The following is a 57,671-nucleotide window of genomic DNA, read 5'->3' on the forward strand; positions in this document are numbered from 1 at the left end:
CACAGATTGAGCAGAACTTGCTCGATTTGACTCTGATCGGCCATCACCGGCCAAACATCGTGCTCAAGCGCCTGGAGGACCTGGATCTCCTTGCGGGTGCGGCCGAACATGCCGGCGGTGCGCTGCACCAGTTGGTTGAGATCCAGTGGCTTGACCATGTATTTGCCCCCGCGGGCAAAGCCGAGCAGCTGGCGGGTGAGGTCCGCTCCGGCGGTGACGCAGGATTCGATGTTCTTCAACTTGTCGTGGTGGGCGTGGCCGGCAGGACTTTCCAACAGCATCAGGGAAACGTTGCCCTGGATGCCCATCAAGAGGTTGTTGAAATCGTGGGCCACGCCGCCGGCCAGGGTGCCGATGCCTTCCAAACGCTGAATTTGCTGGTACTGGGCCTCAATGCGTATTCTTTCCTGTTCCGCATTGAGCCGATCGGTGATGTCCAGCACCACCCCGCGGAAACCGATCGCCTCGCCGTTGCGGTCGGTGATCAAGGCGGCGGAAGCTTCCACCGTTTTCTGCGAGCCGTCCTTGCGGATGATGGCGTAGCGGTAGAGCTTCTCCGGCTTGCCCGTGCGGCGAATGATGGCATACTTCTCCTTCATGGCCTCGGCCTGGTCGGGCGGGATGAAGCGCCGGTAATTGAGGCCGTAAACCTCCTCCGGGGGATAGCCGACCATTTCCACCAGCGGATCGTTGAAGAAGGTCAGGTTGCCGCGCAGATCCATTTCGTAATAGCCGTTGTCCATATTGGTAATAATGGAGCGGTATTTTTCTTCGCTGTTGCGCAACTCCTCTTCTTTGGATGTGCGGATTTCGATCTCGCGGCGCAACTGGGCGTTGGAGGCTTCCAGGTCGCGGGTGCGCTCCTGCACCAGGGATTCCAGGCGGGTTTGATATTGGCGCAGTTCGAGTTCCGCCTTCTTGCGATCATCGATGATGCGCAAGGAGCCGACGATTTTGACCGGATTGCCGGCTGCGTCCATTTGCAAGGCGGCGTTGATGGAGCAGTACAGGATGTTGCCCCCTTTGCCCCGCAGGCGCAATTCGTAATCATCCACCTTGCCTTGGTCGGTGATGGTCCGCACGAACCGCTCCCGCTCCCGGGGATCTTCATAGAGGGTGTTCATGGTGATCCCGATCAATTCTTCCCGGGTGTATTGAGTGAATTTGGCCACCGAAGGGCTGACCTCCAGAAGGCTGCCGTCCATGGCGGTTTCGTAATAGATGTCCTGAATGTTCTCGTAGATGGCGCGATATTTCTCCTCGCTGCTGCGCAAGGCGTCCTTCATGCGGGCGAAGGATTCGGCGGTCTCCTGGATTTCCTTGTAGGCTGAATGGGTGTCGAATTGCTGGGACAGATCCTGTTGCTTGATGGCCAGCGCCTCTTTCTCCAATCCGGCCAAGGGGCGAATGATACCACGGGCCAAACGAAATCCGACCAGGGTGGCCAGAATGGAGAGCACGATGGTGATCAGCAGATTGTGGCGCCGATTGTCCTGCAGGCTGCCCAAATAGTCGCTTTCGGGCAGATAGACGCAGATGATCCAGGGCCACTGGGTGTCCTGAAACGGAGCGAACATGGCATGATAGGACGCGCCTGCGTGGTTGAAACGGACGAAATGGGGGCCGGCAAGCAGCAGGCGGCCGTCCGGTTTGTGCTGCCAGGGTACGGCATCATAGGCCGCGCGGCTGACGGGATCCGCCAGTTCGTCGATGCGCACCAGCCGAAGATGGTCGCTGCGGTCGCCTTCCGCCTGGGTGAGTTGGGCCAGGTCGGGAAAGGCCACCACGTCCCCGTTGTCGTTGAGCATGAAGGCCCGGCCGTTCTTGCCGATGCGCAGCTTTTCGATGAACAGCGACAACTCGTCGATCTCGATGTCGACACCCACCACCGATTGGAGTTCTCCGGGTGCCCGGTAGATGGGGCCGGCGATGGTGATCCCCGGCTTCTGGGAGGTGAAGAAGATGTAAGGATCGGTCCAGACGATACTGTCGGTCGCCAACGCACGCTTGTACCAAGGCCGTTGCCGCGGGTCGAAGGCGTCAGCGGGGTCTTGCTCTTCCATGACGAAGCGGTTGCGGTCGTCACGCCAGATCAAGCGTGTTTCGCGATGTCCGTTGCTGTGGGATATGATCTTGGTTCTGAAACCATCGGGGCTGTGGGTGTCGTTGCGGCTGACATAGAAGAAGTCGCCGTTGGGCGACCCGACGTAAATACCGGCGAAATGGGGATAGATGGCCAGTTGGTCCAGGAAATAGTTTTCCAGGGCCCTCCAGTGGGACGGGGCGCTGCTGACCACCTCGGAGGCCACCAAACGCTCGGTCAGGTGGGCCGCCCCGTGGGCCAGGGAGAGGTGGTTGCGGGACTGGACGATGGTCAGATCGGCGATGTTCTGCATGATGTCCCGGGCGTGATGTAGCAGCACCTTTTCCGACGAGAGATAAGTGGATGAGGTGATGATGATCTGCGTGCCCCAGATGAGACCCAAAATTCCGATGATAAGGGTCCAGCGGATGGAGAATTTCATTGTTGCCTCGTTGCCGGCGCATCGACCGCAGCATTTGGATGGCACTTGTTTTAATAAAAGGGATGCGTGGATGGTGTTCTGATTACACAGGATTCGCCCGGCTGTCAATCAGCGGTGGGTGATGCCCGGCGGATGGGTGCCGGAGCGATTGTTCGATTGCTTGCCGGTGGCGGTGTCCCATGATATGCAACAGGCATTTGCCGACGGTCCATGGTCGGTCGGGAGACGCCAAGATGCGTTTGGATCCGCAACCGCTTTTCCGCAGGGTGATCACGCCCTGGTATGATGGCCCGGTGGCCTGCTGGGTGGTGATCGTGATGATGGCGGGGGTGCTGCTCTTCAGCATCGCCGGTATCGTTGTGGCCCGCCGCAATCCCGACTTTCACGGCCACACGTGGGTACCGGCGCTGCTGCTGCTGGCCGGTCTGTTCGTGCTCCTGTCCACGGTCGTGCGATTGCTGCGCCGTCGTTTGGGGCGCCGTGTCCGTTCCAACGGTGAATAGCGCGCACTTCGACCGCTTGTCCTTCACTTTCGGGTGGGCGGGCAGGTGAGCATTCGGGCCGAATCATCCTATCAAGAGGTTATTGCCCCTTTAGAAAATCGTTGTAACTCATGCTCAAGTAGCTGTCGGTGTGGATGTATTGCAGCAGGGGCAAGAGGCGATCAACCCCAATGAAGCCGGGCCAGTTGGCGATGGCATCGCCCCCGGCCGTGAGAAAGTGGATGTCCGGCACACCCCGGATGCCATGACGGGCGGCGATGCGCGGGGTTTTATCGGTATCGACGCGCACCGGAATATAGTTGGTGTTGATATAGGCCGCCAAAGCCTTGTCGGTGAAGGTTTCCGACTCCAGTTTGCGGCAGTACCCGCAACGGTCACTGCGAAAATAGAGCAGATATTTACGCTCCTGCCCCTGGTTTTGCCGTTCGGCCTGATCGTAGCTCAGCCATTGGATGGTTTCGGCGCCGGCCGGCGCGGCGGAAAAGGCCAGCCAACCGATCAGGGCCAGACAGATGGTCATCATTCTTATGTTCATGGTAGACAGCCTCTTAGTATCCTATCATGCTCAATTGGTTTGTCAGCAGCAGCAGGCCGGTCACGATCAGCAGCCCGCCCGCAACGATGTTGATGTAGCGCAGAACTTTGTTGGCCCGGCCGATGAATCGGATGAGAAAGTGGATTCCGACGGACAACAGCATGAACGGGATGGCAACGCCGGCAGAGTATAGGGTCAACAACCCGATGCCGCGACCTACGGTATCCTGGTTGGCGGCCAAAATCAACACGGAACCGAGCAGGGGGCCGATGCAGGGGCTCCATCCCGCCGCGAAGGCCATGCCGATGATCAGAGCCCCCAGCAGATGGACCGGTTTGCGTTGCAGATGGATCCGCTTGTCCGCTTGCAACAGGCCGATGCGCCGGATGCCCGTCAAATGCAATCCCAGTACGATGATCAGAAGGCCGCCGACGATGCGAATGGGAGTTCGCGCCTCCTGAATAAGGGTGCTGAAAAAGGCCGCTGAGGCTCCCAGGGCAATGAAAACAATGGAGAAGCCGATGACGAAAGCCAAGGTGCTGAAAAAAATGCGCCGGCGTATGGCGGCGGTTGGATCTTGGGTCAATTGCTCGATGGAGATGCCGGTGATGAAGGAAAAGTAGGAGGGCACCAACGGCAAAATGCAGGGTGAAAAGAAGGAGAGAAGGCCCGCGGTGAAGGCGGCGCTCCAGGCAATATCCTCGAGCAGGAACATGATCAGTCCTTGGTCGGGCTCGGGGTCACCCCCAGCGCTTGAGCCCGTTGGGTGGCCATTTCCACGGCATCCATCAGGATGGCCCGCAGACCCCCTTTTTCCAGGGCGTGCAGCCCGGCGATAGTGGTGCCGCCAGGTGAGGTGACACGATCTTTGAGCACGGCGGGGTGAACATTGGTCTCCAGTTGCATGCGTGCCGCGCCGGCAACGGTTTGGGCCGCCAGGCGCAACGCTTCGGCCCGCGCCAGCCCCATCTTAACGCCCGCATCGGCCAGGGCTTCGAGAATCAAGAACACGTAAGCCGGCCCGCTGCCGCTGAGGCCGGTGACCGCATCCAACAAGTGTTCGGCCGGCACTGTGACGCATTCGCCCACCGATGCGAAGATGGTCGACGCTGTTTGGCGGTCCGCCGTCGTTGCATGGGGCCCGGCCACGATGGCGGTGGCCGCCGCTTTGACGGCGGCGCAAACGTTTGGCATGGCGCGCACCAGGTGCAGTGGCTGCGCTGTGTGGACCGCGATGGCGGCCATCGGGATTCCCGCGGCGATGGAGATCACCAATTGGGTCGGACGCAGACCGGCGGCGGTTTGCCGCAACACACTATCCATGATTTGGGGTTTGACGGCGTAGATCACCACATCGGCGCGGGCAATAAGCGCTGTGTTGTCTCCCTCCGGCACCACGCCGTAGCGCTGGGCCATCTCATTGCGCCGCTCCGCGTTGATGTCCGCGCAGAGAATATTTTCCGGGTGGGTCCGACCGGTTGCCAGCAAACCGCTGATCAGGGCCTCGGCCATGTTGCCGGATCCGACGAAACCGATGATTTTTCCCTCGAGCATGATCGCCTCTGTATTGTTGTGGGGATTCAAGGACGCCCAGAGGGCTTGCCGCCCTCGTCCGCTGCAAGGCCGCTGCAGGGCACCGATGTATTTCACCCGCCGCGGCCGGTGGCGCGATGCCGGGTTGCCGCCCGGGCGAAGGGTCAATTTTAAGGGTTGGGGCGTGGTTGTCAATAAAAAATGCCTTTCGCCCCTTGACCCTGGTCGAAAGTTGCCGATAATACCTCCACAGAGGGTGCTGCCCGCTGGGACGTGTATGCCTCGTAATGTGCGTGCAATGTCTCTAATTTTCTGTAATAGTGTAAAAATTTATCGAGAATAAGGATAAGAAGATGGGCTGCATCCCACCCGCCAAGGAGATCTAGTGAATAGCAAATATAATGGCCGCAAGGTCGCAAATGGAAGCCGCATACCCTCCTCCAATAGGAGGCGCGGGCTGTTTGTTTTGATCGCATTGGTACTGTTGCTGGCCTGGCAACCCTTTGCCTTCGCCGGTAAGGCCACTTCGACCGATGATCTGGAAAAGGGCCTGGATCACCTGCTCGGTTTCGTCGCATCGGAACAAAGCGCGGAAGGCCTGGACCGTTCGGTGGTCGACGATGTGCTGCAATATGTCGAGCAATCGCCGGAAATGGCGCAGTACACGCCCCGGGAGCGGGATGGTGTGCGGGGCGCCTTTTTGTCTTATGCCGTCGAACGGCCTCTGGACGAGGTGGTGCGCTACGCTTACAACCGCCGCATTCCGGAGGGGGCCTCCAATCCATCCTCCATTCATTTCGCCCGTTGGACGTCGATCAATGGCGCATCCGACGACGCACTGCCGGACATCTGGCCGTTGCTTACGTCATTGGAACAACCGACGGTGATTCGCGGGGTGTCGCGGGAGACCATCGCCCCTGATTTACACACCGGCGCCTACTATGCTTACGATTTGCAGCGGGCCATCGTGCTGCTGCAGGACGGTTCCCGGCGGGCGGTCATCTCCCTTTCCAACCAGATCGGTCATTCGGATGTGGGGCGCAAGGGTGTCATCGTCGGCGACGATAAAGATTGGAACTACCTGTACACCGAGGCGCAGGGAGTTAATAAGGCCGGCCTCGGTTGGGTCAAATCCAGAATCTACCAATTTTTATCGGTTTGCATCTACATCGAGGACCAGGCCAGCCCGGGCATCGTCAAAATGGGGGTTTTCCAATGGCTGGGTGCGGGCTGGGCCGGCTTCAACATGGTCGACACCCACCACATCCAAAAGGGATTGGAGCGCTATGCCGTTCAGTTCAAAGCGATGATGACGGCCGATGAGATGCCCGAGCCCCAAGCCCTCGAAGCGCTCTACGATGTCCTGCACCAGTCGGACGAAGGGCTGTTGCGGAAGACGGCCTATGATGTGACCCGTCACATCCACGGTTTGGCGAAAAAGGGTGATTCGGCGCGGGAACGGCGCACCGCCGATGATGTGGACCCCCGCACCTATGTGGACGGTCTCGACCGGGAGGAGCTGGTGACGGTGATCATGCGGGAGTATGTGAAGCACCGGCTTGGTAAGGGCTCCCCCCTGGCCTCCGCTTTCTGGGTGGCGATCAAGGCCAACGGTGAGCGGCCCAAACCACTCTGATTGCGGACGGATCTCACAACCCACGAAAAACCTTGACATAATTGGTGTTTTGACACTATCTTTCCGCAGTGTTGCGCGGCGGGCCCGATTCCCGGTGTGCAAAGAGCCGCGGTGACGGGCGCAATCGCCCATCTGCCGCATACGGACCACTCACCCTCAGGAAGCCGTTGAACCCATGTTTCTTGGTCACTTTATCATCGCTCTGGCCAACATATTGAATTTGGTTCTGACCATCTATCTTTGGATCATCATCGCGAGGGCCGTCCTTTCATGGGTCAATCCCGACCCCTTCAATCCCATCGTGCGTTTCATTCACAATGTGACCGAACCGGTGCTCTACCGTGTGCGTTCAAAAGTGCCGTTGCTTTTCGGTGGTATCGATTTCTCTCCCATGATCGTTTTGTTGGCCATCATGTTCTTGAGGGGTTTTCTGGTTCAGAGTCTATACGCCTTCGGCAGTTCCATGCTGGTGGTCCATTAACCCAGATCCCATGGCAGGAGGACAATCATGCCGCTGACGCCGTTGGATATACAGCAACAACAATTCCGGGTACGATTTCGCGGGTTCGACATTCGCGAGGTGGACCGTTTTCTCGAGCAGCTGGCCGAGCACCAGTCCCGGCTGCAGGCGGAAAACAAGTCCCTGAAGGAAGAGTTGCGCCGTCTGAAGATGGAAAACCAGGGATACAAGGAGCGCGAGGAGACCTTCAAGCGAGCCATGCTCAACTCCCAGAAGGTGTTGGAGCAGATGAAGGACAATGCGCGCAAATCGGCCGAAATCATCATTGCCGACGCCGAGGTCAAAGCCGAGAAGATTCTCAATCGCGCCCACAGCCGACTTTCCCAACTGCACGAGGATATCGCGGAGCTCAAACGCCAACGCATGCAGATCGAAGTACAAATCCGCTCGGTCATCGAGTCCCACGCCAAATTGCTCGAAATCGGCAAAGAGAGCATGGACGCCCTGGACGCCTCGGACGAGAAGGTGACCGTCTTCAAACAGCCGCCGAGCACGTTGAGTTGACCAAAATCCTAAACTCCGACCCCCCCCCGGCCGATATGAGTATACGGAAAACGGAAAGCGGGTAGCTATGGGGACCAAGTGGCGGCCTTCCCGGGCGTACCATACCCGCGTTTGTCATCAATGACCGGCCGACCGAACCCACCAGGGAGTGGCGCATGGCGAAGATTGATGCCTTTTTCAAACTGATGCACGAACAGAATGCCTCGGACCTGCATTTGATGGCCGGGCAACCGCCGGCACTGCGGGTGCATGGCGACATCGAGCGGGTCAAGTACAAGGTGTTGGACAACGATGACCTGCGGGCCATGTTGTATGAAATCGCTGCCGAAGACAAAATCAAGACCTTCGAAGAGACCGGGGATGTGGATTTCGGCTATGAGATTCCCGGGCTGGCCCGCTACCGCGCCAATTTTTTCATGCAGAAAAACGGCGTCGGCGCGGTTTTCAGGGAGATCCCCAGCGCCATCATGAATTGCCAGCAGTTGGGGCTGCCGACGGTGGTCTCCAAACTGGCAACCCTGCCCCGTGGCCTGGTGATTGTCACCGGCCCCACCGGCAGCGGCAAATCCACCACCCTGGCGGCCATCATCGACGAGGCCAACCGGCAGCGGGCCGATCACATCATCACCATCGAGGACCCGATCGAGTTTGTGCACAAGAGCCAGGGCTGCTTGGTCAACCAGCGGGAGGTCGGGTTGCACACCAAGACCTTCGCGGCGGCGTTGCGCGGGGCGTTGCGCGAAGACCCGGACGTCATTCTGGTGGGCGAAATGCGCGATCTGACCACCATGAGCCTGGCCATCGAAGCGGCCTCCACCGGTCACCTTGTCTTTTCCACCCTGCACACCACCAGCGCCGCCAAAACGGTGGACCGCATCGTGGAGGTGTTCCCGGCGGAGGAACAGGGACAGATTCGTTCCACCCTGTCCGACGGCATTCGGGCCATCATATCCCAGACCCTGTTCAAGCGGATCGATAAAAAGGGCCGCATCCCGGCCTTGGAAATTCTGATTGCCACCCCGGCGGTGCGCAACCTGATCCGGGAAGCCAAATCCCATCAGATCCCTTCCATGATCCAGACCGGCAAGAAGTACGGGATGCAACTGCTCGACGACGCCATCATGGACCTGTTCAACAAGGGGCGCATCAGCGCCGATGATGCCTACACCAAGTCCAACGACAAGGGCCGTTTCCGGCCGCTGCTCAAGTCGCCGCCGACGGATTTCACCGAGGCCTAGCCCGATCCCGCCGGCACAGGGAGATGACATGAAGAAGCAGGAAATCGACCACATTCTGACCCGCATGCTGGATTCCCACAGCAGTGTATCGGACCTGAATTTTACCGTGGGCCGGCCGCTGCAGGTGGAAAGCGCCGGCGAGTTACTGCCGGTGGAGATGAAACCGCCGATTCAGAGCTTGACGCCGTTTCAGACCGAGACCGTGGCGATGAACTTGATCGACGGTAACCGCCGCCTGACCGAAACGTTGTTGCGCACCGGCTCGTGCGATCTCTCCTACAGCCTGCCCGGCAAGGCCCGGTTCCGCGTCAACATCTTCATGCAATCGGGGCACCTGTCCATCGTCCTGCGGCAATTGGAATCCAAGGTGCCCACCATCCGGGACATGCAACTGCCCGGCAGCTTCAGGGAGATGGCCCGGGAACTCAACGGCATCGTGATTTTTACCGGCGCCACGGGCACCGGTAAAACCACCTCCCTGGCCGCTATTCTGGAAGAGATCAACGAGCGGCGCCCCGTTCACGTGGTGACCCTGGAAGATCCCATCGAATACCAGCATCCCCACAAGAAGGCCACCTTCAACCAGCGGGAGCTTGGACGGGATTTCGACAGCTTCGCCAACGGCTTGCGGGCGGCGCTGCGCCAAGCACCCAAGGTGATTCTGGTGGGCGAAATGCGCGACCGGGAAACGGTGGAGATCGGCCTGACGGCCGCTGAAACCGGTCACCTGGTGCTGACTACGCTGCACACCGTGGATGCCGGCCAGACCATCAACCGTATTCTGGGTATGTTCACCAACGAGGAGGAGAAACAGGTGCGCATCCGTTTGGCCGATACGGTGCGCTGGGTGGTTAGTCAGCGGCTGCTGCCAAAGGTCGGCGGCGGCCGGGTGGCGGCCTTCGAGGTGCTGCGCGCCAACCTGCGGGTCAAGGAGGCCATTTTGCACGGTGAGTCGGAGGGCAAGACCTACTATGAGATGATGCAGGCCGGTCGTCCCTTCGGCATGGTCACCTTCGACGACTACATTGTGGATCTCTACGAGCAGGGATTGATCAACGAGGAGATCGCGCAGGCCTATGCCTCCCACAAGGCGGTCACCAGTCGGGGGATCGACCGGGTGAAAAGCGCCCGTGGCGAGGCCACCACCGACATCAAGGATCTGGAGATCGATCGCGCCTATCATCAAAAGGCTTAACCGCCGGGAAGTGGATATTTGCCATGGAAGTGGTTTGTGACAATTGCCAGGGAAAATTGAGAATCGCCGACGACAAGGTGCCGGCCGGCAAAACCGCCTTCGTCAAATGCCCTCGATGCCAGTCCCGCGTGAGCGTGAGCGGTGCGGTACCGGCACCGGAACCGGAACCGGAGGAGGCGCCCGCCTCCCTGGACGATTTGTTCGATTTTACCGAAGAGGACGGGGAGGCCTATGACGCCGCGGAGAAGCCCTTCGATTTCATCGAGGAGGAGGGCAAGACGGCCATGGTCTGCGAGGCCGATGCGCTGATCCGGGAAAAGTTGCGGCCCACCCTCGATTTGCTGGAGTACCATATCACCGAGGTGCCCAACAGTCGCGAAGCCCTCAAGAAGATGCGCTACCACACCTACGACCTGATTCTGCTCAATGAGTATTTCGATACCCGCGATCCGGATGCCAACGCGATTCTGATCTATTTGGAGCGCCAGCCCATGGAGACCCGGCGCAATATTTTCGTCACCTTGTTGACCACCCGCTATCGCACCATGGATCACATGACCGCCTTTCAGAAAAGCGTCAACATGATTCTCAATTTGCGCAATATCGATGATATCGACAAGATCCTGCAACGGGGGATGGCCGATTACGGCCTGTTCTACAAGGTGTTCAAGGAGTCCGTCGAATTGTGATCCCGGATGCAATAGAAGTTGCGCCGGGGCTTCACCGCATTCCGCTGCCGGTGGCGCTGCCGGGCTTTGCCGGGTTCATCTCCGCCTGGGCCTATACTGCGGGGCCAGTGCTGCTGGTGGACCCGGGGCCGTCGGCCACGGCCGACCACCTGCTGACGGTGTTGTCCCGCCTGGGCATCCGAAAACCCGATCTGATCTTGTTGACCCATATCCACATCGACCATGCCGGCGGCATCGGTGAACTGGCGCGGGCTTTTCCCCGCACCCCGGTGGTGTGTCATCCCAAGGCGGTCCGCCACTTGATCGAACCGGACCGCTTGTGGGAGGGATCCCTGGCCACCCTTGGAGATGTGGCGCGCCGTTATGGTCCCATTGCACCCGTCCCCGCCGCCCAAATTTTGGCGGCCGACACCCTGGCCGAGGCCCCTGTGCGGGCGGTGCCCACCCCGGGGCATGCGGCGCACCAATACAGCTACCTTGTCGATGACCTGCTGTTTGCCGGCGAAGCCGGAGGGGTGTCCATCGCACTGGCCGAGGGCGGCCACTATCTGCGGCCGGCGACGCCGCCGCCGTTTCGCTTGGAGATTTGTCTGGAAAGTATCGATCGCCTCGTCGCTCTTCAACCGCAACGCATCTGCTACGGGCATGTGGGCATGCGGGCGCAGGCCGTGCATTGGCTCAACGCCCACCGCGAGCAGCTACAGCGGTGGCACCGGTTGATCGCTGAAGGGTGCGGTCCCGGGCGCCCGGACGACGCCCGGGCGCTGGAAGCGTGCGTGGACCACCTGCTGGCCCACGATCCGTTGCTCGCTTCATGGCCCCGATTGAATGCCGATGATCGCGAACGGGAGCGATTTTTCCTGCGCAACAGTGTGAAAGGCTATTGGGACTACCAGGCGCCCAAGGCACATTGACACACCCGATCCCCATTGATCCAATGCCATTTCAGGCCATGGCGCCGCACCGCCCGTGGTTGTTTTTTACGCGAGCCCGAATTACGCCATGCTGTCGGCGATGATCTTCAAACCTTCCAATGTTAAATCGGGTGCCACCGCCTCGATGGTGGTGGCCACATCCTGCATCAGGGGGGCCAGCCCGCCTGTGGCGATCACTTTGGCCGGTTCCTGCAGTTCGGCGCGGATGCGGGTCACCATGCCGTCCACCATGCCGGCATAACCGAAGATGATGCCCGACTGCAGGCTGCCGATGGTGTCCTTGCCGATGACCCTGGCGGGTCGCTTGAAGATCTCCACCCGTGGCAGCTTGGACGCCTTGGCGAAGAGGGCTTCGGCGGCGATGCCGATGCCGGGGCTGATGGCGCCGCCGAGGTATTCCCCCTTGGCGGAGATCACATCGAAGGTGGTGGCGGTGCCGAAGTCGATGACGATCAGGCTGCTGCGATGGCGCTGATAGGCCGCCACGCCGTTGACGATGCGGTCGGCCCCCACCTCGTTGGGGTTGCTGTAGAGAATGGGCATGCCGGGATAGGATTTGGCGTCGATCCAGTGGGGCGCGTGTCCCAAATACTTGCGGCTGAAACCATCCAGGATGGTGACCATGGGCGGCACCACCGAAGAGATGATGGTTTTGTGGATCTGGTTGAACCGAATGCCGCTATGGGCAAACAGGCCGGCCGCCAGCACGTTGAATTCGTCCTCGGTGGTGTTGTACTCGGTGCGCACCCGCCAGCTGGCCACCAGCCGATCGCTTTGAAACACGCCCATCACAATGTTGGTGTTGCCCACGTCGATAACCAGCAACATAATTCAGGTTCCTCGTTGTTTCGGGTTCGGGGAAGGGGCGCTCAAGCCGCCGCCCGGCGCAATGCGTCCAGCATTCGCACATTGGCCCGCGTGTTGGCCACGTTGTGCACCCTGACGATGTGGGCCCCTTGCATCACGGCCATCGCAATGGCCGCTTGGGTGCCCGTCTCCACCTCCGGCCGGTCCGCCGCCGGCTCTTGACCCAGTGCGGCGGCCAGGGTTTTGCGGATGAACGCCTTGCGGGAAGGCCCCACCAGAAGGGGCGCCTTCAGATCGGCGAGCGATGCCAACCGTCCGATCAGTTCCAGGTTGTGCGCCGCGGTCTTGCCGAATCCAATGCCCGGATCGATGATGATGTGTTGCGGATCGATACCGGCGGCGACGGCCCGGTCGATGGCGTCTTGCAAAAACCGGCGCACCTCGCCGATCAGATCGGTGTAGGTGGGATTGTTTTGCATGGTGCGGGGGGTCCCCTGCATGTGCATCACGATAACAGGCACCTTGTGGCGCACGGCCACCGCGGCCATCTCCGGATCCATGGCCAAGGCGCCGATGTCGTTGATCATGGACGCGCCGGCGGCCAGAGCGGCATCGGCCACTTCCGCTTTGGTGGTGTCGATGGAGATGGGCACGGGGACGCGCTCGGTCAAACGGCGGATGACCGGCACGACGCGCGCCGCTTCTTGGATCGCCGGCACATCTTCGGCATAGGGGCGGGTCGATTCGCCCCCGATGTCGAGGATGTCCGCGCCGTCTTTGACGAGCCGCAGGGCTTGGTTGACGGCTGCATCCTCGTTGTAGAAGGCGCCGCCGTCGGAAAAGGAGTCGGGCGTCACATTGACAATGCCCATGATCGCCGTGCGATCACCGAGGGCCAGTTCGCGATGGTGCCAGCGCAGGGTGTGGTGGTGCATCGAACCTGTCTCTGTCAAGAAGTTTCGGGGGGGCGCTCCTGCGGACGCTCCTTGGCGTCTTCCGAATCCCGCTCCCGGTCCTCCACCGGTTCTGTTTCCTCTGAGGGCGGTGGCGGCGGTGCGGCGGATGCACTTGCCGTTTTCGCACCATCGGCCGGGGTCTCATCACCCCTATCGCTTTCATCCTCCGGTGGATCCGGTAGATCCACATCCGGGTTGATGGAGCGGATCAGGTCGTCCAACTCCTTGCCCTGAACGGTTTCCTTTTCGAGGAGCAGGTCCGCCAGGGCGTGCAGGGTCTCCATGTGCGATTCAAGGATGGATTTGGCCTTGCGGTAGGCCTCCTTGATCAGCCGGGACACCTCGTTGTCGATGCGCTGGGCCGTGGCTTCGGAGTAGTCCCGATGCTGGGCGATTTCGCGGCCCAGGAAAACATGCTCTTCGCCCTTGGCGTAGGAGAGGGGGCCCAACTCATCGCTCATACCCCAACTGCGAACCATTTTCTGAGCCAGTTCGGTCGCCATCTTGATGTCGTTGGAAGCGCCGGTGCTCAACCGGCCGAACACCAGTTGCTCGGCCACGCGACCGCCGAAGGCCACGGCCAACTCACTCTCCAGTTGATCCTTGTATTTGAAATCACGCTCCTCGGGCAGAAACCAGGTCACCCCGGCCGCCCGGCCGCGGGGAATGATGGTGATCTTGTTCACCGCGTCGGTTTCCGGCAGCAACCGCGCAACCAGTGCGTGGCCCGCTTCGTGGTAGGCGGTGGTTTTGCGGTCCTCCTCCTTGATCACCTTGGACTTGCGCTCGAGGCCCATGTAGACCTTGTCCTTGGCGTCCTCGAAGTCCACCATCTCCACCTTCTCCTTGGAACGCTTGGCCGCCAGCAAGGCCGCCTCGTTGACCAGGTTCTCCAGGTCGGCACCCGAGAAGCCGGGGGTGCCCTTGGCCAGGGTCAGGGGCCGCACATCCGCGGCCACGGGTGTTTTTTTCATGTGGACGCTGAGGATTTTTTCCCGGCCGCGGATATCGGGCAGGCTGACCACCACCTGGCGGTCGAAGCGTCCCGGGCGCAACAGCGCGGGGTCGAGCACATCGGGGCGGTTGGTGGCCGAGATGAGGATGACCCCTTCGTTGGATTCGAAGCCGTCCATTTCCACCAGCAGTTGATTCAGGGTTTGTTCCCGTTCGTCGTGCCCGCCGCCGAGGCCGGCGCCCCGATGGCGGCCCACCGCGTCGATTTCATCGATAAAGATGATGCAAGGCGCATTCTTTTTGCCTTGCAGGAAAAGATCGCGTACCCGTGAAGCGCCGACGCCGACGAACATTTCGACGAAATCCGAGCCGCTGATGCTGAAAAAGGGCACGCCCGCCTCACCGGCAATGGCGCGGGCCAGAAGGGTCTTGCCCGTTCCCGGCGGTCCCATGAGCAACACCCCCTTGGGGATGCGGCCGCCCAGGCGGGTGAATTTTTTGGGGTCGCGCAGAAAATCCACCACTTCGCTCAACTCTTCCTTAGCCTCGTCTATGCCGGCCACGTCGGCGAAGGTCACTTTTTCCTGGTTCTCGGACATCAGGCGCGCGCGGCTTTTGCCGAAGGAGAGGGCCTTGCCGCCCCCGGCCTGCATCTGGCGCATGAAAAAGATCCAGACCCCGATGAGCACCAGCATGGGAAACCAGGAGATCAGAATGTTGTACCAAGGAGAGTCGGAAGGCGGTTTGGCTTTGATGCGCACCTGCTTTTCCCGCAGGGTCTTCACCAGTTCGGGATCTTCGGGTGCGTAGACGCGATAGCGCCGGCCGCCCAGATCGGTGGCGCTCAGGTCTTGGCCTTGGATAATGACCTCTTCGATGCGATTATCATCCACCATGGAGAGAAATTCGGAGTATCCCAATTGGGACTCGACCATCTCCTGGGCGTTGAACATTTTGTAGAGCATGACCATCATCATGATGATCACGACCCACAACGCCAGATTTTTGTAGAACGGGTTCAAAAAGGGTACCTCCTGAGAATTGTAAACCGTGCGGATACGGCGATCCCTACCATAATCCCCTTTGGTCTATTTCGCAACATTTATACAAGTGTTTCAGGATGCTCGTGGCGGCGATGGGGTGTGTCCGGGTCGGTTTTTCATCGTCGCCGGTACAAACAGCGGCGGGATCCGGGGTCCGGACGGAACAGGCGGGTGGCCGACAAGGATCGAAATTTGGTTGTGCACCCTCCTTTGAAACGGCCTCCGCATGTTCTGCCGCCTATGCACCGGAATCGATCCGCGACACAGACCGCATCGCTTATCGCTGCTTCCTTCCGGACCTGACGAGGTTCGCAACCGTCTGTTGCGCGGCGTCCGGCCCAACGGTCGAACATGTTTTCGGCGTGATCCGAGGGAGGGGGTTCAGCCCCGCATAAAGCGGATTTCGGGTACAGGGCACCGCTGGCTCCCCGCCTAGCACAACCAAGCTCGGGATTATAGAGACCACGGTTGGCTTTTTCAAGGGTTAAAATGGAATTGACTTTGAATACCGCCTCCTCTAGTAACCCACCATGGAAGAGACGCCTTGGCCAAATGATCACAGCAGGCCCACCCCGCGCGACCGGCCGGAGGAGTTTCTGGTGGCACGGGTGGCCCGCACCATCGCCCGCTACGCCATGGTGACGCCCGGCGAGCGGGTGCTGGTGGGCGTGTCCGGCGGCGCCGATTCCGTGGCCTTGCTGGACATCTTGAGCCGGCTGGCGGCCGCATTGGATATCACCCTGGTCGTGGCCCACCTGGATCATGGCCGGCGCCCCGCGGACGCGGCCGACGAGGCGGATCTGGTGCGGCGTCTGGCCACCTCTCGGGGATGGCCATGCCATGTGGAGACCCTGCCCCCTTTGCGGCGCCGCGGCTCTCTGGAGGCGCAACTGCGCCGGCGGCGCTACGCCTTTTTCCAGCGCACCGCCGCGGCGTGGGGATGCACCCGGATCGCCGTGGGGCATCATGCGGACGATAACGCCGAGACGGTGTTGCTCAATTTGATGCGGGGCAGCGGCATGGCCGGGCTGTCCGGTATCCCTCCGGTGCGGCAAGAGCGCATCGTGCGTCCGCTGATCGAGGTGGCCCGCGATGACCTGCGGTCCTACCTGCACCACCGGGGACTGCCCCACCTGGAAGACGCTTCCAACACCGACTTGCGATTCCAGCGCAACAAGGTGCGGCATCATTTGTTGCCGTTGCTGCAAAACATGTACAACCCCGATCTGAAGACCGCGCTGAACCGGTTGGCAAAGTTGTGCCGGCAGGAGGAGGCGTGGTTGGCAACCTTGCTGGCCCCAGTGATGCAAGAAGCCCTGATCGCGGTGGACGCAGATGCCCTGCTGCTGGATCCGGGTGCAATGGTGGCCCAGCCGCGTCCGGCGCAACGGCGGCTGCTGCGCATGGCACTGCGACAATGGCAGGGCCACCTGCGCCGGTTGAGTGTCGAGCACATCGATGCGGTGGCGGACCTGCTGCCGGCGGAGCGTGTCGGCCGCGGGCTGGATTTGCCTTATAGAATACGCGTCCAACGCATGGCCGAGACCCTCAAGTTCGAAAAGGCCCCCCGGGGCCGCGGCCGTCCCCGACCGATGCCGTCCTCCTCCGATTATGCATACGTGATTCAAAGCTTGGGGGCACACCCCGTCACCTTGTTCGTGCCGGAAGGCGGCGGCGCCTTGCATCTGACCAAACGATCGATGACTTGTATAGATAGGATGCCGGCTTCGGATCGCCGTGAAGCGCTTTTTGATTTTTCAGGGGTCGTTTTTCCGCTGGTCGTACGCAATGCCGGACCGGGAGATCGACTGCGGCCCATGGGGTTGCAAGGCAGCCAAAAGATCAAAAAGTGTTTCCCGGCCCAAGGCGTGTCTGCCCGACAGCGTCGACAACAACCACTGGTTGTCGGCGGCAGCGGCGAGATCTTGTGGGTGGCGGGTGTGCGCCGCAGCAATGCAGCCCCCCTGACCGCCGCCACCCGGGAAGTTTTACAGATGAAGTGGCTGCCCGCCGGCGATCAGTCGAACTGCCGCTAACGAAAGCCCTGCAATAGGAGGCGTTGCTCCTCGCGCCGTTGCCCGTCGACACCCACCGTTGGTTGCTTCGGCGCTTCCTGTCGGGATGAATTGCAATCCCCCGACAACGCTTGACATCCCTGCAAGTCGTCTTATTTTTTGGTCACTTTTTAGTAAGGGTGAATTGCCTGAATAATCAGGTAAATAGGAATTGTTAAGGGGTTTGGTAGGGCAAATCCGGGAGCGTTGGAGGGTATGAGCGAGAAAAAGCACACGGTCGAAATAACAGAAGATCAAGAAAACGTGAACCGCGAGGCAACCCCCGAAAAGGCCGAAGCCAAGGGGCCGGTGCCTTGCGAAGGTCAGGCCGAAAGCGTCGAACAAGTCGATTTGGAGACCCACTTGACAGCGGCCGAGGCACAGGCAAAAGATTATTATGACCGCTTGTTGCGTGTTTCCGCCGAATTCGAAAACTACAAAAAGCGGACCTCCCGGGAAATGCAAGAGGTGGTCAAATACGCTAACGAGAAATTGGCCAAGGAGATCTTGACGGTGGTGGATAATCTGGAAAGGGCCATCGCTTCCGCGGCCGAACGCAGTCCTAAGGACGATCCGTTGTTGCAGGGCGTGCATTTGACCTTGGAAGAGATTCTCAAGACGCTGGCCCGGCACCATGTGAAGCCCATCGATTCTTTGGGGGAACCTTTCGACCCCACCTACCACCAAGCCATGATGCAGACGGAAACGACGCAACAACCGCCCAATACGGTGGTCGACGAGCTGCAAAAGGGCTACTTGATTCACGAACGGCTGTTGCGGCCGGCCCTTGTGACCGTATCCAAACACCCGGCGGGTGATGAAACAAATGACGAAACGATAACGAAATGAAGTCCAATTTCGATGGATGAATAGGCAAGGAGGAGAGCAAATGAGTAAGATTATCGGCATTGATTTAGGAACCACCAACTCATGTGTCGCCATTATGGAGGGAAGTGAGTCAAAGGTGATCACCAATCCGGACGGGGGGCGGACCACCCCCTCGATCGTGGCCATTTCCGAAAGCGGCGAACGGCTGGTCGGACAAATCGCCAAACGGCAGTCGATCACCAACCCGGAGAACACCGTCTTCGGCGTCAAGCGCCTGATCGGTCGCAAATTTGAATCGCCCGAGGTGCAGGCCGACGTCAAGGTGTTGCCATACAAGGTCGAGCGGGCCGGCAACGGCGATGTGCGCATCAATCTGCGCGGCAAGCAGTACAGCCCGGCCGAGATTTCCTCGTTTGTGCTCTCCTATATCAAGAAGTACGCGGAAGATTATCTCGGAGAAAAGGTCACCGATGCGGTGATCACGGTGCCCGCCTATTTCAACGACAGCCAACGCCAAGAGACCAAGGATGCGGGCAAGATCGCCGGATTGAACGTTTTGCGGATCATCAACGAACCCACGGCCGCCTCTCTGGCCTATGGTTTGGACAAACGGCGCGAGGAAAAGATCGCCGTGTTCGACCTGGGCGGTGGTACCTTCGATATCTCTATCCTGGAAATCGGCGAAGGGGTGTTCGAGGTCAAATCCACCCATGGCGACACCCACCTGGGCGGGGAGGATTTCGACCTGCGCATCATCGATTATCTGGCCAATGAGTTCAAAAAGGACCAGGGCATCGATCTGCGCAGCGACAAGATGGCGTTGCAGCGGTTGAAAGAGGCGGCCGAGAAGGCCAAGATGGAACTTTCCACCTCCATGGAGACCGATGTCAACCTGCCCTTCATTACCGCCGACGCCACTGGGCCGAAGCATTTGAACATGAAGATCAGCCGCGCCAAGCTCGAGTCTTTGGTGGCCGATCTGTTGGACAAGCTCGAAGGTCCGTGCCGCATGGCCTTGAAGGATGCCGGTCTCAAGGCCTCGGAGGTCAATGAGGTGATTCTGGTGGGCGGCATGACCCGCATGCCCGCCGTGCAAGAGCGTGTGCGCAAGTTTTTCGGCCGGGAGCCCAACCGCAGCGTCAACCCCGACGAGGTGGTGGCGCTGGGCGCGGCCATTCAGGGCGGCGTGCTCAAAGGGGATGTCAAGGATGTCTTGCTGCTGGATGTGACCCCCTTGTCCCTGGGCATCGAGACCCTGGGGGGCGTGATGACGCGCCTCATCGAGAAAAACACCACCATACCCACCCGCAAGAGCCAGACCTTTTCCACGGCCGCCGACAATCAGCCGGCAGTGTCCATCCACGTGTTGCAGGGTGAGCGGGAGATGGCCCACAACAACAAGACTTTGGGCCGCTTCGAACTGGTGGGCATCCCGCCGGCGCCGCGGGGCGTACCCCAGATCGAGGTGACCTTCGACATCGATGCCAACGGCATTGTGAATGTGTCGGCCAAGGACCTGGCCACCAACAAAGAGCAGTCCATCAAGATCACCGCCTCCAGCGGCATGAGCAAGGAGGATATCGAGCAGGCGATCAAGGATGCCGAGCTGCATGCCGAGGAGGACAAGAAGAAGAAGGAGCTGGTTGAAGCCCGCAACCATGCCGACGGCTTGATCTACTCCACCGAAAAATCCCTCAAGGACCTGGGGGAAAAGGTGGATGCCGACACCCGCGCCAATGTGGAAGCGGCCGTGGCCGATTTGAAGAAGGCCATGGAGACGGAAAATGTCGACGACATTCGCGCCAAGAGCGAAGCTTTGACCCAGACCTCCCACAAGTTGGCGGAGGCCATCTACCAGCAAAGCGCCCAGAACGAACAAGCCCAGGCGGGCGCCGATGAGGCGCAAGGCGAATCGGCCGCCGGTGGTGGCGCTCAGCAGGACGACGATGTGGTGGATGCCGACTTCGAGGAAGTCAAAGACGACAAAAAGTAGCCGGCGACAACGGTCGCCGTTCCGACATAAAACCCGCCGCGGCTTTGCCGTGGCGGGTTTTTTCGTGTGGGCCGATACCTTTGCCGTTACAGTTGAAAACTCTCCTTGGCGCCGGCAAATTTCTCTCGCAGTTTCGGTTTCTCGATCTTGCCTGTCGGGTTGCGCGGGACATCGTCGAAGATGATCTTGCGCGGCCGTTTGTAGCGGGGCAGCGCCTCGCAAAAGGTTCGCACCTCTTCCTTGGTCAAGGTATGCCCCGGCTTGGCTCGGATGATGGCGGTGGCGATCTCGCCCAAGCGCAGGCTGGGCAGGCCGATGACGGCCACGTCCTGCACCTTGGGATGGGATTGGAGAAAATCTTCGATCTCAACGGGGTACACATTCTCGCCGCCGGTGATGATCACATCCTTCTTGCGGTCCACCAGCCAGATGAACCCGTCCTGATCCAGCCGGGCGATGTCGCCGGTGAGCAACCAGCCGTCTTTGAACGCCCCGTCGGTGGCTTCGGGATTGCGGTAGTACTCACGCATGACACCCGGTCCCCGGATGATCAGCTCGCCGGGCATGCCCGCCGGGACGGTTTGCAAGCGATCATCGACGATCTCGAATTCCCAGTCGAAGCCGGGACGCCCGATGGCGCCCACCTTGTGGCGGTTGTCGATGCCCAGGTGGATGCAGCCCGGTCCGGTCGATTCGGTCAGACCGTAATTGGTGTCGTACTGGTGATGGGGGAAGATTTTGAACCACTCCTTGATCAAACTGGGCGGTACCGGTTGCGCGCCGATGTGCATCAAGCGCCATTGGTCCAACTTGTAGTTGCGCAATTTGAGCTCGCCGCTTTCGATGGCGAACAGGATGTCCATGGCCCACGGTACCAATAGCCACACCACGGTCACCTGCTCCTCGGACACCGCCTCCACGATCCAGCGCGGCTCGATGCCCCTCAGAATCACCGCCGGTGCGCCCACGATGAAGTTGCCGAACCAGTGCATCTTGGCGCCGGTGTGGTAAAGCGGCGGCAGGCAGAGAAAGTTGTCCTGGTGGGTCTGGCGGTGGTGATGGTTTTCCACAATGCAGGCCGCTTCCAGGTTGCGATGGGTCAACAGCGCCCCTTTGGGGGTGCCGGTGGTGCCGGAGGTGAAATAGAGGGCCGCCGCATCGGTGATGGTCAGGGGGACGGACGGATCGTGGTCCGGCTGCGTCGCGATGAAGTTGTCATAGGGCTGGGCAAAGGCGGGGCACTGGTCCGGCGGTCCGACGAACAGGTAGCGGCGTATGGTCCCGTCGAGGCTTTCCTTGACGGCGGTGATGCGTTCAACGAATTCCGGCCCGAATACCATTGCCACCGGCTCGGCCAGGCCCACACAGCGGGCGATGGTTTCGGCGCTGAAACGGAAATTGAGCGGAACGGCGATGGCGCCACTGCGCAGGATGCCGAAATAGATGGGCAGCCATTCGATGCAGTTGGTCATCAAGTGCACCACACGGTCGCCCGGCTGGACGTCGTCGCCCTTCAAGGCGTGGGCCAGCCGGTTGGCGTGGGCGTCGAACATCTCCCAGGTCAGTGTGATGCGCCGCTGATGCGCGGGGTCCCGTTCGATCAGCGCGATTTCGTTGCCGTACATGCGCCTGTTGCGTGCCAGAATTTCGGTAATGATCATTGTTGTCACCTCGAATTGAAGGGCGCTGCGGCCCGTGGCCGACACCTATCGGCACTGCTACGATGGCCAGGGGCATAGCAGACTATCTCTTTTGGTGTAAAGTTTAAAAGGTTTGGTGCCTATTTGGTCTTGAACATCGTCATCAATTTCACTAATATGACCCCATTTATTTTTCTACCGCCGAAACGGCCTGGCGCCGGATGCCATTCGAAATATTCGACAGCCGTTCGCTGCGGCCGGGAGACGCGAGCAGCGCCGGCCTTTTTTTGTGTTGGGTGGCGGACTACCAGATGATTCATTCGGGAAGGAAATCATGATGAAAGTGCTTGTGAGCGACAATTTGGGAGAGGTGGGCATCCAGATGTTCCGGGAGGCCGAAGGGATTGAGGTGGATGTAAAGACCGGTCTGGCGCCGGAGGAGCTCAAGGCCATCATCGGCCAATACGATGCCCTGGCCATCCGCAGCGCCACCAAGGTGACCGAGGAGCTGATCGCGGCGGCGCCCAAGCTGAAGGTGGTGGGCCGGGCCGGCATCGGTTTGGACAATGTGGATATCCCCGCGGCCACCAAACGCGGTATCGTCGTGATGAACACCCCTACCGGCAATGTGATCACCACCGCCGAACACGCCATCGCCATGATGCTGGCACTGAGCCGCAATATTCCTGCCGCCACCGCCTCCCTCAAGGCCCAGCGCTGGGAGAAAAAAAGCCTGCAGGGACGCGAGCTTTACCAAAAGACGCTGGGGGTGGTCGGCTACGGCAAGATCGGCGCCATCGTGGCCGATCGTGCCCGCGGACTGCGGATGCGGGTTGTCATCTATGACCCCTTCGTCCCCCCCGAGAAGATTACCGCCGATGGTTACGAGGCGGTTTCCCTGGAAGACCTCTACAAGCAGGCCGACTACATCACCGTCCATGTGCCCAAGCTCAAAACCACGGCCAATCTGATCAACAAGGAGGCCTTCGCACAGATGAAGCCGGGGGTGATGATCATCAACTGCGCCCGCGGGGGCATCATCAACGAAGCCGACCTCTATGACGCCATCGTTGCCGGCAAGGTGGGTGGTGCGGCCCTGGACGTGTTCGAAATCGAACCGCCGGGAGACAACCCGTTGCTCACCTTGGATCAGGTGATCTGCACGCCTCACCTGGGCGCCTCGACCGCCGAAGCCCAGACCAATGTGGCCGTCATGGTGGCGCGCCAGATCATCGACTATCTGACCAGCGGCACCATCGTCAACGCGGTGAATGTGCCGTCGGTGACCGGCGAACTGCTGGAAAAGATCGGCCCCTACATCAAGTTGGCCGAACAGTTGGGGCTGCTGCAAGCCCAGCTGATCCAAGGGGCGCCCAAGGAGGTGGTGGTCGAATATTTCGGTGATTTCCGGGGCATTGACCTTTCGCCGATCACCACGGCGCTGCTCAAAGGGTTGCTGACGCCCATGGTCAAAGAGGTGGTCAATTTCGTCAACGCCCACGTGCTGGCCAATCAGCGGGGCATCAAAGTGACCGAGGCCACCATGGCCGCCCACGAAGAGTACACCTACTTGATCAACACCAAATTGGTCACCACCGAGGGCGAGAGCGTGGTGGCGGGCACCATTTTCGGCAAGCAGGACACCCGGATCGTGCGCATCAACACCTTCCGCCTGGAGATGATTCCGTTGGGCCACATGGCGCTGATCCACAACCAGGACGTGCCCGGTTCCATTGGCGAGATCGGCACGACCATCGGTAAACACAACATCAACATCGCACGCATGCAGGTAGGACAGGAAACGGGGGGCGACCGCAACATCATTTTCCTGTGCACCGACACACCGATTCCGCAGGAAGTGATCGAGGAGCTGCGCGGTTTGCGCACGGTCAAGACAGTGACCCCCTTGGAGTTTTAACTGTTTAGGAGGGCGAATGACGCAAGAGCGCAAGGACGGCAAGCCGGCGGAGGCCACCGAAGATCGGACCGCCCCGCAAGAGGAAGGGACCCAAAAGCACTACGCGTTGCCCAAGATCGATTTTTCCACCTTCATTTTATCGATCAACTCGTCCGCGCTGGTGCAACTGGGTCTCATCGAAGATCCCGCTTCGGGCCGGAAGACAAGGAACTTGGCCCTGGCCAAACAGACCATCGACCTGATCGCCATGCTGGAGGAGAAGACCCGCGGCAACCTGACCAGTGACGAGGAGAATATTTTGAAGAACATTCTCTATGAGTTGCGCATGCTCTACGTCAAGGAAAAGGGCTAGCGCGGGCCGACAGGCGGCGCAACACTGCACCTGAAGCCGGATGATCGATGGAACTGCTGGCACCGGCCAAAATCAATCTTTTCCTCTACGTGACGGGGCGTCGTCCGGACGGCTATCACGAGCTGTGTTCCTTGATGTGCGCCGTGGCGATATATGACCGGTTGGTGCTCCGGATGGGGGGTGCACGCAGCACCGTTGCGTGCCATGGTTGCGACCTGCCCTTGGACGGCACCAATCTGGCCCTCGGCGCGGTCACGGTTTTCAACGCCGCGCTGGCCGCCGAGACCCAGCGGCGGCCGGAGCAGGTCGCCATCCGGCTGGACAAGAAGATTCCCGTGGGGGCGGGGTTGGGGGGCGGCAGCAGCGACGCGGCCGCTGTCCTCAAAGGGCTCAATGCCTACCACGGGCACCCTTTCGACGAAGGGCGGTTGTGCGCCCTGGCCCTCGTCCTCGGGGCCGATGTGCCGTTTTTCATCCGCGGGCGGCCCGCGCTGGTAACCGGCATCGGTGAACGGATCCGTCCCTATGCCGGCCTGCCGGCCATGGACGTGGTGATTGTCTACCCCGGCTTCGGCTTGTCCACCGCCGCGGTGTTCAAAAACCTCAATTTGGCATTGACAAAATCGAAAAAAAAACTTAGGTACTTTCCCTTTAATAATGGAAGTTTCAGTGCGACCCACCACTTGCATAACGATTTGGAGGCAGGGGTGGGCGAGCACTTTACGGTCCTGGCCGACATTAAAGAGAGGCTGTGCCGGCTGGGTGCCATGGGCGCAGCCATGACCGGCAGCGGTTCGGCGGTGTTCGGGTTGTTCGCGAATGCGGCGGATGCGTCAAAGGCCAAGGATGTTTTGGAACAGCAGCCGGGATGGCAGGTGTTCGCCACCCGCCTGCTGACATGAAAGCGGACAGCGGCGCACGCGACCGCATGCCTGCAGATAGATACTGGGGCGTCGTCAAGTGGTAAGACACAGGATTTTGGTTCCTGCATTCGGAGGTTCGAATCCTCCCGCCCCAGCCAATCTTTCAGCCTTTCGCGCGATGGGGGAATAAGATACCGTGCCAAGTAGAACACTAAACGACTTCTGGATTTTTTCCGGCAACTCCAACCCGGCCTTGGCCAAAAAAATCTGCGAATATCTTAAAATGCCCCTGGGCGGCGCGAAGGTGACCACCTTCAGCGACGGCGAAATTCAGATTGAGATCGAAGACAATGTGCGCACCAAGGATGTGTTCATTGTGCAGTCCACCTGTTGTCCGGTCAACAACAACCTGGTCGAAATGCTCTTGATGCTCGACGCCATGAAGCGGGCATCGGCCAGTCATATCACCGCCGTGCTGCCCTACTACGGCTACGCCCGACAGGATAAGAAGGTCGCCCCCAGGGTGCCCATCAGCGCCAAGCTGATGGCCGATCTGATCACCACCGCGGGCGCCGACCGGCTGATCACCCTGGATTTGCACGCCGGTCAGATCCAGGGGTTTTTCAATATTCCGGTGGACAACCTGTTCGCCGCGCCGGTTATCCTCAAATATATCCGCAACGCATTCGCCAACGATATCGTGGTGGTCTCCCCGGACGCCGGCGGCGTGGAACGGGCGCGGGCCTTCGCCAAGCGTTTGCAAGCCAGCCTGGCCATCGTCGACAAGCGGCGTACGGCGCCCAACGAGGCCAAGGCCATGGCGGTGATCGGGGATGTGCGGGATAAAACGGCCATCATCCTGGATGACATGGTGGATACGGCCGGCACCATGACCGAAGCGGTTGGGGTGCTGCTGGAAAACGGCGCCACAGAGGTGCACGCCTGTTGCGTCCATCCCGTCTTGTCCGGGCCGGCCATCGGCCGCCTCCAGTCATCCGAGCTCCAAAGCCTTGTCGTCACCGACACCATTCCACTGTCGCCCGAAGCGGCCGCCTGCGACAAGATCAAGGTGCTCTCCATCGCCGAGTTGGTGGGAGAGGCCATCATTCGAAGCAATCGGGGCGATTCGGTGACATCCCTGTTCGTTTAACCCGTCAAGTTTTGCAATAAGAAGGAGGATATTTCTTTGGATAACATCGCACTCAGCGGAGAAACCCGCACCACCAAGGGCAACGGTCCGGCCCGCGCAATGCGGCGGGAAGGGCGCGTGCCGGGTGTCCTGTACGGTCCGAAAACCGAACCGGTCATGCTTTCCCTGGCCACTCGGGATCTTGAAGATATTTTGAAAAAGGGCGGGTTGGGACGATCCGTGTTCGACCTGAAGCTCGATGAGGGCGCCCGAACCAAGACCGTGATGATCAAGGAGATGCAGACCCATCCCATTTCACGGGCCTTTCTGCATGTGGATCTCTATGAAGTGGCCATGGATCGCCAAATCCGGGTCAACGTGCCTGTGATCACCACCGGAAAGTCCGCGGGCGTGGAGGAAGGCGGCATGTTGGAAATCATCCGCCGCGAGCTCGAGGTGCTTTGCCTGCCCAATCAGATTCCCGACAGCTTCACCATCGACATCTCCGATCTGGGCATCGGCGATTCGGTGCACGTGGAGGAAATCGAAACCGGCGAGGGCGTGGAAATTCCCCATGATGTCAACTTTACCATCTTGACAGTGGCCAGCCCGCAGCGGGCGGTCGAGGAAGAGGAAGCCGAAGAGGGCGAAGAGGGTGAAGCGGCGGAAGCGGAAGCCGGTGAGGAGACTGAAGAATCCGGGGACGAATCGTGACCCGGCGCGCCATGCTGTGAAGATCGACAGATGCCATGTCGGAACAAGAGGTCTATTTGGTCGCCGGGCTCGGCAATCCCGGTCCGGACTACGCAGCGACCCGCCACAACGCCGGATTCATGGTGATCGATGCCTTGGCGGAGGCGTGGAAAATTCCGATCACCAAGACCAAGTTCAACGTGCTCCATGGGCGTGGGACCGGGGGGGGCAAGCCGGTTGTGCTGGCCAAACCCCAAAGCTACATGAACCGCAGTGGGCCGCCTTTGCGGGCCCTGGCCGATTATTTCAGGATTCAACGCCAGGCCATGGTTGTTGTTCACGATGACATCGACCTGGCTTACCAGAGATTAAAAATCAAGGAGAAAGGAGGGGATGGGGGACACAAAGGAATAAGATCGATCATGGATGCCTTTGGTAGCGAGGAGTTTGTGCGCTTGCGCATAGGGGTCGGTCGCGCCGCCGGCGACAGGGATGTGGTTGGCCATGTGTTGGGTTCGTTCGACCCAGAGGAAAAAGCAATTTTGGCCGAGCTGATCCGAACGGCATGCGAAGCGATCGAAACCATTCTGACCAAAGGCACGACCCACGCGATGAACAGGTACAATCAGAACCTACGTTAACCGTAAATGGAGGAGAGAATGGACTTTATTGCGAACAACATTGCGCTCGTTTGCACGATCGTTGGTTTGATAGGCGTTTTTTTTGCCATCATCTTGGCCGCCATCGTGAAGAGTGCCCCGGCGGGTGATGCTAAGATGCAGGAGATCGCCAACGCCATCAAGGAAGGCGCCATCGCCTACCTCAACCGCCAGATGAAATCCATGGGGATCACCGGCGCCATCCTTTTTATCATCATTGCTGTTGCCATGAACTTCACGACCGCCATCGGTTTTCTGATCGGCGCCGTGGCCTCGTTCCTGGCCGGCTATATCGGCATGCGGGTGTCGGTTATCGCCAATGTGCGCACCGCGGAAGCCGCCAAGAAAGGCATGGCCGCCGGTCTGAACATGGCTTTCAGAGGCGGTTCGGTTACCGGTATGATGGTGGCGGGCCTGGCCCTGACCGCCGTTGCCGGTTACTACACCGTGCTGACCGGAATGGGCATTGCCCCCAAAGAGGCGGTCATCGCGCTGGTAGCCCTCGGCTTTGGCGGCAGCTTGATCTCCATCTTTGCCCGTTTGGGCGGTGGTATCTTCACCAAAGGCGCCGATGTGGGTGCCGACTTGGTGGGTAAAGTGGAAGCGGGCATTCCCGAAGACGACCCCCGCAACCCCGCCGTGATCGCCGACAACGTGGGTGACAACGTGGGTGACTGTGCCGGTATGGCCGCCGACCTGTTCGAAACCTACGCGGTGACCGCCGTGGCCGCCATGCTCATCGGCAACCTGCTCTTCCCCGATGTGCTCATGGCAACCGAGTTCCCGATGGTTCTGGGCGCCATCTCCATCATCGCCTCCATCATCGCTGTTTTCTTTGTGCGCTTGGGCAAAAATGAGTATGTCATGGGCGCCCTCTACAAAGGGATGTTCGGCGCGGCCATTCTTGCCGCCATCGCCTTCTACTATGCTTGCACCCACTACATGGCCGACCTTGGTACCATCAGCGCCATGAATATTTACTGGTCCGCACTGATCGGTCTGATTTTGACCGTCGTGATCGTTATCATCACCGAATACTACACCGGTAAATATGCTCCGGTGAAAGCCATCGCCGACGCCTCCACCACCGGTCATGGCACCAACATCATCGCCGGTCTGGCCGTCTCCATGCAATCCACCGCCGCTCCGGTGCTGGCCATCTGTCTCGCCATTTTCATGGCCAATCAATTCGCCGGTCTCTATGGTATCGCCATGGCCGCCATGTCCATGCTCTCCATGACCGGTATGGTCATCGCCATTGACGCCTACGGCCCCATCACCGACAATGCCGGTGGTATTGCCGAAATGGCCAATATGGATGAGAGCGTTCGCAACGTCACCGATCCTCTGGATGCGGTGGGCAACACCACCAAGGCCGTCACCAAAGGCTACGCCATCGGTTCCGCCGGTCTGGCCGCCCTGGTGCTTTTCACCGCTTATGTCGAAGAGTTCAAAATCCTGGGCGCTGCCAAGGAGCTGATCTTCAATCTGTCCGACGTCAAAGTCGTCATCGGCCTGTTCATCGGCGGCCTGCTGCCCTACCTGTTCGCCTCTATCGCCATGAAGGCCGTTGGTAACGCCGGCGGCGCCGTTGTGGAAGAGGTGCGTCGTCAGTTCCGCGAGATCCCGGGCATCATGGAAGGTACCGGCAAGCCCGACTACAGTGCCTGTGTGGACATCGTCACCAAGTTCGCCCTCAAAGAGATGATGGTGCCTGCGCTGCTGCCGGTCGTCGCGCCGGTGCTTGTCGGCTTCATCCTGGGCCCCGTCGCCCTGGGCGGTCTGCTCATCGGCAGCATCGTGACCGGTCTGTTCGTGGCCATTTCCATGACCACCGGTGGCGCTGCCTGGGACAATGCCAAGAAATACATTGAAGACGGCCACTTGGGCGGCAAGGGCAGCGATGCTCACAAAGCGGCCGTGACCGGCGACACCGTCGGCGACCCGTACAAGGATACCGCCGGCCCGGCAATCAACCCAATGATCAAGATTCTCAACGTGGTTGCCCTGCTGATGGTGCCTTTCCTGATGTAGCACCATTGTCACCTTCACTGGTCACGTAATACCCGAAAAGGATCGGTCCTCTGGGCCGATCCTTTTCGGTTGCAACTTTATGGATGCGATGTTATTATTGTGAGTACTTACAAGTGTGCATTTGAGTGATTCAACACAACGATTGCGATCTCCCTATGGCTAATCCGGACGAAGAGAATATCGTTTCAGAAAACACGAAGATCGCCCAATTCAAAGTGGGGGATCTGGCGGTTTACCCCGCCCACGGTGTCGGGCGCATCGAAGCTATTGAAAGTCGCGTGGTCAATGGCGAAACGCACGATTTCTATATCATGAAGATCCTCGAGAACAACATGGTCATCATGATTCCCACCTCCAATGTTGCTTCCGTGGGGCTGCGCGACGTGATCGGCGATGCGGAGATCCCCAAGATCATGGAGGTCATCAAGGCCCGCCGCGATCTGGCCATGGACAACCAGACTTGGAACCGCCGCTACCGGGAATACATGGACAAGATCAAAACCGGTTCCTTGTACGAGGTGGCCGAGGTTTTCAGGGATCTGTCCCTGCTCAAGGGCACCAAGGACCTCTCCTTCGGTGAACGCAAACTGTACGATACGGCCCACACCCTTCTTATCAAAGAGCTGTCCACCGCCCGGAAGATGGACGAAAAGGCCGTTGCCGCTGAAATCGAGGCTGTTTTCACCCCTGAAGAAGACGAACAGTAAGCCCCCGCAACCGTCGGTTCAAGCCGAATCAGAGCGTTTCGAACGCCATGTCTCGGCCGTGGAGGCCGGCATTCGGCTGGACAGCTTCATCGCCGACCATCTTCCCGGCGTATCGCGGTCCCGTGCAGCGGCTTTGGTCCGTCAAGGCGCCATCCAGGTGGATGGCGCATCCCGCAAGCCAAGCTACAAAGTCACACCCGGCGACACGATCGCCGGATGCATTCCCCCACCGACCATACCCGACCTGATGCCCGAGCCGCTGCCACTGGATGTTCTGTTCGAGGACGAAAGCCTGATCGTGATCGCCAAACCGGCCGGCCTGGTGGTGCACCCCGCCGCCGGTCATGCGGACGGTACCTTGGTCAATGCGTTGCTGCACCATTGCCCAGACTTGGCCGGCATCGGCGGGGAACGGCGTCCGGGTATCGTGCATCGCCTGGACAAAGACACCTCGGGTGTAATGGTGGTGGCCAAGAATGATGCCGCCCATCAGGCGCTGTCGGACCAATTCAAAGCGCGTCACATCCAAAAGCGCTACCTGGCCCTGGTTTGGGGATCCCCCGGCGAAAATTGCGGTACCATCGATCTGCCCATCGGCCGGCATCCGGTGGATCGCAAGCGCATGGCCGTGGTGCCGGGGCGGGGGCGGTCGGCCTGCACCTTATGGTTCGTGCGTGAACGGTTCGGCGGGTATGCCACGCTGCTGACGCTCGACCTCAAAACCGGTCGCACCCACCAGATTCGTGTGCACTGTCAAGCGATCAGACACCCCATTATCGGCGATCCGGTATATGGCCGGCGCCCCTCGAGATCCCAAGTGCGACACCCCGGCAGCGCCCACCACATCCTGGGACAGGCCGAACGCCAGATGCTGCATGCCGCCCGTCTCTGTTTCGCCCATCCACTGACCGGCGCGAAGATGACCTTCGAGGCACCGTTGCCCGAGGATATGGTCATCCTCATCGAACAGCTGCGCATGCCATGAATCATCAACCGTTCAGCGCCATTCAATAGGCTATCGCTTCAGTGGCAGCAGCTTCCAGCCGCGATCAAGCCATGATCATTCCTCGTACGCGCACCATTTCGATATTTGATTTTGGAAATGGCCTATAATCAAACATCAGCATCACGACACGCGAAAACGGCCCAGCGGCTATTTTTTGTGTTGCGGCCAAATAGTACAGCATTGTCGAACAGGGTAAGGCGCTATCGGATAACTGTTGACATTATTCTGCCTTATGCTTTAGCCTCCTAATTTAGATACTTCAGGCTATATTACGATTCGTAGAAAATTCATTTGTTCAAGAATGGCAACAGGCCAAATCGCAGAAGTGGGTGCCGCCTTTGTCGGCTCCAACGACCGGACTGTATGTGTCACGGCTTTTTGCTATTTGAGGTCAGGTTTCCATAACCGATCCGGTCTGCCGGATAAATCACATTCTCAAAATGTAGGAGAGAACAAGATGATGCAAAAGCCCAAAACGTTCGGTATTTGGTGTAGCGCAGTGTACCTCTTGACGCTCGTGATGCTCGGTTGCTCCTCATCCTCCTCCAATGATCCACCACCGTCCAACCCCACACGCGTGCAGACAAGTTCGGGAATTCTGACCGGTGTGCAGGCCGATTCAGCCATCGTCTACTACGGCATTCCGTTTGCGGAACCGCCAGTGGGCGCGTTGCGCTGGAAGGCACCGCAAGACCCGACCCCATGGAGCGGGACATTGGCAGCCACGGAACGAAAGCAAGTTTGCACCCAGGCAGCCATGTCGCCGACTTGGCATGCCACTGGCGAGATCATCGGTGGCGAGGATTGTCTCTACCTGGACGTTTATCGGCCCAACAATGACCAAACGGATCTGCCGGTATATGTCTATCTGCATGGCGGCTCCAACCGCTTTGGCGGTGCCTCCTCCTATGATGGTGCACTTCTGGCCCATGACCAAAACATCATCGTGGTGATTCCCCAATACCGTCTCGGTTCCCTGGGGTGGCTTACCCACCCTGCCTTGCGCGCCGAAGATCCGGATGATGACGAAAGCAGCTCTGGCAATTTCGCTTTGCTGGACAGCATCAAGGCATTGGAGTGGGTTCAAGACAATATCGATGCCTTTGGCGGTGATCCGGGCCGGGTCACCCTGGGGGGGCAATCCGCCGGTGCTTCCAACGTGGCCAAATTGCTGGTCTCCGAATTGTCGGAGGGGCTTTTCCATGGGGCTGTCGTGCAGAGTTTGGGCGGCGATGTAATCACCCCGGCCGAAGGTGACGTCCGGGCCGATACCATGTTGACCGCCCTGGGCTACGATGCAGCGGCACATGGCGAGGATGTCGCCGCATTTTTGCGCACCCGCACGGCCGAACAACTGATTACCGCCCACGGCACCAGCTATTCCGGTTTTGCCGACGGCTATGTGTTGCTCGATAACTACATCAACTCCATTTACTACAATGCCACCAGCGGTCATTTTAACAATGTCCCCATTCTGTTGGGCAGCAACCAATATGAGTGGAAAAACTTCATGCCGCTATATGGGCCATTATACGGGAAAGCCATTTGGGGAAAAGTGTACGACCTTTTCGATCCTGCTTTCGATCCTGATCATGCATGGACTTTCGAAGAGATTTTCCCCACTCAGGCCGACATAGACGTTTATGAGGCCATGGGCAAATATGTGAGCCTGGGCTGGAAGTCCAAATCGGTCGATGAGCAAGCCAAGCTGATGACGCAACGCGGCGGTGATGTTTTTGCCTACTATTTCAGATGGGGTGGCCCAACGTCCGCATCCGCCGAGTTCGCCCATGTATTTGGTGCGGCCCACTCCATGGAAATCCCTTTCTTCTTTGGGTATGATCGCGATCTTTTCCGTTATGCCCTCGATGATGAAAATCGTGCGGGCTTCGAGGCACTGCAAGCTTATATGATGCAATATCTGGGCAACTTCATTCGACAAGGCGATCCGGGCACGGTCGAAGGTGTTGAGTGGGAACGATGGTCCAACGCCCTTGAGGAAGATGCGCCCAAATGCATGGTGTTCGACGCGGATATGACCACGGCCGTGATCGGCATGGATACCCGGGAGGTGATGCCCGCCGACGTGCAGACCATGGCGCTGTCCGATCCACTGGTGCTCGGTCTGCCCGAGGGCGACAGGCTGCTGGTCCTCGGCCAGCTCGCCCGTTATCCGGCCGAATACCACCTCAACGACCGAGGCCACGACTTGCTTATGTCCGAGCTGGTTTTTGCGGCGCCGGAAGGGGTTACCACAACCCGATACACGGGCGTGAATGCCGGGGCCGGATATCGCATCGAGCTGCCCGAAGGCTGGGCGCCGGGTGACGATCTTGTGATGTATGCCCATGGCTATCGGGGGACACATACCCAATTGACGGTGAGCATGCCCACAAGGTTGCGGCCTTATCTGCTTGAGAATGGGTTTGCCTGGGCCGCCTCCAGCTATGCGGAGAACGGTTACAATGTTCGCACCGGTGTGGAAACCACCAAGGCGCTGCTGGATCACTTCCGGGAGCGGTTCGGTGAGCCGGGACGCATTTACGTGACGGGCCATTCCATGGGGGGGCATGTGGCCGCCAGAACCATTACCGATTCAGACTACAAGGCCGATTACGCTGGCGCGTTACCCATGTGCGGCGTCGTAGGCGGCGGTTCAGAGCTGTTCAGCTACTTTCAGGACTGGGGTTTGTTGATCAACTACTATGCCGGACTCAATTATGAGTTGCCTCTTGGCCCAGCGGAGACGCTCGATTATCAGGGTACCGCCTTCGCCTTTACCGGCGGCAGGCTAAAGGAAGCCGTCATGTATCTTTCAGGCGGTCAACGCCCGATCTATGAGGCGGCTTTCGCCGATTACATGGCACGTTATAATGCCGTCAACAGCTCTGTCACCCAATTGAGAGCCCCCTCCCCCCTGGTGGGTAATACCGACCGCGTCTATCATCTGGATGACGATTTTGAGAATATAAGCAGCGACGAGGCCGCTTTGCGTGATGGTATCAAACGCTGGCCCGGTCCTTTCTCGGATGGTGAGGATTTGGGCATGATGCTGGCGGTCTCGGGCCACATCGACGTTCCGGTGCTCACAATACACACCCTGGGCGATCTTTTTGTGCCCTTTTCCATGCCCCGGATCTGGGGCGAGCGGATTGCCGCTGCCGGAAAAGCCGATCTCTATCGGGCGCGGGCGATACGGGCCGTACACCACTGTTCATTTACAGTAGAGGAAGAACAGCAGGCTTTTATTGACCTGGTGACATGGGTTGAAAGTGGCCCAGCTTCAGCCCCGGCCGGTGATGACATTCAGAACCGTGCCACAGTGGCGGCCGATGATTTTGGCTGCCAATTCACTTCGGATCCCGCATCGCTGGATCCCACTACGGCAGCCATGCGCTCAGCGGGTGATCCGAGCTATAGCGCAGTCTGCACACCATAAGGCCATCAGCGGTTTTTTTGCAGAAAGCCAAACAGGCAAGCAGGGGGGCTTGCCTGTTTGGCTTGAATAATTTATAGCAGCTTGGCTGCATTAAGGACTCTGCACTGTCCTTTTGGAACCTATTATTTGAGCCCTTGGATCATTTCCTGCCTGTCCAGCAACTGAATGTTGAACGGATTGCTCTCCTGCCCGAAATAGACCGTGCGGTGGGGGAAGGGGATTTCGATGTTGTTGGCGTCGAAGGCCTGTTTGATGCGCCGCAGGTATTCCCGGCCGACGAACCATTGGCGGATGGGCTTGGTTTTGATTCGTCCCTTGATGATAACGGCCGAATCGGCGAATTTGTCAACGCCGAAAATTTCGGGCGGCTCCAGTATCAGAGGAGCGAACGCCGGATCTTCCATCAGGGTTTGGCCGACGGAGGTCATCACCTCCACAACGCGATCGGTGTTCTCCTTGTAGGCCACGCCGATATCGAACACGAAGGCGGACCACTCGTTGGTCAGATTGCTCAGGGTGGATACGGTGCCATTGGGAAAGATGTGGACCACGCCCCCCAGGTCGCGCAGAACGATGGTGCGAAAGTTGATCTTTTCGACCAGGCCGCCTGTGCCGTTTACCACGGCCACGTCGCCCACGCGGATCTGGTTCTCCAGGATGATGAAAAAACCGGAGATGACGTCCCGGACCAGGTTCTGGGCGCCGAAGCCGATGGCCAGACCCGCGATGCCGGCGCTGGCGATGATGGGGGCGATCTCCACGCCGAACTCCTTGAGAATCACCAGGCCGACCGTGAGCCAGAGAAAAAGATAGGCGGCCTGCTTGATCAGGCGGACGATGGTTTCGATTCGTTTGGTCGATTCCGACGGCGGCTCGCCCTCTCGCTCGCTCTTTTTGGTGAGGCGCCGTTCGAGACGCTGCAGCAAATGGTGAATCAGCTTTACGCCTGCAAAAGCGAAAAGCAGGACGATGGTGATCCGCAGTGCAGTCGTGATGAAAATTTCCCAATTCAAATCGGCTATCAGTGATTGAATGGTTTCCATGGGCGCACTCCTTTTCTGTCCATGCAAATGGATGGACGGTCAGGGTAAGGCATGGTCGTCGGCGAGGCTGCTGGTGGAGTCAAAATACAAACGGACCGGCGAAACCGACGCTGGTCCGTTGAGCGTGCGAAAAGAATTCAGGTGGGGGAAACGGTTGTGCTTTGACGACCGGTGTGTCAGGCCGCTTTTATGACTTTACCCGCTGTAATGCAGCCGGTGCAGACCACCATGCGTCGCACCCGACCATTGTGCACGGCGCGGACGTTTTGCAAGTTGGGCTTGAAGCGCCGTTTGGTAACATTGTGTGCATGGCTCACGTTGGCACCCACCATCGATTTTTTACCGCAGATTTCACATACTCTGGCCATTGGTCGTCTCCCTGTCGGACTGCTGTATCGTTCAGAAATGATTTCGGGCGCGGCGCGCCCGTTGTCTTTCTTTGGCAAAAGAATTCTATAACCCGTATTCATTGATCTGTAAAGTTATTTTTTTATGGCCCGGACGCCGTTCTTTGTGCGGCGGATGCATCCACGGGACGGTATGCCTCGCAACGGGCGATGTAAAGCAAGGCTTCCCGGTGGTGGCCCACATCCGGGTACTTTTCGATAACGGTGCGATAGCGTTCCAGGGCGGCCCGGTATCGGGCTTGTCTGAAATAGTAAGCGCCCACATACATTTCATGACCGGCCAGACTTTGGAGGCAAGTGACGATGTGGTGTTCGGCCTTGCGCGCGTGGGGATCATCGGGAAACTGGCGCATCAAGCGTTGGAAGGTTTCCAGTGCTTGACGGGCAGTGGATTGGTCGCGGTCCACCGTATCGATCTGCTCGAAGTGACAGCGTCCGATTTGATAAATCACGTAAGGCACCGCTTCGTTCCGGGGATGCAACCGTTCGAACGATTCGTACGCCACCACTGCTTCCGGATATTGTTTCAAGTGGTAGTGGGCATCGGCGATCTTCAGTTCGGCGAGAATGGCGTATTGGCTGAAGGGATACCAGTTTTTGAGCTGTTCGAAGGCCTTCAGGGCCTCGCCGTATTTGCCGCGATCATATGCCGCAACACCTTCTTGCACCAGTTCCGAGGCCGGTTTTTCGCTTCTGTCCGCACCAAACCAGGCACAGCCGGTCACCATCCAGGACACTGCGAGCAGCAGGAGGAGATGGCGCGACGTGAATTTCATTGCAATCGGTCTCCGGTTACGGGGAGGGTTGAACGCCACGGCGTGCAAGCGGCGGTGGCGTTAATGGGCGTTTGCAGACAACCCTGAGCCCGGCGAAACCATGCAATGGTATGCATTCATTTCGCCCGGGTGGTTTGCGAGGATTGGCCACAGTATTGAGGATCGGTTTAGATAATGGCCTTGATGGTATCTTCAAGTTTGGACTTGGCCACCATGCCGGTGATTTGATCCACCACTTTACCCTCTTTGAAAAAGATCAGGGTGGGGATGGCCTTGATGCCGAATTTGCCTGGAGTGACGGGGTTGTCGTCCACATTGCATTTGGTGAATTTGACCTGTTCGCCATAGGTGCCGGCCAACTCTTCGATCACCGGGCCGATGGCTTTGCACGGTCCGCACCACGGCGCCCAAAAATCGACCACCACCGGCTTGTCCGCCTGTATGATTTCAGCATCGAAACTTCCGTCGCTCACGTCCACAATCCCTTTTGCCATGATTGATGTATCCTTTCTGCCGAGGCGTTCATAGTTGGGTCAAAATAATATGAACCCCCCTGGTTGTCAACCGCGGCCTCAGTCCCAATCGGGAAAGGCGTCGGCCCAGGCACACGCCTGGCGATAGAGCTCAGGCACTTTTTCCTTGGGAATGTGGAGGGCGTCGGCGATGCGTTCGAAAAGGCCCCACTGGCCCTTTTCGTAGTATTCAATCAACGCCAGGTAGCCGATCAAGGGGCCGCCGCGTTTTGCCAGGGCCGCTTTGATGGACTTGTCCAGGGGCAATCCCTCCATGATGCGGGCCATGGGCTGATCGATGATGGCATCGATCAGGGAGAAAATGCCCAGGGTGAAAAGCTCGGCCGGCGCTGCCGGCGCAGTGGCGATGGCGCCCAACTGCTCGCAAAATTTGCCGCGAATGGAGGAGGTGCGGATCAGTTCGCCGGGTTTGCCTTTGGCCAGTTGGGACATGGCCACCAACGATACAAAGCGCCGGATTTCCGCTTCACCCATGTAGACCAGGGCCTGCTGGACCGATCCGATGCTTTGGGCCTTGGCGAAAAAGGCGGAGTTGCAGTACCGCAACAACTTGTAGGTCAAAGAGACATCGGGCATGATGAGTTGCTCTAGGCTTTTGAAGTCGAAGTCCGGTTGGTTGACCGATGCCACGATGCGCAACAAGTTGATTTGCGAGCCGGAGATGTCCTTTCCCGTGATCAGCTCGGGTTTGGCGAAGAAGAATCCCTGGAAAAGATCGAAGCCCATTTGTTTGGCAATGTCGAACTCGTCGTGGGTCTCCACCTTTTCGGCCAGCAGGCGGCGGCGGCTGGAAGGGGGCAGGGTGGCCACGACGGACCGGATGGTTTCCAGGGATGAGTTGCGAAAGTCGATTTTGATGATGTCGGCCAAGGCCACCAAGGGTTGAAAGGCGGGTTTCTCGACATAATCGTCCAAGGCAAGGGTGTATCCCTGTTGCGCCATTTCCCGGCATGCGGCGATCAACTCGGGGGTGGGGTCCACACCTTCGAGGATTTCCACCACGATGGCATCCCGGGGCAGCAACAGTGGCGCTTTGCGCAGCAACAGATTCTGCGTGAAATTGACGAACATCTTTTTGCCGCCCGCCATGCGGTTGGCGCCGATGGTGAAAAAGGTGTTGCTCAACACCGTCGTGGTGGCTTCGTCATTCGCCAAGGAGGCGAAGCGCTGGGCGGCGGCGTCCCGAAACAGCAGTTCATAACCGAAGATCCGTTTGCGGCGGTTGAAGATCGGTTGTCGGGCGACGTAAGTATCCATGGGCCTGCGTTTGGCGGTTAGTGTGTCGGGTCAAACCTTATTATCGACTGTCGGCAGTAGAACTTTACAGCGGGCGACCCCGGTGCGTGCCCAGGCCATTTGCTGTTTGACATTTGCCCCTTGCCGATGACTATACTTCGGCCCGATGCGCAGGACCAAGGCGACCTGCGTCGCCGGTGTGCAAGCCCGGCGTTGCGGCGCCATATGAGAGGAGGCAGGACATGACCCCAATACGCATCGGCGCACTGATATCGGGCGGCGGCAGCAACCTGCAAGCCATCATCGATGCCTGTGAGGACAGCCGCATCGATGGCCGCATGGCGTTCGTCGGCAGCGATGTGCCCGGGGCGGGCGGCTTGCAACGGGCCCGACACCATGGCATCCCGACATTCGTGGTGGACTACGGCGCCATTGTGGACCAATATCGCCAAGCCCCGGAGACGCTGGCGCCGCCGTCCGATTTCGATCCGGCGGAGATTGGTGCCAAGCAGCACCTTTTGGGACCTGAGGCGGCGCCGTCCCGGGTACACGCCTTTTTGACCACCCGGGCGGTGGCCGAAGCCCGTTTGCTGGACCACATCGCCCCCTTTGCCCCCGATTTGTTGGTTCTGGCCGGTTTCATGCGCAACTTGACGCCCTATTTCATTGATCGCTTCAACACCGACCCCGACAGGCCGCGCATTATGAACATTCATCCGGCTTTGCTGCCCGCTTTTCCGGGCGTGGACGGCTACGGCGACACCCTGCGCTACGGTTGCAAGGTGGGCGGGTGCACCGTCCATTTCATCGATTACGGAGAGGATTCGGGCCCGATCATCGGCCAGCGGTGCTTTCCCATCACCGAGTCGGACACCCTGGACAGCGTCAAACAGCGGGGGTTGACCCTGGAGTGGCAGCTTTATCCCGAGTGCATTCAATATTTTGCCCAAGACCGTCTGCAGGTGGTCACCATGACCCACACCGGGCCCCAAGGCCGACCGCCGGTACAGCGGCGGGTGGTCAAGATCCTACGGTCGCCTTGATGCGGCAATTCCATGTCATATGGATGGGTAGAGCACTTTCATCATCATGGGGAAGGCCACGAAGGTGCCCGCGGCGCTACCCATATTGGTGAAGGCCACCACCAGCAGGATCCGGGTCACCTTGTTGCGCCAAAACCCTTTGAGGGTCTGGATGTCTTCCTGGAGCCGTTCGCAATCGATGACCTGCGGCTTGCGTGAAAACGCTTCCACCAGGCCCGACACCCAACCGGCGGCGATCATGGGGTTGAGGGAGGTCAGCGGCGCGGCCAAAACGGATGAGGCCACCGTCAGCGGATGGGCACGGGCCAACAGGGCCCCCAGCCCTGCCAGCACGCCGTTGGCCCCTACCCACCAGATCAGCATGTCGGCGCCCACATGGGCCCCGCCTTTGAAAAAACCGTAAAACAGGATGGCGATGACCAGCAGCGGAATCGCCCACTTCAACAGACCACCCACCTTGCCTTTGGGCGGTATGGTTTCCAGTGCGTGCAGGTCGACCGGCTGTTCCCAGTGGCGCAGAATGCCGGGCAGGTGGCCGGCCCCCACCACCGCGACGATACGGCGGCCGGGAGCGGTGCGGATTTTGGCCGCCAGGTATTGGTCCCGTTCATCGATCAGGGTGGTGCGTACCGAGGGCAGGGAGCGCCCCACCTCGGCCAGGATCGATTCCAACACATCCTGTTGTTTGAGCCGTTCCACCTCTTCGGCATCGATCTTGTCCGCATCGCCGAAAGAGAGAATGAGTTGAAAAATCAACTTGATCCGTGCCCACCAGCCCATCTGGCGCCAGGTGCGGGCCAGGGTGACGCGCACATCCCGATCGGCCAGATGGACCGCGGCGCCGATGGCTTCGGCCGATGCCACGGCCTCGATCATCTCCTGGCCCGGTCGAATGTCCAGCTTGGCGGCGATGCGTTTTTGAAAGGCGGCCAGGATCAGGTTGGACAGGAGCAGAAACGCCTTTTTCTCCTTGATCACCTTGATCACGTCCATCTGCTGCCAACTCTCCTGCTGCCGCAGGTTTTGATAGCGCCCCTCGCACAGCTCCACGCAGACCGTATCGGGCGCTTCGGTCGCGATGACCGACTGGACCAGATCGACACTCTGCCGGGAGACGTGGGCGGTGCCCACCAGAACGATCTCTTTGTCTTCGTATGTCAGGCGCTTGACGGGATCGAGGTTGTTTTTCGGGTTCATCGGTATTATAGGTGACCTTTTTCGGGTGATGGGCGCCGCATGCCGTTGATCAAAAACGCCGCCGCCCACCATCCGGGGGCGGGTGACGCAGGGCCGACCCATAATATACGCTTTGATTCGCTTGTCAATGCAATCGGAGGCCGACACGCCATGGAGCCATTGGATAACGCTCCCTATTTGATCGAAAACGAGCCATATTATCTGAGCAGCGGCGATGAGGCGAACCTCTTTCAGGCCGCATGGGAAGCCAAGCTGCCGGTCATGCTCAAGGGCCCCACGGGGTGCGGCAAAACCCGTTTCGTGCAGCACATGGCCTGGCGACTGGGACGGCCGCTGATCACCGTGGCCTGCCATGAGGACCTGTTCGCCTCCGACCTTTTGGGGCGCTATTTGTTGATGCACGAAGAGACGGTTTGGGTGGACGGCCCCCTGACCCGGGCGGCCCGCATGGGGGCCATCTGCTATCTGGACGAGATCGTGGAGGCGCGCAAGGACACCACTGTGGTGATCCACCCGTTGACCGATGACCGCCGCATGTTGAGCATCGACAAGAAAGGCGAAACCCTGCGGGCCCATCCCGACTTCATGCTGGTGATCTCCTTCAACCCGGGCTATCAATCGGTGCTCAAGGATTTGAAACAGAGCACCCGGCAGCGTTTCGTCGGACTGCAATTCGATTATCCACCCGCGGCGCAAGAGGCGCGCATCGTGGCGGAGGAGGGCGGCGTGTCCGTTTCCGTGGCCGAACGCCTGGTCACCTTGGCCGGCAGGGTGCGCAATGTGCGCGAGCAGGGCTTGACAGAGGGCGCCAGCACCCGCTTGTTGATTTATGCCGCCCAATTGATCAGCCGCGGCATCGACCCGGCACAGGCCTGCCGGACGGCCATCTGCCTGCCGCTGACCGATGACGACCGCCTTCAGGCGACCCTGGCCGATTTGGTGGAAGACCTGTTCTAACCACTGCGGATGGGGGGTACACCGATCCGATCTTATCGGTTGATGGGAAGCTTGCGATCCTTGGGCAACGGCGGACGGGCGACACACCGACGGTGCCGCCCGCCGTCGAAACGCCTTTTGCTGAAGTGTTGATGGCCATGTCCGACAATCATCCCCTTGATTTTTTGCGGATCGCTGATCCGGAAACCCATGTGTGGGTCGCGGGACGGGTGGCGTTGATGCGTCCGGCGCCTTCGCGACGATTTCTGACACGGCTGGCCGAAACCACCGTATGGGCCCTTTCATTGGAGAGCGGCTTGGGCCGTGTCGTGACCGAGGGGTTGTTGCAGCTGGGCGGGCAGGCGCACGATGATCTGTTGGATGATTATGTCGCGCGGGTGCGCCGGGCCGGCGCCACCGGACCGACCTTGGCGCGCTTGATGGCGATGCATCTGGTGCCGGTTTTGGCCGCCGGGCCGGCCATGGTGCAACGCTTCGACACCACCGTGGGGATCATGCGCGGCAAAGGCACCTACACCCTTTTCGAACCCCTGTCGGTGCTCGGCACCCTGCTCAAGGCGGAGGAGGTCGAAGCGGCCGGCGCCTACCTCGATCTGTTGGCGACGACATTCGGCCAAGATATCTCCTACAACCGCAGTGTCCGTTTGGTCTACCTGCTGCCCAAGGCGGTCCGCGATTTCGTGCCCCGTCGCCGCAAAGCCCAGATCGAGCAGTTGCGCAGCGTCATCCAGACCGATCCCCGACTGGTGGACCCCTTTCTGGAAGGCATGGAAAAGGGGGCCGCGCTGCTGGGGGCGACGGATTTGGCCCGCTTTGTCGATGCGGGGTTGTCCCACCATGGTCGATCACCAAAGGCCGGCATCGCCTTTTTGAGCCTCTCTTCCGAAGAAGGGCGCCACTTCTGTGCACGGTTGCAGAAGGTCGTTCCCTTGTCCCGGATCAGGGCCTCCCTGGAGCGTTATTTGGCCGCCCGCCTGGGCCATCGGTTGCCCGTCAGGCCCATGTCGGCGCTGGGGGATCGCCTGCCCGAGGGGGCGCCCATGGTCTGCTCCGACGGCCATGCCATCTACCTGCCCGACGAGATCGATCAAGGCCGTGACCCGGCGGCCAATATCGCACTGGCAAAATTGTTGATACGTTTGGAGGCCGGCTTTTTCGAATGGGACAGCTTCGCCTTCGATTTGGCGCGGGCGATCGATCGATATCCGGCTGTCGCCCGGCGTGCGGCCGCGGTGGAGATCCGGTCCGTGGACGGTCGGTGCGACGCCGAACGTTTCCTCGACTGTTTCCAGCGGCCGGCGCTGGCCGAAGCCATCTGGCTGCTGTGGGAGTTGGGCCGCGTGGTGACCGGTTTCGCCCGGCGCTATCCGGGCCTGCTGCGCGCGGCACGGCCGGCCCTGCAAAACGAGGCGGACCGCCTGTGGCCGGCGGCAAGGGCCGATTGGTGGACGGCCTTGTATCGACGGTTGATCCTGGGCGGTGCGCCGACAGGCGGCGTCGGCGAAGAGTGGGTGGCGGATTTGGAGCGCTGTTTCCTCGAGCGAATGGCCGCCGAAAGCCCCGTGGAGGCGGGTGCCGACCTGGTTTGCCACGTTTACGACGCCCTGGCCGAGCGCATCGGCAAGCAAAGGGGACGCGACCGCATCCCCAAACGCCTGCCGTTGGGCTGGCGATTGTATTGGCCGCTTGTGGGACGGGCCTTTGCGCCGCGTGCCGAGGCGGCCGAACGCTTGCGGCGGCGTCTGGCCGAGCAGGGAATTCGCGTCTACCGGGCCGACTTGCAACAGATGCTGGTGCGCCAACGGGGCGAACTCTCCAGCGAGGAGCTGCAGCGGCTGGTCCTGACCCGTGGACAAGGGCCGGTACCGTCCGGTGCGGACGGCGCCCACGCCGATCTGGCGGCCCTGTTGGCGGCCGCCGGTCTTCAACCGGCCGCCGCGGATGCCGCCGACGGGAGCGCCTTTCGTTACCCGGAGTGGGATCACCAGCTGCAGGATTATTTGCGGGATCACGTGCGGGTCCAGCCGGCCAAAGTGACGGGCAGCACGGATGACGATGTCTATCAATCCACCTTGCAGCGCCACAGGGGGGTGGTCACCCGCATGCGACGCGCTTTCGAGCTGCTCAAGCCCGAAGGGTTGACGCTGTTGCGGCAGTGGCCCGAGGGAGATGCCTTCGATCACCGGGCGCTGATCGATTTCGTCATTGATCGGCGCGCCGGACGTATCCCCTCGGACCGCCTCTTTATCAAGCGGCTCAAGCAGGAGCGGGATGTGGCGGTGTTGCTGCTGGTGGATCTGTCCCGCTCCACGGCCAATCCGGTGGCCGGGGGGCAGGCCACGGTGCTGGAGGTGGCCAAGGAAGCCTTGGTGCTTTTTTGTGAAGCGTTGCAGGTGGTGGGGGACAGCTATGCCATCGCCGGTTTTTCAGGCACGGGGCGCCATTCGGTGGATTACTTCACCATCAAGGCGTTTGGTGAAGCGTTGACGCCCGCGGTCAAGGCCGGCATATCCGGTCTGCGGCCCCATCGCAGCACCCGCATGGGGGCGGCGATCCGACATGCCACCGTCCAGTTGGCGCCACTCTCCTCGCGTGTGCGGCTTCTGATTCTGGTCAGCGATGGTTTTCCCAACGATCTGGACTACAAAGGCGACCACGCCATTGCCGATACCCGCCGGGCCGCCCAGGAGGCGCGCGCCCGTCAGGTGCATGTGAAGGCCATCACCGTCAACATCGGCAGCGATCCGCGGCTGGATGCGCTCTATGGCCGGAACCACCACTATGTCATCGGCGACGTGCGTGATCTGCCGGACAAATTGTTACGTCTCTATGGTTTGTTGACGCGGCGTTCCTGAGTGGTCGCAAGGGGGTTGCATGCTCATTCATGATGATGTTTTTTCCTGGGAGGGGTTTGGCGGTGTATTTCAGTTGGCCGCCGGTTCATGCCGACTGCGCATCTTTGATCTCTCCCGTGATCGAGAATCGGCCAAGGTGGCCGTGATCAAGCCCATTGTGGTGGTGGTGTCCGACTTGCCCGACGACGGGGGCACCCTCAAGAAGATTTCGGTGCGCAGCTGCGCCAGCCACATCGCCACCCAGGTGGTGCGGGCCTTCCGGATCGACCCTCAGCGCATGACCTACGTGGAGTACCATCCCGCCTCCCGCTATGGTGAGCAAGGGGAGAACGTTATCCCCGCCAAGTTGGATGTGGTGGATTTCACCTGGTTCGAAGACAAGGCGCTGCACGCCAAATGGCGCCCCTTGGCGCCTCCCATGCGTGACTGGTTGGCCCGGGCGATCGCTGCGACGGAACCCTAAAACCGCAAATAAATCGTGTGGGTGCGGTCCGTGCCGCTCTCCTTGAGCTGCAACCGCAGTTGGCGTGCCGAGGGCGCCTCGCCGGGGAAAAAGAGAATGCCGTGGGCCAGGTCGCCGGCCGGGATGGATTTGTTTTGCAACGATTTGCCGCGCAGGTCCCGCACGATGGCGCCGCGGGCATCGTTGGCGCCATAGGCGGCCGCGCCGCCCAGGGTGGCGCCCGCCGCGGCGCCCACGGCCGCGCCTTTGCCGGCGGCCGCGGCGACATTTTCGCCCGACACGATACCGATGGCGGCGCCGATCAAGGAGCCGGCCGCCGCGCCTAGAAACCCCTTGTGGGCCCCCTCCTTGAACGCTTCGCGGGTCTGGGCGTAACGGGAGGCCCGTTCATAGGCCAGCTGATCGCTCAGGATCGGCCACAGGTTGCCGTCGTTATCTTCCAGGAAGGTTTGGCCGGGTACGATCTCGAAATGGTTGGGTCCCTGGTTGTCGAACACCAATTGCACGGGCAGCATGCCCGCGCCACGCACATCGAAACCGAAGGCCGTCCGGGCGGCTTCGGCGTCGGCAAAGGCCTCGCCCGCCACCAATGCACCTTCGACGGCCACCCGGTTTTCGTAGGCGGTCGGCATGCGAAAGGAGAGCGGTTGGGCTTTGTAGGCCGTTGCGCATCCACTCATGACCATTGCCATGCACATCCCAATGGCCAAATACGTATTGTGTCTCATTTTGTGTTTTCCTCGTCGGCTGCGGCCAATGCCCCCCAATCGACACCGCACAACCGGGTGTGTAGCGTGCCCGCCGCACATTTCAGTGCCGCGAGGGTCGCAGCGGCCTGGTCGACGGCGCCGGCATTGGCGGATTGTTCCAACTGCAAAGCGGCGGCGGCGATTTCGTTGGCGCCCAAATTGGCGGCGCTGCCTTTCAGTTGGTGCGCCTGCCGGGCCAGCAGGCCCATCTCACGGGCGTCGCAGGCCTGTGCCATGCGGGCGATATTGTCCGGAAGCATCTGTTGAAATTCGTCGTACATCATTTGCAAGAACGCCGTATCGCCCATGGCGCGCTTCAAGGCACCTTTCAGGTCGAGCGGTTCGTTTTGATCGGGCAACGGTTACCTCCCGTAAAGATTCTCACGTCATGCAAAAGCGGCTCGCTTGGCCGATGCCGGGCCGTGGTCGGATGCAGGTAATCTGCTTATCGAAGAAGACGCAGGGGGTTGTGATGGCCGTGCGAACCGTGTCCCGGATTGCAATCCCATACGAACATCTATATGCTACGGGCTGCCCGCTCAGAAGTCAATTCCAATCGCGGAGGAGGACGGGATGGCCATGCGCTTCCGGCCCTGTATCGATTTACACCAAGGCAAAGTCAAACAGATCGTCGGCGGCACCCTCTCCGACGGCGAGACCGCGGCGCTGCACACCAATTTCGAGGCCGCCGCCGCCGCCGATTGGTTTGCGCGCCTCTACCGCCGGGATGGTCTAGATGGCGGACATGTCATTCAGCTGGGGCCGGGTAACGAAACGGCCGCCCGATCCGCCCTGGCGGCCTATCCCGGTGGATTGCAATTGGGCGGCGGCGTCACCTTGGACAATGCCGTCGATTGGTTGGATGCGGGGGCGGCGGCGGTGATCGTCACCTCCTGGGTCTTTCATGACGGTAGCGTGGATGAGGCGCGCCTCGATCGGTTGCGCCGCCGCATCGGCGCCCACCGTCTGGTGCTGGACTTGAGTTGCCGACGGCGGGACAATGACTATTATATCGTCACCAATCGTTGGCAGACCTTCACACGTGAACGCGTGAACCCCGCGCTGCTGGACCGGTTGGCCGACGCCTGCGGCGAATACCTGATTCATGCGGTGGATGTGGAGGGCAAATGCCAGGGTATCGAAACCGACCTGGTCGCCCTGCTGGGCCGATGGGCGGGCCGCCCCATCACTTATGCCGGCGGTATCCGCAGCGAAGCGGACATTCGCGCCATCGCGGAATTGGGGCGCGGTGCCATCGACTTCACCGTAGGCAGCGCCCTGGATATCTTCGGCGGCAGCGGATTGCGATATGCGGATCTGGCACGGCGCTACGGGCCGATCGAATCCTCTGCTTAAAGGATTTTCCGGCCCCAGGGGGAAATACAGGCCGGTGAACAAGAACAATGAACCACGACATTAACGAGAAGGAGTTGTTCCCATGAGACGAGACACCATTCGGTCTGTCGCCCCGGCCATTGCCCTTTTGTTCCTGGTGACCGCCTGCACCACCGTCAATCCCTACACCGAGGATCGCCAGGTCAGCAAGCTGGCCATCGGCGCCGGGGTGGGGGCGGCCGGCGGGGCCGTCATCGGGCTTCTTACCGCCGACAGCAAGAACCGTCAGCGCAATGCGCTCATCGGGGCAGGCATCGGCGCCGTCGCCGGCGGCGGCGTCGGTTATTACATGGATGTGCAGGAAGCCAAGTTGCGGCAGCGGCTGCGCGACTCCGGCGTCAGCGTCACCCGGGTGGGCGATCAACTGGTGCTCAACATGCCCGGCAACGTTACCTTTGCCACCAATTCCGCCGACATCAACGCCAATTTCTATGAAGTGCTCAATTCGGTGGCCATCGTGTTCAACGAGTACAAGAGCACCACCATCGACGTGGTCGGCCATACCGACAGCACGGGCGGCGATGACTACAACATCCAGTTGTCCGAGCGGCGCGCGCGCAGCGTGGCCCAATACTTGGCGAGCCAGCAGGTGCTGCCGGCCCGCTTGTTGGTGGCCGGCCGGGGGCCCTTCGACCCCATCGCCTCCAACGCCACGCCCGAGGGGCGGGCCCAGAACCGGCGGGTCACCTTGCAGATCAATCCGGTGGTACAGCAGTAGCGTAGCACCGTGGTACCCGGGCGGTAATGGCGGACACCACCTCGTAGTGGATGGTGTCCAGCAGGTCGGCCAGGTCGCCGGCATCGATGGCCTGGTCCCTCTGCCGCCCCATGATCACCACCTCGTCCCCCACCGCCACTTCGGGGATTTCACCCACGTCGATCATCGTCAAATCCATGCAGACCCGTCCGACAATGGGGGCCCGGTATCCTCGCACCAACATGTGGCCCCGGTTGGACAGTGACCGTCGGTAACCGTCGGCGTATCCTACCGGTATGGTGGCGATGCGGGTGGCTCGGGGGGTTGTATAGGTGCCGCCGTAACTAATCGATGTGCCGGCCGGGACCGTTTTGAGATGAATGACAGGGGCTTTGAGGGACATGACCGGTTGCAAATCGATCTCCGGTGAAACCACCTCGCGGGATGGGGGCAATCCGTAGACCGCGATGCCGGCGCGCACCATGTCCAGGTGGGCGGCGGGCATTTGCAGGATGGCGCCGCTGTTGGCCGCATGTTTCAGGGCGACGCTGAGACCCGCCCGTTCCAGCTGGTCCAGGAGGTCGAGGAAGCGGTCCAGCTGCCGTTGCGCGGAGCGCAGGTCCGACTGGTCGGCGGTGGCGAAGTGGGTGAAGATCCCTTGCAGATCGATGCCCGGCAGCCGGGCCGTCTCCAGCAGCTCCGCGACGGCCGAGGGCGATCCGGTCGGGCGCAATGCATCGCACATGAAACCGAGTCGTCCCATACCGGTGTCGATCTTGACATGCACCGGCAGCCGGCGGCCGGTCCGGCGGGCCGCCGCGGACAGGACGCGGGCCGCTGCCGTGGAGAAGACAGTAGGGGTAAGGTTGTTGGTGAACATTTGGTCCGCCCACTGGGGCGGGGTGTGGCCGAAAATGAGGATGGGGGCGCTGATGCCCTGCCGGCGCAGCACAAGCCCCTCCGCCAGGTGGGCCACACCCAGGTCGGTGGCGCCGTGGGCCAGGGCGGTGCGCGCCACCGCGACGGCACCGTGCCCGTACCCGTCGGCCTTGACCGCCACCAGGAGCCGGGCCCGGGGGTGGGTGATGCGCCGCAGTAAACGGACGTTGTGCGCGACGGCCGCCAGGTCGATTTCCGCCCGAACACGGTCCGCCCCCGCCGCCGGTTCGTTCACCATTGCGCTCATAACAGGGACGCCATGGGGGTCAAATCCATGCCGAAAGCCGCCGCCACACCCGGATGGGTGACCTTGCCCTGCACCACGTTGGCGCCTTTGCGGATTTCTTCATTCTCATGGCAAGCGCGGCGCCAACCCTTGTCGGCGATCTCCAGCGCGTAGGGCAAGGTGGCGTTGGTCAAGGCATGGGTGGCGGTGCGGGCCAATGTGCCGGGCATGTTGGCCACGGTGTAGTGAATCACCCCTTCCTCTACGTAGATGGGGTCGGCATGGGTGGTGGGACGGGAGGTTTCGAAACAGCCCCCCTGGTCGATGGCCACATCCACCAGCACGGCACCCCGCTTCATGGTCTTGAGCATCTCGCGGCTGACCAGGTGGGGTGCCTTGTTGCCTGGAATCAGCACCGCGCCGATGACAACGTGGGCGCGGCGGATCCAATGGCGCAGATTCTCCGGGTTGGAGTGCAGCAGGAAGCAGTTGGCCGGCATGATGTCGGCCAACTGGCGCAGCCGGGCCAGGCTCTTTTCCAGCAGGTACACCCGGGCACCCAGGCCGCAGGCCATTTTGGCCGCATGGGTGCCGACCACGCCGCCGCCGATGATCACCACCGTGGCAGGCGCCACCCCCGGCACCCCGCCCAGCAGAACGCCCCGCCCGCCATGGGCCATTTCAAGATATTTGGCGGCTTGCTGGACGGCCATGCGCCCGGCCACCTCGCTCATGGGGGTCAACAGAGGCAAGGTGCCGTCGGCCTTTTGAATGGTTTCATAGGCGATGTTGACGGAACCGGCCTGGATCAACCCCCGGGTCAACGGTTGGTCGGCCGCCAGGTGCAGATAGGCGAAGAGGATCTGGTCGCGGCGGATCAGCTCGAATTCGGTTGGGAGGGGCTCCTTGACATGCAGGACCATCTCCGCCGCCTGGTACACATCGGCCGCCGCGGGCGCGATCCGGGCGCCGGCCGCCTGGTAGGTTTCATCTGCGAAGCCGACCGCCGCGCCGGCATTGCTTTCCACCAGCACTTCATGACCGTGCAGGCGCATTTGTTCCACGCCGGCCGGCGTCATGGCCACCCTGTTCTCTTCCACCTTGATCTCTTTTAAAATGCCGACGCGCATTGCTGAAACTCCCCCGGCACCCGGTGCTTCGCCGGTGCCGATGTTGATATGGTAACGCAGGCCGGCAGACCTGTTCCGGTTGCCGGCGAACCAGTGCAATTTTGCAGCTTAAACGCATCCGGGGCGGCTTGACAAGCATAAATCGGTGGTTATCATCTCGCGCGTAAAGCCTGCCACCGCGCAATTCGACCCGTGTTCTGTGGGCCGGTTGCGCGAGAGTGCATCGCGATCAAACCATTCAACCCAATTTGTGGACATCGGCCTGCCCGTTGCAGCGGTCCGCCGCAGTGTAACGGTTCAAAGACGGGTGGGCGATGTCGCCCAAGGTTCAAGGAGGTGGCACCAAATGAGCATCAAACCTGTCAATGATCGCATCCTGGTCGTTCGTGTGGAGGAGGAGAAGAAGACCGCCGGCGGTATCATCATTCCCGACACGGCCAAGGAAAAGCCCCAGGAGGGCAAGGTGGTCGCCGTGGGGCCCGGTAAACTCGGCGAGGACGGCAAGCGGGTCGCTTTGGAGGTGAAGGCGGGCGACCGGGTGTTGTTTTCCAAGTATGCCGGAACGGAAATCAAAATCGACGGCGTGGAACATCTATTCATGCGCGAAGACGACATTCTGGGTGTGTTGGAATAGTCGGCGCAACCAAGGAGGAGGTAAGGGACAATGCCTGGAAAGATGATTTGCTACGGGTTCGAGGCCAGGGAGAAGATGCTCAACGGCGTCAACATGCTGGCCGATGCGGTCAAGGTGACCCTGGGGCCCAAGGGGAACAACGTGGTGTTGGAGAAATCCTTCGGATCGCCGTTGGTCACCAAGGACGGCGTGACCGTTGCCAAGGAGATCGAGCTGGAGGGCAAGTTCGAAAACATGGGTGCCCGCATGGTCAAGGAGGTGGCGAGCAAGACCAGCGACACCGCCGGCGACGGCACCACCACGGCCACCATCCTGGCCCAGGCCATATACAGCGAGGGCCAGAGGCTGGTCACCGCCGGCACCAATCCAATGGCTTTGAAACGGGGCATCGACCAGGGGGCGGCCGCGATCATCGCCGAGTTGAAGAAGTTGTCCAAGCCCACCAAGGACAAAAACGAGATCAAGCAGGTCGGCGCTATTTCAGCCAACAGCGATGAAGTCATCGGCCAGTTGATCAGCGACGCCATGGAAAAGGTGGGCAAGGAAGGGGTCATTACCGTGGAAGAGGCCAAGAGCATGGAAACCACCCTGACGGTGGTGGAAGGCATGCAGTTCGACCGCGGCTACATATCCCCCTATTTCGTCACCAACACCGAGAAGATGCAGGCCGTGCTGGAGGAGCCCTACATTCTTTTCAGCGAGAAGAAGATCTCCAACATGCAGGACATGGTGCCCCTGCTCGAGCAGGTGGCGCGCATGGGCAGACCCTTGGCGATCGTGGCCGAGGATGTGGACGGCGAAGCGCTGGCCACCTTGATTATCAACAAGTTGCGCGGCACCCTTAAGGTGGCCGCGGTGAAAGCGCCGGGCTTCGGCGATCGCCGCAAAGCCATGCTGCAAGACATGGCGATCCTCACCGGCGGACAGGTGGTTTCCGAGGAGCTGGGGATCAAATTGGAGAACATCGGCGTCAACGATTTGGGGCGTTGCAAAATCGTGCGTATCGACAAGGACAACACCACCATCGTGGACGGCGCCGGCGAGCGCAGCGCCATCGAGGGGCGCATGAAACAGATCCGGGCCCAGATCGAGGAGACCACTTCCGATTACGACCGCGAGAAGTTGCAGGAGCGGTTGGCCAAACTTGTGGGCGGCGTTGCCGTGCTCAACATCGGCGCGGCGACGGAAACCGAAATGAAGGAAAAAAAGGCGCGGGTCGAGGATGCCTTGAATGCCACCCGGGCCGCCGTGGAAGAGGGCATCGTGCCCGGCGGCGGCGTGGCCCTGGTGCGTTGCCTGCCGGCCCTCGACAAAGTGGACGCCAAGGGCGAAGAGAAGTTGGGCGTCCGCCTGCTCCAGCGCGCGTTGACCGCGCCATTGCGCCAACTGGCCGTCAATGCCGGTTTGGACGGTTCCGTGGTGCTCAACAAGGTGTTGGAGGGCAAGGACGACTATGGTTTCAATGCCGCCACCGAACAGTATGAGAACCTGCTGGCGGCCGGGGTCCTCGATCCCACCAAAGTGGTCCGATTCGCCCTGCAGAACGCTGCCTCCGTGGCCGGCCTGATGCTGACCACCGAGGCCATGATCACCGACAAGCCGGAGAAGAAGAAAAAAGGCGCCATGCCTTCCCCGGACGACATGGACGACATGTACTGATCGATCAGGGGGATCACCCCAAGGTAAAAGAAAACCCGCTCCCTTGCCGGAGCGGGTTTTCTTTTGCCCTGAGGCATTGGTCACCTGAAACCGTCACCCATGCCGCTGCGACCTAAAGCAATTCAAGGGCACACGCCATGGAAACCCCGCCGCCGCCGCAGAGGGTCGCCAGGCCCAAGGTTTTGCCCTCGCGGCGCAAGGCATGGATCAGGGTCACCATGATGCGGCAACCGGTGGCGCCCACCGGATGGCCCAGGCCGATGCCCGAACCGTTGATGTTGGTGATTTCCCGGTTGAGCCCCAGCTCCTTTTCGCAGCCGAGGTACTGTCCGGCGAAGGCCTCGTTGAGCTCCACCAGTTCGAAGTCGGCGATCTGTAAACCGCTGCGATTCATCAGGTCTTGCACCGCCGGCACCGGCGAAAGCCCCATGACCGAAGGGTGGCATGCACCGCGTCCCACCGCCTTGATGCGGGCCAGGGGCTTCAGATTCAAGGCTTTCGCCTTGTCGGCCGACATGACCACCATAGCCGCCGCGCCGTCGTTGATGCCGCTGCTGTTGCCGGCGGTCACTTTGCCGGTTTTGGGGATGAAGGCCGGCGGCAGCTTCTGCAGATCCTGCATCGTCAATCCCGGCCGGAAATGCTCGTCCTTGTCGAAGATCAGGGGCTCTTTCTTTCTGCGCGGAATCTCCATGGGCACGATCTCTTCCTTGAAGTACCCCTCCTGGGTGGCCCGTTCAACATTGTTGTGGCTGCGCAGGGCCACTTCGTCCATCTCTTCGCGGCTGATGTTCAGGTGCTGGGCGATGAACTCCGCCGTGTGCCCCATGATATAGGGTTTGCCGACAAATTGGCGCAAAGGCTCTTGGGTGGCATCCACGGGGCCGCTTTCAGGGTGCGGGATGATGTGTGAGCCGCAGTGCAGCGCCTGGATGAGGGCGTCCATAAAGACCTGATCCTGGAGGCGGCAGCCCCACCGCGCCTTGGGCACCTGGTAGGCCACCCCCGACATGTGCTCCACGCCGCCGGCCAGAATGATGTCCGCCATGCCGGCCTGGATCATGGCCATGCCCGATATGGCCGCTTCCATTCCCGAGATGCAGACCCGGTTGATGGTGGCCGCCGTCACGCTGTCGGGAATTCCCGCCAACAACGCCGCCACCCGGGTGACGTTCAACGCATCGGCGGGCTCCATGCAGTTGCCGAAGCGCACATCGTCGATGGTGGCCGGGTCTATCCCGGCGCGTTCGACCGCCGCGGCCATGGCGACGCGGGCGATTTCGGTGGCATGAATGTCGCGCAGGGTGCCTCCGAAGGCACCGATGGCGGTACGGCAAGCGGAAACGATAACGACTTCTTTCATTTGGGCTCCTTGTGTCTGGCTGGGTCGTTGGGAAATCCATCGATTGGGCCGATACGCCTGGGAAGGGAAGGGAATGGACGGTACCCTGCACCTGAAAGGATCGACGCCAATGAAAAGCATCAGTTAACTCAGCCGCAAAAGAGTGTCAAGCAGCCATAAAATGAAACATCCTAAATAAATGAACTTCATCCGTTGAATTGCAACGATGCGCTTCCTTCGTCAGCGCATCCTATCATCCTCGCCAATGCAAAGCAGAGGCGACAGGGAAAAACCCTAAACCATAGGATGTGCTGACGAAGGAAGCGCATCAAAACCCATCTGCCGCGCATTCTCCGGCTCACAGGAAAACGGGGGGCGCATTTGGATCCCCTTTTACCGGGGCAAAAACATCTTGACAGCCTCAATGTCAACCGATAGGTTCGGTACCTGTTTTATTTAACCGTTCCAATAGGTTGAATCTGTCTTGGGGCGGCAGGCATTCCCATCCGCCCGACCCGTCAAGGAGAATACAATGGTCCAGCCAACGGCCAGCGGGAACGGCCCGCAGGGGATTTTGCCGGCCATCGATACCCGCACCCGCCTCTACGGTGTGATCGGGGCCCCCGTGGGCCACAGCCTCAGCCCGGCGATGCACAATGCCGCCCTGCAGGCCATGGGGTGCAACGCGGTCTACCTGGCTTTCCACACCACCGATCCGGCCGGTGCCTTGGCGGGGATGCGGGCGTTGGGCATGGGCGGTTTGAGCGTCACCATTCCCCACAAGGTTTCGGTCATGGCCCATCTGGACGAAATGGATCCCCTGGCGCGGCGCATCGGCGCGGTCAATACTGTGGTGCCCCGGGAGGGCCGATTGTTTGGATACAATACCGATTGCTTTGGTGCCCTTGCCGCGTTAAAAGAGAGGGTCGATCCGGCGGGCAAGCAGGTGGCGCTGCTGGGCGCCGGTGGCGCCGCACGCGCCGTTGGCTTCGGTTTGGTGGACGCGGCGGCCCGGGTCACCCTGTTCAACCGCAATGCCCAACGGGGCCGTGCGCTGGCGCAAGCCCTGGGCATCGAGTGGCTTCCCCTGGAAGAGTTGGCGCGCCACCGGGCCGATATCCTGATCAACACCACATCGGTGGGCATGCACCCGGATACGGGGCGGATGCCGGTGCCTGCCGATTGCCTGCGGTCCGGCATGGTGGTGATGGATATCGTATACAACCCCCTGGAGACCCGCCTGCTGCGGGAAGCCCGCGCCGCCGGATGCGAAGTGGTCGACGGCGTGGCCATGTTCGTGCACCAGGGCGCGCGCCAGCTCGCCTTGTGGACCGGTCGACGGCCGCCCGTAGAGATCATGCGCCGTACGGTCCTGGCCTGTTTGACATAACGAGAGAGGCTTCATGATCCCAATTGCGTGCCGGCCCATGCGGCCGGCGGTGACCATCGGGGTGCCCGGCTCCAAGAGCTACACCCATCGCCTGCTGATCGCGGCGGCCCTGTCCGACGGCCCCTGCCGCATCGCCAATCCGTTGCGCAGCGATGATACTTTGCTGACCTTGGCGGCCTTGGGGGATATGGGCGTGCCTTACCGGGACGACGGCGCGGCCATACATGTGCAGGGCGTCGTCGGCCGCCTGGCGGCCCACGCGAAGCCCATCGATCTGGGCAATTCGGGTACCTCCATGCGGTTGCTCAGCGGCGTGGCCATCCTCGGTCAAGGCGAATACTGCTTCACCGGCACGCCCCGCATGCAACAGCGGCCCATGCAACCGTTGCTGGACAGCCTGAACCAACTGGGGGTGGCGGCCCGTTCGCGGCACGGCAACGGCTGTCCGCCGATTCTCATTCCCGGCGGTGTTCCCCCGGGGCGGCACACCACCATCGACTGCGGTACCAGCAGCCAATATCTTTCGGCTCTGTTGCTGGCAGGTCCCTGCCTGCCCGACGGCCTGAACGTGGAAGTGGTCCGTGGCCCGGTTTCGCAACCCTACATCGACATGACCCTGGACATAATGGGGTTGTTCGACATTTCGGTGGCACGGGAGGGCTACACCCGTTTCGAGGTGCCCGGCGGGCAGACCTACCACGCCGGCGATCATGCCGTGGAGGCCGACGGATCCCAGGCGGGCTACTTCTGGGCCGCCGCCGCCATTACCGGCAGCCGAATCAAGGTGCGGGGGGTCACGCCGGCCTCGCGCCAGGGAGACGTGGGCCTGGCCGAGGTGTTCGGTCGCATGGGATGCCGCGTCGAACACGAACCGGACGGCACCACCGTCAGCGGTGGACCGCTGACCGCCATCGATGTGGACATGGGCCACATGCCCGATATGGTGCCCACCCTGGCGGTGGTGGCGGCCTTCGCCCGCGGCACGACCACCATTCGCAATGTGGCGCACCTGCGGGCCAAGGAGAGCGATCGCCTGGAGGCGGTGGCCCAGGAACTGACCCGGATGGGGGTGGCCGTGCAGTGCGGACCCGACCAACTGCAGGTGACCGGCGGTCGTGCCCACGGGGCCGAAATCCACACCTATGACGATCACCGCATCGCCATGAGTTTCGCCGTGGCCGGTCTCAAGGTGCCCGGGGTTGTGATCACCGGTGAAAATTGCGTGAGTAAGTCGTTTCCCGATTTCTGGGAGGTGTTCCAGGAGCTCTATCCGTGAACAACATCTTCCTCATCGGCTATCGCTGCACCGGCAAGACCACATTGGGCCGGGCATTGGCCCGGCGGCTGGATCGCCCCTTCGTGGACACCGACGACGCCATCACAGCCGCTACCGGCCAGGACATCCGCACCCTGGTGAACCGTTGCGGCTGGGACCACTTCCGCGATTTGGAGCGCCGGCAGATCGCCGCATCGGCGCGCTTGACGCACCATGTGGTCGCCACCGGCGGCGGCGCCGTGCTGGCAGCGGAGAACGTGGCCGCCATGCGGGCCGGCGGCACCGTGGTGTGGCTGCGTTGCCGCCCCGACACCATCGAGCGGCTGATGCGGGCCGACGTGCGCAGCGACGCCATGCGCCCCCGCCTAACGGGAGACGGTCTGCGCCGGGAAATCGAAACCACCCTGGCGGCTCGCGAACCGCTCTATCGGCGGGCCATGCACTTCGCCTTGGACACCGACGACTTCGACATCGACCGGCTGTGTGATACCATCATCGCAGCCGTGCAAGCGTCAGGCCCGACACCCCCGGACTACACCACAAACCAATAAGGGGTTTGCCCATGTCCAGCACTTTCGGCACCTTGTTTCGCGTTACGACCTTCGGCGAGTCCCACTGTCCCGGCGTGGGGGCGGTGGTGGACGGCTGCCCACCGCGGCTGGCCCTGACGGCGGAGGATATTCAACGCCAGCTCGACCGGCGGCGGCCCGGCCAGAGCGCCATGACCACGGATCGCCAGGAGGGGGATCGGGTCGCCATTCTTTCCGGGGTGGAGAACGGCCACACCCTCGGCACCCCCATCGCCCTGCTGGTGCCCAACCGGGACCAGCGTCCGG

General features: G+C 60.6%; 52 protein-coding genes, 1 tRNA gene and 1 other RNA gene (2 of these 54 running past the window's edge). 34 read left to right on the forward strand and 20 right to left on the reverse strand.

The window, feature by feature from the left end; translation table 11 throughout:
* Positions 1–2,525: the 5' portion of a PAS domain S-box protein gene (locus MRX98_RS07615; RefSeq protein ID WP_246904778.1), read on the reverse strand. 742 nt of this gene lie to the left of the window's left edge; only the first 2,525 of its 3,267 coding nucleotides appear in the window; it begins with the start codon at positions 2,523–2,525; its stop codon lies off the left edge, out of view.
* A gap of 233 nt (positions 2,526–2,758) precedes the next feature.
* On the opposite strand from MRX98_RS07615, the gene MRX98_RS07620 reads away from it, so the two are divergent.
* On the forward strand, positions 2,759–3,028 hold the full coding sequence (locus MRX98_RS07620; protein ID WP_246904781.1) for a hypothetical protein: 270 nt from the start codon (positions 2,759–2,761) through the stop codon (positions 3,026–3,028).
* A gap of 79 nt (positions 3,029–3,107) precedes the next feature.
* Here MRX98_RS07620 and MRX98_RS07625 read toward each other — a convergent pair whose 3' ends face one another.
* Genes MRX98_RS07625 through proC form a run of 3 tightly spaced genes read right to left on the reverse strand, consistent with a single transcriptional unit; the run spans position 3,108 to position 5,117 of the window.
* On the reverse strand, positions 3,108–3,563 hold the full coding sequence (locus MRX98_RS07625) for a thioredoxin family protein (protein ID WP_246904784.1): 456 nt from the start codon (positions 3,561–3,563) through the stop codon (positions 3,108–3,110).
* A gap of 13 nt (positions 3,564–3,576) precedes the next feature.
* Positions 3,577–4,278, reverse strand: a complete 702-nt coding sequence (locus MRX98_RS07630; protein ID WP_246904786.1) for a cytochrome c biogenesis CcdA family protein — start codon at positions 4,276–4,278, stop codon at positions 3,577–3,579.
* 2 nt (positions 4,279–4,280) lie between these two features.
* Entirely contained in the window at positions 4,281–5,117 is an 837-nt protein-coding gene (gene proC / locus MRX98_RS07635) for a pyrroline-5-carboxylate reductase (RefSeq protein ID WP_246904789.1), read from the reverse strand.
* Between the two features lie 445 nt (positions 5,118–5,562).
* Here proC and MRX98_RS07640 point away from each other — a divergent pair, with 445 nt between their 5' ends.
* The 7 genes from MRX98_RS07640 to MRX98_RS07670 all read left to right on the forward strand — a co-directional run bounded on the left by MRX98_RS07640 (position 5,563) and on the right by MRX98_RS07670 (position 11,792).
* Positions 5,563–6,732, forward strand: coding sequence for a hypothetical protein (locus MRX98_RS07640; RefSeq protein WP_246904792.1), 1,170 nt, complete (start codon positions 5,563–5,565; stop codon positions 6,730–6,732).
* Positions 6,733–6,907: 175 nt separating this feature from the next.
* Positions 6,908–7,213, forward strand: coding sequence for a YggT family protein (locus MRX98_RS07645; RefSeq protein WP_246904794.1), 306 nt, complete (start codon positions 6,908–6,910; stop codon positions 7,211–7,213).
* Positions 7,214–7,240: 27 nt separating this feature from the next.
* Positions 7,241–7,756, forward strand: a complete 516-nt coding sequence (locus tag MRX98_RS07650) for a DivIVA domain-containing protein (protein ID WP_246904797.1) — start codon at positions 7,241–7,243, stop codon at positions 7,754–7,756.
* A 155-nt stretch (positions 7,757–7,911) separates the two neighbouring features.
* Positions 7,912–8,994, forward strand: coding sequence for a type IV pilus twitching motility protein PilT (locus MRX98_RS07655; protein WP_246904800.1), 1,083 nt, complete (start codon positions 7,912–7,914; stop codon positions 8,992–8,994).
* Between the two features lie 28 nt (positions 8,995–9,022).
* The gene (locus MRX98_RS07660; protein WP_246904813.1) at positions 9,023–10,189 is read left to right on the forward strand and encodes a type IV pilus twitching motility protein PilT; all 1,167 of its coding nucleotides are present in this window, start codon (positions 9,023–9,025) and stop codon (positions 10,187–10,189) included.
* 23 nt (positions 10,190–10,212) lie between these two features.
* The gene (locus tag MRX98_RS07665) at positions 10,213–10,878 is read left to right on the forward strand and encodes an MJ0042-type zinc finger domain-containing protein (RefSeq protein ID WP_246904816.1); all 666 of its coding nucleotides are present in this window, start codon (positions 10,213–10,215) and stop codon (positions 10,876–10,878) included.
* A complete protein-coding gene (locus MRX98_RS07670) occupies positions 10,875–11,792 on the forward strand; it encodes an MBL fold metallo-hydrolase (protein ID WP_246904819.1) in 918 nt (305 codons plus the stop codon). The genes MRX98_RS07665 and MRX98_RS07670 overlap by 4 nt, the downstream gene beginning before the upstream one ends.
* 81 nt (positions 11,793–11,873) lie before the next feature.
* On the opposite strand, the gene MRX98_RS07675 is transcribed toward MRX98_RS07670, so the two are convergent.
* The 4 genes from MRX98_RS07675 to ffs all read right to left on the reverse strand — a co-directional run bounded on the left by MRX98_RS07675 (position 11,874) and on the right by ffs (position 16,014).
* Positions 11,874–12,641 (reverse strand): type III pantothenate kinase, encoded by a 768-nt coding sequence (locus tag MRX98_RS07675; RefSeq protein WP_246904821.1) that lies wholly within the window; start codon positions 12,639–12,641, stop codon positions 11,874–11,876.
* Between the two features lie 41 nt (positions 12,642–12,682).
* Complete coding sequence (gene folP / locus MRX98_RS07680; protein ID WP_246904830.1) at positions 12,683–13,555, reverse strand: dihydropteroate synthase; 873 nt, start codon at positions 13,553–13,555, stop codon at positions 12,683–12,685.
* A 14-nt stretch (positions 13,556–13,569) separates the two neighbouring features.
* Entirely contained in the window at positions 13,570–15,552 is a 1,983-nt protein-coding gene (ftsH, locus tag MRX98_RS07685; RefSeq protein WP_281432256.1) for an ATP-dependent zinc metalloprotease FtsH, read from the reverse strand.
* Positions 15,553–15,769: 217 nt separating this feature from the next.
* Positions 15,770–16,014, reverse strand: an RNA gene (gene ffs / locus MRX98_RS07690) — signal recognition particle sRNA large type.
* Between the two features lie 158 nt (positions 16,015–16,172).
* Here ffs and tilS point away from each other — a divergent pair.
* From tilS to dnaK, 3 genes are all read left to right on the forward strand, one after another.
* Positions 16,173–17,609: a tRNA lysidine(34) synthetase TilS gene (tilS, locus tag MRX98_RS07695; protein ID WP_246904833.1), complete on the forward strand. Its 1,437-nt coding sequence runs from the start codon at positions 16,173–16,175 to the stop codon at positions 17,607–17,609.
* A gap of 234 nt (positions 17,610–17,843) precedes the next feature.
* Entirely contained in the window at positions 17,844–18,476 is a 633-nt protein-coding gene (grpE, locus tag MRX98_RS07700; protein ID WP_246904836.1) for a nucleotide exchange factor GrpE, read from the forward strand.
* A 40-nt stretch (positions 18,477–18,516) separates the two neighbouring features.
* On the forward strand, positions 18,517–20,448 hold the full coding sequence (gene dnaK, locus MRX98_RS07705) for a molecular chaperone DnaK (RefSeq protein WP_246904849.1): 1,932 nt from the start codon (positions 18,517–18,519) through the stop codon (positions 20,446–20,448).
* Positions 20,449–20,534: 86 nt separating this feature from the next.
* On the opposite strand, the gene MRX98_RS07710 is transcribed toward dnaK, so the two are convergent.
* Positions 20,535–22,109 (reverse strand): class I adenylate-forming enzyme family protein, encoded by a 1,575-nt coding sequence (locus tag MRX98_RS07710; protein ID WP_246904852.1) that lies wholly within the window; start codon positions 22,107–22,109, stop codon positions 20,535–20,537.
* A 316-nt stretch (positions 22,110–22,425) separates the two neighbouring features.
* Between MRX98_RS07710 and serA the strand changes: the two genes are divergently transcribed.
* From serA to MRX98_RS07765, 11 genes are all read left to right on the forward strand, one after another.
* A complete protein-coding gene (gene serA, locus MRX98_RS07715; protein ID WP_246904993.1) occupies positions 22,426–24,006 on the forward strand; it encodes a phosphoglycerate dehydrogenase in 1,581 nt (526 codons plus the stop codon).
* A gap of 16 nt (positions 24,007–24,022) precedes the next feature.
* Positions 24,023–24,358 (forward strand): DUF1844 domain-containing protein, encoded by a 336-nt coding sequence (locus tag MRX98_RS07720; protein WP_246904856.1) that lies wholly within the window; start codon positions 24,023–24,025, stop codon positions 24,356–24,358.
* 47 nt (positions 24,359–24,405) lie between these two features.
* Complete coding sequence (locus tag MRX98_RS07725; RefSeq protein ID WP_246904858.1) at positions 24,406–25,260, forward strand: 4-(cytidine 5'-diphospho)-2-C-methyl-D-erythritol kinase; 855 nt, start codon at positions 24,406–24,408, stop codon at positions 25,258–25,260.
* A gap of 44 nt (positions 25,261–25,304) precedes the next feature.
* Positions 25,305–25,379 (forward strand) — tRNA-Gln (locus MRX98_RS07730).
* A 38-nt stretch (positions 25,380–25,417) separates the two neighbouring features.
* Positions 25,418–26,371, forward strand: coding sequence for a ribose-phosphate diphosphokinase (locus tag MRX98_RS07735; RefSeq protein WP_246904861.1), 954 nt, complete (start codon positions 25,418–25,420; stop codon positions 26,369–26,371).
* A gap of 36 nt (positions 26,372–26,407) precedes the next feature.
* Positions 26,408–27,064 (forward strand): 50S ribosomal protein L25/general stress protein Ctc, encoded by a 657-nt coding sequence (locus tag MRX98_RS07740; RefSeq protein ID WP_246904863.1) that lies wholly within the window; start codon positions 26,408–26,410, stop codon positions 27,062–27,064.
* A gap of 35 nt (positions 27,065–27,099) precedes the next feature.
* A complete protein-coding gene (pth, locus tag MRX98_RS07745; protein ID WP_246904867.1) occupies positions 27,100–27,684 on the forward strand; it encodes an aminoacyl-tRNA hydrolase in 585 nt (194 codons plus the stop codon).
* An 18-nt stretch (positions 27,685–27,702) separates the two neighbouring features.
* The gene (locus MRX98_RS07750) at positions 27,703–29,736 is read left to right on the forward strand and encodes a sodium-translocating pyrophosphatase (RefSeq protein WP_246904869.1); all 2,034 of its coding nucleotides are present in this window, start codon (positions 27,703–27,705) and stop codon (positions 29,734–29,736) included.
* A gap of 155 nt (positions 29,737–29,891) precedes the next feature.
* Positions 29,892–30,443: a CarD family transcriptional regulator gene (locus tag MRX98_RS07755; protein WP_246904872.1), complete on the forward strand. Its 552-nt coding sequence runs from the start codon at positions 29,892–29,894 to the stop codon at positions 30,441–30,443.
* Positions 30,394–31,428 carry an RluA family pseudouridine synthase gene (locus tag MRX98_RS07760; protein ID WP_246904876.1) on the forward strand — a complete coding sequence of 345 codons (1,035 nt, stop codon included), beginning with the start codon at positions 30,394–30,396 and terminating at the stop codon, positions 31,426–31,428. Before MRX98_RS07755 ends, MRX98_RS07760 begins: the two co-directional genes overlap by 50 nt.
* A 478-nt stretch (positions 31,429–31,906) precedes the next feature.
* Complete coding sequence (locus MRX98_RS07765; RefSeq protein ID WP_246904878.1) at positions 31,907–34,888, forward strand: carboxylesterase family protein; 2,982 nt, start codon at positions 31,907–31,909, stop codon at positions 34,886–34,888.
* A 122-nt stretch (positions 34,889–35,010) separates the two neighbouring features.
* On the opposite strand, the gene MRX98_RS07770 is transcribed toward MRX98_RS07765, so the two are convergent.
* The 5 genes from MRX98_RS07770 to MRX98_RS07790 all read right to left on the reverse strand — a co-directional run bounded on the left by MRX98_RS07770 (position 35,011) and on the right by MRX98_RS07790 (position 38,904).
* Complete coding sequence (locus MRX98_RS07770) at positions 35,011–35,931, reverse strand: mechanosensitive ion channel family protein (protein ID WP_246904880.1); 921 nt, start codon at positions 35,929–35,931, stop codon at positions 35,011–35,013.
* Between the two features lie 176 nt (positions 35,932–36,107).
* Positions 36,108–36,299, reverse strand: coding sequence for a 50S ribosomal protein L28 (gene rpmB / locus MRX98_RS07775; RefSeq protein WP_246904884.1), 192 nt, complete (start codon positions 36,297–36,299; stop codon positions 36,108–36,110).
* Positions 36,300–36,421: 122 nt separating this feature from the next.
* Positions 36,422–37,114 (reverse strand): outer membrane protein assembly factor BamD, encoded by a 693-nt coding sequence (locus MRX98_RS07780; protein WP_246904887.1) that lies wholly within the window; start codon positions 37,112–37,114, stop codon positions 36,422–36,424.
* Positions 37,115–37,281: 167 nt separating this feature from the next.
* Entirely contained in the window at positions 37,282–37,608 is a 327-nt protein-coding gene (gene trxA, locus MRX98_RS07785; protein ID WP_246904896.1) for a thioredoxin, read from the reverse strand.
* A gap of 78 nt (positions 37,609–37,686) precedes the next feature.
* A complete protein-coding gene (locus MRX98_RS07790) occupies positions 37,687–38,904 on the reverse strand; it encodes an EAL and HDOD domain-containing protein (protein WP_246904899.1) in 1,218 nt (405 codons plus the stop codon).
* A gap of 221 nt (positions 38,905–39,125) precedes the next feature.
* Here MRX98_RS07790 and purN point away from each other — a divergent pair, with 221 nt between their 5' ends.
* Positions 39,126–39,926 carry a phosphoribosylglycinamide formyltransferase gene (gene purN / locus MRX98_RS07795; RefSeq protein ID WP_246904905.1) on the forward strand — a complete coding sequence of 267 codons (801 nt, stop codon included), beginning with the start codon at positions 39,126–39,128 and terminating at the stop codon, positions 39,924–39,926.
* Positions 39,927–39,941: 15 nt separating this feature from the next.
* On the opposite strand, the gene MRX98_RS07800 is transcribed toward purN, so the two are convergent.
* On the reverse strand, positions 39,942–41,123 hold the full coding sequence (locus MRX98_RS07800; protein ID WP_246904908.1) for a TraB/GumN family protein: 1,182 nt from the start codon (positions 41,121–41,123) through the stop codon (positions 39,942–39,944).
* Positions 41,124–41,273: 150 nt separating this feature from the next.
* On the opposite strand from MRX98_RS07800, the gene MRX98_RS07805 reads away from it, so the two are divergent.
* From MRX98_RS07805 to MRX98_RS07815, 3 genes are all read left to right on the forward strand, one after another.
* Positions 41,274–42,080, forward strand: coding sequence for a CbbQ/NirQ/NorQ/GpvN family protein (locus tag MRX98_RS07805; protein WP_281432257.1), 807 nt, complete (start codon positions 41,274–41,276; stop codon positions 42,078–42,080).
* A gap of 137 nt (positions 42,081–42,217) precedes the next feature.
* Positions 42,218–44,935 (forward strand): VWA domain-containing protein, encoded by a 2,718-nt coding sequence (locus MRX98_RS22005; protein ID WP_281432258.1) that lies wholly within the window; start codon positions 42,218–42,220, stop codon positions 44,933–44,935.
* A 19-nt stretch (positions 44,936–44,954) separates the two neighbouring features.
* A complete protein-coding gene (locus MRX98_RS07815) occupies positions 44,955–45,398 on the forward strand; it encodes a hypothetical protein (RefSeq protein WP_246904918.1) in 444 nt (147 codons plus the stop codon).
* Here MRX98_RS07815 and MRX98_RS07820 read toward each other — a convergent pair.
* Both MRX98_RS07820 and MRX98_RS07825 read right to left on the reverse strand, forming a co-directional pair.
* Complete coding sequence (locus tag MRX98_RS07820; RefSeq protein WP_246904924.1) at positions 45,395–46,126, reverse strand: hypothetical protein; 732 nt, start codon at positions 46,124–46,126, stop codon at positions 45,395–45,397. The two genes, MRX98_RS07815 and MRX98_RS07820, sit on opposite strands and share 4 nt — an antisense overlap.
* Positions 46,123–46,506: an Hpt domain-containing protein gene (locus MRX98_RS07825; protein WP_246904925.1), complete on the reverse strand. Its 384-nt coding sequence runs from the start codon at positions 46,504–46,506 to the stop codon at positions 46,123–46,125. Before MRX98_RS07825 ends, MRX98_RS07820 begins: the two co-directional genes overlap by 4 nt.
* A gap of 214 nt (positions 46,507–46,720) precedes the next feature.
* On the opposite strand from MRX98_RS07825, the gene hisA reads away from it, so the two are divergent.
* On the forward strand, positions 46,721–47,503 hold the full coding sequence (gene hisA, locus MRX98_RS07830; protein ID WP_281432259.1) for a phosphoribosylformimino-5-aminoimidazole carboxamide ribotide isomerase: 783 nt from the start codon (positions 46,721–46,723) through the stop codon (positions 47,501–47,503).
* Positions 47,504–47,585: 82 nt separating this feature from the next.
* Positions 47,586–48,260: a YiaD family glycine zipper/OmpA-like lipoprotein gene (locus tag MRX98_RS07835; RefSeq protein WP_246904928.1), complete on the forward strand. Its 675-nt coding sequence runs from the start codon at positions 47,586–47,588 to the stop codon at positions 48,258–48,260.
* Here the strand turns inward: MRX98_RS07835 and alr are convergent.
* Both alr and ald read right to left on the reverse strand, forming a co-directional pair.
* Positions 48,238–49,425, reverse strand: a complete 1,188-nt coding sequence (alr, locus tag MRX98_RS07840; RefSeq protein ID WP_246904930.1) for an alanine racemase — start codon at positions 49,423–49,425, stop codon at positions 48,238–48,240. The two genes, MRX98_RS07835 and alr, sit on opposite strands and share 23 nt — an antisense overlap.
* On the reverse strand, positions 49,422–50,534 hold the full coding sequence (gene ald / locus MRX98_RS07845; protein ID WP_246904933.1) for an alanine dehydrogenase: 1,113 nt from the start codon (positions 50,532–50,534) through the stop codon (positions 49,422–49,424). Before ald ends, alr begins: the two co-directional genes overlap by 4 nt.
* Positions 50,535–50,880: 346 nt before the next feature.
* On the opposite strand from ald, the gene groES reads away from it, so the two are divergent.
* The gene (groES, locus tag MRX98_RS07850) at positions 50,881–51,168 is read left to right on the forward strand and encodes a co-chaperone GroES (RefSeq protein WP_246904935.1); all 288 of its coding nucleotides are present in this window, start codon (positions 50,881–50,883) and stop codon (positions 51,166–51,168) included.
* Between the two features lie 30 nt (positions 51,169–51,198).
* Complete coding sequence (groL, locus tag MRX98_RS07855) at positions 51,199–52,827, forward strand: chaperonin GroEL (RefSeq protein WP_246904938.1); 1,629 nt, start codon at positions 51,199–51,201, stop codon at positions 52,825–52,827.
* Positions 52,828–52,939: 112 nt separating this feature from the next.
* Here the strand turns inward: groL and MRX98_RS07860 are convergent, their stop codons facing one another.
* Entirely contained in the window at positions 52,940–54,190 is a 1,251-nt protein-coding gene (locus tag MRX98_RS07860) for a thiolase family protein (RefSeq protein ID WP_246904941.1), read from the reverse strand.
* Between the two features lie 511 nt (positions 54,191–54,701).
* Here MRX98_RS07860 and MRX98_RS07865 point away from each other — a divergent pair.
* The 4 genes in view from MRX98_RS07865 to aroC are tightly spaced (at most 13 nt apart) and all read left to right on the forward strand, a layout consistent with a single transcriptional unit that may run on beyond the window.
* On the forward strand, positions 54,702–55,559 hold the full coding sequence (locus MRX98_RS07865) for a shikimate dehydrogenase (RefSeq protein WP_246904943.1): 858 nt from the start codon (positions 54,702–54,704) through the stop codon (positions 55,557–55,559).
* A 13-nt stretch (positions 55,560–55,572) separates the two neighbouring features.
* Positions 55,573–56,835, forward strand: a complete 1,263-nt coding sequence (aroA, locus tag MRX98_RS07870; RefSeq protein ID WP_246904944.1) for a 3-phosphoshikimate 1-carboxyvinyltransferase — start codon at positions 55,573–55,575, stop codon at positions 56,833–56,835.
* Positions 56,832–57,386, forward strand: coding sequence for a shikimate kinase (locus tag MRX98_RS07875; RefSeq protein ID WP_246904947.1), 555 nt, complete (start codon positions 56,832–56,834; stop codon positions 57,384–57,386). The genes aroA and MRX98_RS07875 overlap by 4 nt, the downstream gene beginning before the upstream one ends.
* A gap of 11 nt (positions 57,387–57,397) precedes the next feature.
* Positions 57,398–57,671: the beginning of a chorismate synthase gene (gene aroC, locus MRX98_RS07880; RefSeq protein ID WP_246904949.1), read on the forward strand. It continues 824 nt past the right edge of the window; the window shows 274 of its 1,098 coding nt (coding positions 1–274); its start codon is at positions 57,398–57,400; its stop codon lies off the right edge, out of view.

Source organism: Desulfatitalea alkaliphila, from assembly GCF_022968795.1.
Classification (GTDB): Bacteria; Desulfobacterota; Desulfobacteria; order Desulfobacterales; family Desulfosarcinaceae; genus Desulfatitalea; species Desulfatitalea alkaliphila.

Bases quoted from the DNA above. Each gene is read 5' to 3' on its own strand.
- MRX98_RS07620 (WP_246904781.1), top strand. From the start codon at position 2,759: ATGCGTTTGGATCCGCAACCGCTTTTCCGCAGGGTGATCACGCCCTGG.
- MRX98_RS07625 (WP_246904784.1), bottom strand. From the start codon at position 3,563: ATGAACATAAGAATGATGACCATCTGTCTGGCCCTGATCGGTTGGCTG.
- MRX98_RS07630 (WP_246904786.1), bottom strand. From the start codon at position 4,278: ATGTTCCTGCTCGAGGATATTGCCTGGAGCGCCGCCTTCACCGCGGGC.
- proC (WP_246904789.1), bottom strand. From the start codon at position 5,117: ATGCTCGAGGGAAAAATCATCGGTTTCGTCGGATCCGGCAACATGGCC.
- MRX98_RS07645 (WP_246904794.1), top strand. From the start codon at position 6,908: ATGTTTCTTGGTCACTTTATCATCGCTCTGGCCAACATATTGAATTTG.
- MRX98_RS07650 (WP_246904797.1), top strand. From the start codon at position 7,241: ATGCCGCTGACGCCGTTGGATATACAGCAACAACAATTCCGGGTACGA.
- MRX98_RS07655 (WP_246904800.1), top strand. From the start codon at position 7,912: ATGGCGAAGATTGATGCCTTTTTCAAACTGATGCACGAACAGAATGCC.
- MRX98_RS07660 (WP_246904813.1), top strand. From the start codon at position 9,023: ATGAAGAAGCAGGAAATCGACCACATTCTGACCCGCATGCTGGATTCC.
- MRX98_RS07665 (WP_246904816.1), top strand. From the start codon at position 10,213: ATGGAAGTGGTTTGTGACAATTGCCAGGGAAAATTGAGAATCGCCGAC.
- MRX98_RS07675 (WP_246904821.1), bottom strand. From the start codon at position 12,641: ATGTTGCTGGTTATCGACGTGGGCAACACCAACATTGTGATGGGCGTG.
- folP (WP_246904830.1), bottom strand. From the start codon at position 13,555: ATGCACCACCACACCCTGCGCTGGCACCATCGCGAACTGGCCCTCGGT.
- grpE (WP_246904836.1), top strand. From the start codon at position 17,844: ATGAGCGAGAAAAAGCACACGGTCGAAATAACAGAAGATCAAGAAAAC.
- dnaK (WP_246904849.1), top strand. From the start codon at position 18,517: ATGAGTAAGATTATCGGCATTGATTTAGGAACCACCAACTCATGTGTC.
- MRX98_RS07710 (WP_246904852.1), bottom strand. From the start codon at position 22,109: ATGATCATTACCGAAATTCTGGCACGCAACAGGCGCATGTACGGCAAC.
- serA (WP_246904993.1), top strand. From the start codon at position 22,426: ATGAAAGTGCTTGTGAGCGACAATTTGGGAGAGGTGGGCATCCAGATG.
- MRX98_RS07720 (WP_246904856.1), top strand. From the start codon at position 24,023: ATGACGCAAGAGCGCAAGGACGGCAAGCCGGCGGAGGCCACCGAAGAT.
- MRX98_RS07725 (WP_246904858.1), top strand. From the start codon at position 24,406: ATGGAACTGCTGGCACCGGCCAAAATCAATCTTTTCCTCTACGTGACG.
- pth (WP_246904867.1), top strand. From the start codon at position 27,100: ATGTCGGAACAAGAGGTCTATTTGGTCGCCGGGCTCGGCAATCCCGGT.
- MRX98_RS07750 (WP_246904869.1), top strand. From the start codon at position 27,703: ATGGACTTTATTGCGAACAACATTGCGCTCGTTTGCACGATCGTTGGT.
- MRX98_RS07755 (WP_246904872.1), top strand. From the start codon at position 29,892: ATGGCTAATCCGGACGAAGAGAATATCGTTTCAGAAAACACGAAGATC.
- MRX98_RS07765 (WP_246904878.1), top strand. From the start codon at position 31,907: ATGATGCAAAAGCCCAAAACGTTCGGTATTTGGTGTAGCGCAGTGTAC.
- MRX98_RS07770 (WP_246904880.1), bottom strand. From the start codon at position 35,931: ATGGAAACCATTCAATCACTGATAGCCGATTTGAATTGGGAAATTTTC.
- rpmB (WP_246904884.1), bottom strand. From the start codon at position 36,299: ATGGCCAGAGTATGTGAAATCTGCGGTAAAAAATCGATGGTGGGTGCC.
- MRX98_RS07780 (WP_246904887.1), bottom strand. From the start codon at position 37,114: ATGAAATTCACGTCGCGCCATCTCCTCCTGCTGCTCGCAGTGTCCTGG.
- trxA (WP_246904896.1), bottom strand. From the start codon at position 37,608: ATGGCAAAAGGGATTGTGGACGTGAGCGACGGAAGTTTCGATGCTGAA.
- MRX98_RS07790 (WP_246904899.1), bottom strand. From the start codon at position 38,904: ATGGATACTTACGTCGCCCGACAACCGATCTTCAACCGCCGCAAACGG.
- purN (WP_246904905.1), top strand. From the start codon at position 39,126: ATGACCCCAATACGCATCGGCGCACTGATATCGGGCGGCGGCAGCAAC.
- MRX98_RS07800 (WP_246904908.1), bottom strand. From the start codon at position 41,123: ATGAACCCGAAAAACAACCTCGATCCCGTCAAGCGCCTGACATACGAA.
- MRX98_RS07805 (WP_281432257.1), top strand. From the start codon at position 41,274: ATGGAGCCATTGGATAACGCTCCCTATTTGATCGAAAACGAGCCATAT.
- MRX98_RS22005 (WP_281432258.1), top strand. From the start codon at position 42,218: ATGTCCGACAATCATCCCCTTGATTTTTTGCGGATCGCTGATCCGGAA.
- MRX98_RS07815 (WP_246904918.1), top strand. From the start codon at position 44,955: ATGCTCATTCATGATGATGTTTTTTCCTGGGAGGGGTTTGGCGGTGTA.
- MRX98_RS07820 (WP_246904924.1), bottom strand. From the start codon at position 46,126: ATGAGACACAATACGTATTTGGCCATTGGGATGTGCATGGCAATGGTC.
- hisA (WP_281432259.1), top strand. From the start codon at position 46,721: ATGGCCATGCGCTTCCGGCCCTGTATCGATTTACACCAAGGCAAAGTC.
- MRX98_RS07835 (WP_246904928.1), top strand. From the start codon at position 47,586: ATGAGACGAGACACCATTCGGTCTGTCGCCCCGGCCATTGCCCTTTTG.
- alr (WP_246904930.1), bottom strand. From the start codon at position 49,425: ATGAGCGCAATGGTGAACGAACCGGCGGCGGGGGCGGACCGTGTTCGG.
- ald (WP_246904933.1), bottom strand. From the start codon at position 50,534: ATGCGCGTCGGCATTTTAAAAGAGATCAAGGTGGAAGAGAACAGGGTG.
- groES (WP_246904935.1), top strand. From the start codon at position 50,881: ATGAGCATCAAACCTGTCAATGATCGCATCCTGGTCGTTCGTGTGGAG.
- groL (WP_246904938.1), top strand. From the start codon at position 51,199: ATGCCTGGAAAGATGATTTGCTACGGGTTCGAGGCCAGGGAGAAGATG.
- MRX98_RS07860 (WP_246904941.1), bottom strand. From the start codon at position 54,190: ATGAAAGAAGTCGTTATCGTTTCCGCTTGCCGTACCGCCATCGGTGCC.
- MRX98_RS07865 (WP_246904943.1), top strand. From the start codon at position 54,702: ATGGTCCAGCCAACGGCCAGCGGGAACGGCCCGCAGGGGATTTTGCCG.
- aroA (WP_246904944.1), top strand. From the start codon at position 55,573: ATGATCCCAATTGCGTGCCGGCCCATGCGGCCGGCGGTGACCATCGGG.